Here is a 56,080-nt window from a genome sequence, read left to right as displayed (position 1 = left end):
AGCTAGTAGATAAGACACCAAGGGTAGGTGCTAGAGGACATTTGGTTGCATTCATTCATCCTAAAAGTACAATTGGGGTTTTAATAGAATTGGTTCAAGTTAAGGATAGTTGATTTTTTATTTTTGAATGCAAAAATCTTACCGGTGACCAACGAATGTCAAGAAGATATAGAGATCCATTTGACCTTTTTGATGAACTAATAAAAGAGATTGAGGAAGAATTTGAAAGATTTGAGAGGGAATTTGAAAGATATGGACCTGAAGAAGGAGGAAAGAGATTTGGACCTTATATTTACGGATTTAGAGTAACTGTAGGTCCTGATGGAAAACCAATAATAGAGCAATTCGGAAATGTGAAGTCGTATAAAGGAAAACCACTTATAAGTGAAGAAAGGGAACCATTAATTGATGTTATAGAGAGAGGCGAAGAAGTTAGAGTTATAGCGGAGCTACCAGGAGTTGACAAGAATAATATAAAGGTAAAAATAATAGAAGGAGGAAAGAAACTAATTATACAAGCCAGCGGAGAAGATAGAAAATACTATAAAGAAATAGATCTACCCACTGAAGTTGATGATAAAAGTGCAAAAGCCTCATATAATAATGGCGTACTCCAAGTAGTACTCAAGAAACTTAAAGGTAAGGAAGAGAAGGGTACTGAAATTAAAGTTGAGTGACACTAGCTTTTTTAGATTCCACGTAGCTTAGCCCACTTTGATCTTCTATAATTAGAGTGAAAGGAAGCTCACCTTTTTTAGCCTTTTCAATATCTTGACAACCGTTATTTTCACATAATTCCCCCATATTGTCAAGCAATATTTCAAGTAATCCTTCAACTGTAGTTATTACGCCTTGATATGCTTCTTTAGATAGAGCCTCCACTCCCAGTTCCGGAATTATTACATTTGCATAAGGTGAACGGTATAGAATAGACCTTAAATCTTCTTCATTTTCTACCTTTAATATAATCTTAATAGGCTTACCCTCCTCAAATGGTTTTACATCTCTAATTCTGTATCCACAACTCTCGCACTCAAAGACCATGAGCAATAATACTCCAGCCTTTGGAGCTTCATATGAGTATTGTCTTATCCACATTGAGTTATTGGAACATACAGGGCATATGTGCTTGCCTTCGTATAATAGTTTAAGATCTGAAGTCACATGTAAAAATATAACGCCCAAGAAAAAATAATTATTTGGAAATAGTGGTGAAATGAAATATCCTAAGGAGAGTGAAACTGGAAAGATAGAATACAAACTGTTAATACTAAATGATGACGAAACAAGACTACAGAGTCTAGCAACTCAAATGAAATATAGATTAGAGGAAGGTGGAGGAGAAGCATTCTATATAATAGGTGTAGGAGACAATGGAGAGATTATAGGTATCGAAAGGGATCAGTTAGACAAAAGTATAGCTACAATAGAGAAAATAGCGTCTACAATAAACGCTAAGATCGTTCATAAAAGGATAGTTGAAGTAAAAAGCAGGAAATTCATTGCGGAACTGTTAATTAGGATATTCAAAGAGAGAATGCCAGTTCAAGTTAACATAGCTGTAATGGGACATGTAAATGCAGGTAAGAGCACACTCACAGGTGCACTAATCCTAGGGAAACTGGATGATGGAAATGGTACCCTAAGAGCTTTAATAGCACGTCATATGCATGAAATTCTCTCTGGGCGGACTTCTTCAGTAACACTAAGACTGTTAGGTCTCGATAGTAATGGTAATATAATAAATTGGACCTTGAGGGATCCTTTGGATGAGGCTGAGATAACTCTCAAAAGTTCCAAAATAATAAGGCTTATAGATCTAGGAGGACATGAAAGATATTTGAGAACTACACTGAAAGGACTTTTAGGATATGAGGTCGATTATGTTATGCTCGTTGTAGGTGCTGATGACGGACTATCTGCAATGGGAAAAGAACATCTGGCAGTAGCTTCGATTTTGAAATTTCCCATTTTTATAGTAGTCACAAAGGTCGATAAATATAGCAAAGAGAAGACTAATGGAATAGTGAATGATATCAGAAACATCCTAAAGATACCCGGAATAAATAGATTGGTAATAGAAGTAGAGAATGAGGAAGATTTATTAAATTCTATACTAGCAATGAAAACTAAAAGAGTAGTACCTATTTTTAAAGTTTCTAATGTAACAGGAGAAGGACTTGACCTACTTATGAAGTTCTTAAACATGTTGCCACCCAAAAAGATCGATAAGAGGGATGAAAATGAAGAGCCACTTGTATATATAGATGAAATATATAACGTATCAGGAGTAGGTACAGTAGTATTGGGATCTGTTGTAAGAGGAATGATTACCACGAATAGAAATTACTACATAGGTCCGACGAGGCTAGGAGACTTTAAGGAAGTTAAAGTGAAGAGTATTCAAGTGAACAAAATATTCGTGGACAAGGTATCTTCTGGAACCATAGCAACATTCGCCATACAGGGACTGGATAAGGATATACTTAGAAAAGGCATGGTTCTCACTAATCATAATAGTAAAGTCAGATCTTCAAGGAAGTTTAAGGCTAAAGTTATGGTGTTGCACCATCCCACAACGATAAAAGAGGGTTATGTTGCGACACTACATTTATATACAATACGACAAGCGATTAGATTTGAAAACATTTCTACTAAATATTTGAGGAGCGGTGATGCTGCAGAAGTCACATTATCCTTCTTATATAGACCAGAATATATAGAAAAAGATCAAATATTTGTATTCAGAGAGGGTAGAACAAGAGGACTTGGGATAGTAATTGATTTACTTGATTGAAGATCCTTAGTTTGCTGCCTTCAGTTTTATACATTCGAAAAGGTCGTTAAGTAGCTTATTTACTGCTGAATCCATTAGCCTAGCTCCTATTGATGCTAGCACTCCGCTAACTTTTACGTCAGCAGAGTACTTTAGCCTTACAGGAGATTCTAAAAGCTGTACTAATGCTGTGATATCCAGGTTACTATTAAGTCCAGTACCTTTTGCAACTAAATTCAGGCTTTTTGAACTCTGATCTATATTCGATAGTTGTACGTTAGCCTTATACTCACCCTTAATAAAACCTATGCCAGCTGTCCCTACCACTGCATACGTGTTTTCACCGGTCTTTGTAATGCTTTTTAGACCAGGAAAGCAAGATGCTACTTTTTCTACGTCTGTAATAAAACCCCATAGCTTATCTGATGAGAATGGAACTTGAAGTTCGCCTTCAAACTTCATAAGAATGATATACTAAATACTAGTATATATGAAAATCGGTGCTATCATCCTAGCCGCAGGAGAGGGAAAGAGATTTGGAGGAAATAAATTATTAGCAACAATTGATAATACACCATTAATACTAAAGACCATTAACTCGGTAAAGTTTCTCGATAGAGTAGTCATAGTGGGTAAATATTACAGGGAACTCCTGGAGGTATTGTTAGATGAAATTGTAATTTATAACCCTAATTGGAGAGAAGGGATATCGTCATCAATTAGGCTCGGTGTGAGATTCTTTTCCAATTTCGACGGAGTCTTAGTACTACTAGGTGATATGCCACTCATTACGGAAAATACTGTTAAAAAAATAATATCTGAATTCAAGGAAAACTGTTATGCCGTAATTCCTGTTCATAAAGGATCTAGAGGGAATCCAGTTCTACTTAGTAGGGTGCTCTATGAGAAAATAATGAATTTACATGGAGATGTCGGAGCTCGCATGATTTTAGGAGAGTTAAAAAAGGAGAATATATGCGAGGTTGAGTGTGGAAGAGAAGTGCTTATAGACGTTGATACGCCTGCTGATTTAACCTTGCTGCAGCGTCCTTAATTGCCTTTATGATGTTCTGATAGCCTGTACACCTGCATAAATTACCAGATATACCTTCCCTTATCTCTTCTTCTGTAGGATTAGGTTTCTCCTTAAGTAACCAGTAAGATTCCATTATCATTCCAGGAGTACAATAACCACATTGTAAAGCATGGTTTTCCCAGAAGGCTTCTTGTATTGGATGAAGCTTACCGTCTTTACTTAGACCTTCAACTGTAGTTATTTCACTTCCATTTGCTTCTATTCCAAGGACTGTACATGATTTCACCGATCTACCATTCATTATTACAGTACAGGCACCACAATTAGACGTATCACATCCAACATGAACACTGGTATATCCCAATTCTCTTAGAACATGAACTAGTAATCTCCTTGGTTCTACCTCTACTTCATGGGTTTCTCCATTTATCCTTAAAGTTATTTTAGCCTTCTGATCTTTATCAACTATGATCATATCTTACCACCTATTGCATTTATAATTGCTCTCTTTGTCATAACTTTAACCATCTTTTTTTTATATTCAGCTGAGCCTCTTATGTCAGAGCTCGGGTTTGCACGCTCCACTGCCCTGCTAGAGGCTTTCTCAATTAACTCTTGAGATAGCCTCTTACCGATAAGCTCTTCTTCAGCTTCTTTAGCTCTTACAGCTACATTATTTACAGCAGTTAGACCTATTCTAACATCGTCAACAACATCTCCACTTAACTTTAGTAGAACTGCTACGCCAACTATGGCAAAATCCCCAGCCCTTCTCTCTAACTTCTCATAAGAATACTTGTAATTTCTTAGATCAGGTAACTGTACTTCTACAACCAATTCTCCAGGATTCAAATCTGGTGTAAACATATCTTTTGCAAAATCCTTAAAACTCACAGTCCTCTCTCCCTTCTTACTTTTAATTTTAACCTCTGCATCTGCTGCAATTAATGAGGCTGGATAATCAGCTGCAGGGTCAAGGTGAGATATACTTCCCCCTATTGTTCCCATATTTCTTACCTGTGGATCTGCTATCTTAGTTGCTGCCTGACTAAGTAAAGGAACACCAGCTTTAGAAATATCATAATGGGTTGTAAGTGCGCCTATTCTGTACTTACCACCTTCAAATTTAACATAATTTAGCTCCTTAAAACGTCGGATTTCCACTAGATAGGACGGACGAATTATCCTTAATTTCAATGCCGGTATGAGACTATGACCTCCTGCTAATGGTCGAGCGTCTTCATGATCCTCTAGAAAGTCAAACGTTTCGTCAATATTTTCTGGAATTACATAACCTATTTTAGGCGGATACATAGATTTGAATACCTTTAGTGACTTAAATACTTTACGTGAAATTGTTAATGCTGAATATATTTTTCTGGCCTTTTCTTAAATTCAGCCATACACAAGGGGCTACAAAAATAGTACGTCTTTCCCTTGTAACTTAATTTATATTTAGTATCTTCATTAACTTCCATCCCACACACTGGATCATTTTGCATAATTAAATCTCGATTTCAACATTTTTGAAGTTTATTTCTCAACAAAACCACATCTCCTATAACTATAATTGCGGGAGCTTTTACTTCATTTTCCTTAACAATCTTTATCAGCTCTTCCAGTTTTCCTAAAAAGACCCGTTGATCTTTCAGTGTTCCCTTTTCAATAACTGCCACAGGTTCGTCTTTATTTCTGACCGACAACAGTATTCCGTATAGCTCCTCTATCACATGTATACCCATCAATATAACTAAAGTTCCCTTTTTTGGAATATAATCAGAAGTAATGAGCTCGCCATTAGATCTGGTAGCGGTTATAATGGTCACAGATGGCGAAGCTAATCTAGATGTCACTGGAATTTTTGCAGTTTCTGGAACTGCAATTGCACTAGTAACTCCAGGAATTATTTCACATTCTATCCCGTTCTCCACCACATATATACATTCCTCTTCTCCGCGACCAAAAATTGTAGGATCTCCTCCCTTCAACCTAACCACGGTTTTACCTTCTCTAGCTTTCTCGACAAGGAGATGATTTATCTTTTCCTGTAAGTATGCGTCTCCTATTTCTTTACCAACATATATTAACTCACACTTCAAACCAGTCAGTATCGATTCAGGAACTAGCCTATCATATAACACAACGTCTGCACTTTTCAGTATGTTTAATGCCTTTATAGTTATGAGCTCAGGGTCTCCAGGACCAGCACCGACTATATACACTCTCCCATTCATAGGATTTCACTATAGTATGTCACTATTTTAATACAATCAATTTTAGCGTAAAGTATTGAATGTATACTAAAAAATGTTATGAGGGCACATCAAAGTAAAATCTTTTCGTGTGACCAAAATTTTTTGAGGATTTTGAATTTTTATCATTTTTCCCTTAAGCTATATAGAATCTTAGTTATCTCACCTACAATTCTGTCCTCATCTTTAGATCGTGACTCAGCGTAAATTAAATCGTCCATAACTACTAGAAATCCGTTCGTGAGTTCAGCATATCTATAACCCTTACATCTTTCGCATGTTCCCTTAAGAATTAGTTTTTCCTCCATATTTATGAGACTATATTTCAGAATTTCGTTCTTTTTCACCTTACTTGGACCTGAGAATATAGCAGCTCTCCTTGCAAGTTCATACATTGATATTTTTAGTATATCCTCAGTACTTACACCTTTGTCTCTTAGAGCCTTAGGAAGAAGAAAATCAGCTTGGACTTGTTGCTTAATCTCTTTAATATTTTTCCTGATCTTATCAACATCGCCCCTTAGAGAACTTAGGCACTCCTTAGCCATATCTTCAGCTTCTTTTGAGTCTCCAACCCATAGGTCAATTAGTATTTTATAGATATTATTACAGTCCATCATTACCACCTTTAAGGTATAATGAATACAAAGGAATCAGTTAATTCCCCCTTGTCTAACGTAACTATGGATATTAGCCCGAAGCTATCCGGATATCTGACAGTTTCTATGTTTATGAGACTTTTTCTTATTTTATCTATGATTTGATAACTCTTAGGATTCATTGATGATCTTATATTGATAAATAGAAGTCCAGAATCACTTCCAACTTCTTTAGCCAATTTCTCCTCCCTAGACAGGTCAACGACAGCATCAGCTATTATCCCTAGATATTTTACTGTTCTGAAAGGAATTATATTACGTAACTTAACACTATATATCGTATGGAGTGCAGTGTATGTTATGGCTTCACTAATTGATATAGAAATATCTCCAGACAAATATTTAGCTCCTTTTAGCATTTGCATGTAATGATAAATATTTTCCAGCAACCCCTCTACCATTTTGCTTTGTAAGAAAGAAGAAAGTGGAATTATCTTTTCATCTAAATTCACTTTTGATGCTTGTGAGTGTAATATGCTTTCATAAATATATCCAGCAATTTCATTAAATTGATCAATCTCGTCTTCTGAATGAGGTAGTAAATCAGAGGGTATCTTTAATACATTAAACTTAATCTCCACATAGAAAAATATTAACTTCCAGAATTTATGGTTTCAGCAGAACTTTACCTATCTTATTACGATCTTTAATCATCCTATAGCCTTCATCAATATTGTCTAAGTTTACATGACCTGCTACAACTGCACTTATGTTTCCTCCTTCAGTGAGTTTAAGGGTCTGTTCAGCATCGTATTTAGTAGCTGATGCGTGACCTACTAATAAAATATCCTTTAAAATCAAATAACCTAACCTTAAACTATATATCTGAGAAGGATCTACATTGCCAATTTGAACAAGTTTACCTCCCATTCTCAGCGATCTAAGACTCTCCTCAATAGTAGGCGTCCCAACAGTGTCTATTACTAAACTTATATCTCCGATCTTTCTTGCCTCATCTGAAAACTTACTTCCCACTATAACGTGATCTGCATATTTTCTAATTACTTTAGCTTTATCTTCAGAGGTGGTAACACCTATTGTTCTTGCCCCTAATGCTTTTGCGACCTGTATTGCGTGAATACCAACACCTCCGCTTGCTCCTGTAACTAGAGCGTATTCATTCTTATTGATTCCTCCAGCTCTCCTTATACCCCTATATATCATGCCAGTGACACATGGAACAATCACCGCTGCATCATCACTCACAGATTGTGGAACTTTCACAATACTTGTAACCTTAACTTTAGCTCTTTCAGCAAAAAAGCCATCTAGCTCCTCTGAATAGCCTAGTCTTCTTTTGCAGTAAGCCTCCTCGCCTACTTTACAATATTCACAACTTCCGTCTGGTGCATAAAGTAGGGAAATCACTCGATCTCCTATCTTAAAGCCACTAACGTTATCCCCTACTTCCTCTATTTCTCCTACAACCTCATGTCCTAAAACTACCGGATATTTCATTCTGGGATAGTAACCCTGGAGTTGTAACAGATCTCTGTAGCATAATCCAGCTCTAACTACTCTTATAACAACTTCATCACTGTTTGGTTTAGGATCTTTAACCTCTTGCAATGAGTAATTTTGTTTGGGAGCAGGAACCACTATAGCTTTCATTTTATTCAATATATATTAATACTCATAAATAAAAATTTATCACTTGAAATGAAACATTAGATTAGCTCAAAATACATATAAATAAAATCTATGAAAGATATAGTTATAAAGTTTAAATCAATCAATTATAAATATAATAAGTTGAGTTACAATAAAGTTCTTGAACAGTTCTAAAATTCTACTTAACGATACGGATAGAATATTCTCATAATATATACAATACTACTAGATAATAGTCAGTTTAAAGTATTAACTTTAATATATTTTATGAGCATAACAAATAATAAGATGAGTTTAGAAGAGTTAGTAGCGGAAAAGAAAGTTAAACCACTCTTTTGTGTGAATAAGGATGTCATTAGAAGAATTAAACTCGAGGTACAATATATTCACCAGACTGGTGAATATAAAAAAGAGAGATAAAGGTAGGCTTTCAAATCTGAAATTTTCGATTAAAGACATTATAGACATTAAAGGCGTGCCAACAACTGCAGGATCTAGAATCCTTAATGACTATATACCTGACACCAATGCATATGTAGTGGAAAAGATACTTGAGGAGGGCGGAGAAATTATCGGAAAGACAAATACGCATGAATTTGCAATGGGCGCTACTAATACGTCGTCAATTTTTGGTCCTGCGAAGAATCCCTATGATATTGAAAGGATCTCAGGGGGGTCCAGTGGTGGTGCTGCTGTTTCAGTAGCATTAGGTTTAGTCGACGTAGGTGTAGGTACAGATACCGGTGGTTCTGTAAGAATACCAGCAGCACTATGTGGTGTTATAGGATTTAAACCTAGCATAGGATTGATCCCAACAGATGGAATCATTCCTTTTAGTTGGAGTATAGATACAGTTGGGTTCATAGTTAAGGATATGCAAACTTTAAACAGAGTCCTTGAAGTAACGTTAACTGATAAAACTGTTTTAGTGTCCCAGATTAGGAGAAGACCCAGAGTGGGTCTATTTTTATTTGGTGATGACGAGGTATCTAGGGCTCTGAAACCTGTAGTTGACACACTCAATAATTATTTCGATATTAAAGAAATTCATAACGAAATTCTTGAGAAATATTCAGGTGATATAAGAAGGAAGATAGTTTTGCCTGAAGCCTATAGCTACCATAGGAAGTGGTTTAAAGAGAGGAAAGATGATTACTTTCCAGATGTTAGAAGACTGCTTGAAAATGGATCTAAAATATTGGGATATGAGTACGTTGATGCGTTGAGATCAAGACATGTGTTAATTAGAGAGTACATGAAAATATTTAGTGATGTTGATGTTCTAATATCACCTACTACAAAAGTTGTAGCGCCTAAAATTTCTGAAGTTATTGGTAATGAGCTAACATTTAGGGAAAAATTAGTGTCAAACACCGAGATATTTAATGTAACAGGAGCACCCTCAATTTCTATTCCAGTTGCACAGTTAAACGGACTACCAGTAGGTTTAATGGTGAGCGGAGAGTTATATCAGGATGGGACTGTATTAGATATAGCTAAAAGGATATTAGATATTGTTGGATTTATTAGTAAGTAAAATACATGTATCTTGATTTCTAATGAATCTTCAAAATAAAATTCTGAAGGGAACAACGACCGTAGGGATTAAGGTCAAGGATGGAGTAGTATTAGCCGCTGATAGAAGAGCCAGCGCAGGTTATTATGTTGCTCATAAGTACGTTAGAAAGGTCTTATATGTCACCGATAATATAGGGATTACGACTGCAGGTAGCGTTGCTGATTTACAATTTATATATGAAGCTTTAAAATATATATATCATCGTAATTCTATAACTGGCGAAGGTCCCATAACTGTTAAAGGCATAGCCACATGGCTAGCTAATGTACTTTCTTCATCTAAATACTTCCCGTATCTAGTCCAAATACTAATAGGTGGAGTAGATGATCAGCCACGACTCTACAATTTAGATTATCTGGGGGATATAACTGAAGAGGAGTATACTGCAACAGGCTCAGGATCACCGGAAGCTCTTGGAGTACTTGAGGATAACTACAAGCCAGAAATGTCACTAGATGAGGCTGCAGAATTAGCTAAGAGGGCTATATTCTCCTCTATAAAGAGGGACTCCTTCACAGGCACAGGAGTAATAGTCACTAAAATTACCAAGAATGGGCATGAAGAGAAAGAATATTATATCACTAAGAGATAGGTTTTTTATTGAGCCTTACATCTTTTTCTTGTGAACGTAAGATCTAACTCCTTTAAAAATGAAGACTATATACCGGATAAATATACATGTGATGGTTCTGATATTTCTCCGGAACTTGAATGGGATCAAATTCCAAATGTAAAGTCATATGCAATAATTGTTGAGGACCCCGATGCACCTGGAGGTACTTTTATACACTGGGTTATTTACAATATAAAGCAGAACAAATTAGAGGAAAACGTGAAGAAGATAGAGAAAGCCGGGGTAGGTATTCAAGGTGTAAATGATTTTGGAAGGGTTGGTTATAATGGACCTTGTCCACCTAGAAGTCACCAGGCTCATAGATACTTCTTTTATGTATATGCCTTGAGCTCAGAGTTACCAGTAAAATCTGGTGTTACGGCAGAGGAGCTCAAGAGAATGATGGAAGGATATATGATTGACAAAGGATTCATTATGGGTAAGTATAAAAGAAAGGGTTGAAAAATGGAAGAAGAGATATTATGGGCAGAAAAATATAGACCTAAATCACTAGACGAAATAGTTAATCAGAAGGAAATAGTAGAAAGATTAAAGAAGTTTGTTAAAGAAAAGAATATGCCACATTTGCTTTTTGCAGGTCCCCCTGGTACAGGAAAGACAACTGCAGCATTGGCACTTGTCAGAGATCTTTATGGGAACAATTATAGACAGTACTTTTTGGAACTTAATGCAAGCGATGAAAGAGGTATTGATGTTATACGAAATAAGGTAAAAGAATTTGCCAGAACAGTCGCATCAAATAATGTGCCCTTTAAAGTCATATTACTCGATGAGGCTGATAATATGACAGCTGACGCTCAACAAGCTCTAAGAAGAACAATGGAGTTGTATACTGAGACGACGAGATTCATATTAGCATGCAATTATTTGAGTAAAATCATTGAACCAATACAATCAAGAACTGCATTATTCAGGTTTTATCCTCTAAAGAAGGAAGACGTAGTAAACAGATTAATTCAGATTGCAAAGAACGAAAAGGTTGAGTTTGATCCAAAAGGAATCGAAACAATTTTTGATATAACACAAGGTGATATGAGAAAAGCTATAAATGTAATTCAAGCAGCTTCAGCTTACGGAAAGATCACCGTAGAAACTGTTTATAAAGTTCTGGGTTTAGCCCAACCCAAAGAGATAAGAGAAATGCTACATTTAGCCCTTAGTGGTAAGTTTTTACAAGCCAGAGATAAGTTACGAGAACTACTCATAAATTACGGATTATCTGGAGAGGACATAATCAAACAAGTACATAAAGAACTCACGGGAAATGAGATAAGTATACCAGATGACCTAAAGGTAATATTAGTTGATTATGCAGGAGAGGTAGAATTCAGAATTATGGAAGGAGCAGACGATGAAATACAGTTGTCGGCTTTTTTAGCGAAATTAGCGTTACATGCAGAAAAATATTCTGGAGGGAAGTAATTGCCATTACAATGGTTCCTGAAGTATAGACCAAAAAGTCTACAAGAGGTTGAAAACCAAGATGAAGTCAAAGAAGAACTTAAAAAATGGATAGAAAGTTGGCTTAATGGAGAACCAACAGCTAAAGCTGTCCTATTATATGGACCACCAGGTGTAGGCAAAACAACTCTAGCTGAAGCATTAGCTAGAGACTATAAATTAGAATTATTAGAGATGAATGCTAGTGATTCAAGAAATTTAAGGGATATAAAGGATGTTGCTGAAAGGGCATCTATTTCAGGCTCCTTATTTGGAATTAAGGGAAAAATAATATTACTAGATGAAATAGACGGAATTTATTCAAGGGCTGATGCCGGTGCTATACCTGCAATCTTAGAATTAATAGAAAAAACAAAATATCCAGTAATTCTCACTGCTAATGATCCATGGGATCCGTCTCTAAGAAGCTTAAGAAACGCAGTGAAAATGATAGAGTTAAAAAGATTAGGAAAATATCCGTTGAAGAGATTATTGAAGAGGATATGTGAGAAGGAGAAAATAGTTTGCATTGATGAGGCACTAGACCATATTATAGAGCAAAGCGAAGGTGATGCACGATATTGTATAAATATGCTTCAAGGTATAGCGGAGGGATATGGGAAAGTCACATTAGATAACGTAAAAGAGTTAGTAAGGAGAAAGGATAGGGAATTAGATCCCTTCGAAACCCTTAGAGACGTATTTTGGGCTAAGTATTATTGGCAGGCTAAAAATGCAGTCACAAATAGCCAGGTTGATTATGAGTTATTAATGAGATGGTTTGATGAGAATATCCCATTACAATACACGTCCATGGAAGATGTTTGGAGAGCTTACGAGGCTCTATCTAGAGCTTCTGTTTTCCTGACAAGAGCTAAACAAGTAGGATGGGATTTATTATCATATGTGTTTGATTTAATGGGACCAGGTATTGCATTTGCGTCATTAGAGAAAAAGAAACCAGGTTATAAGGCAAGATGGGTAAAGTATCAATTTCCACAATATATTCAAGCCTTAGCTAGGACTAAAGAAAAACGTGATAGTATCGAGACCCTTCTTAAAAAAATAGGTGAAAAAACTCATACCTCAAAAAGAAAGGTATTAAATGACACTTTACCATTCCTTGCGTCTTATTATACTAGACATGCAGAAGCAGTAGAAAATTATCTCCAACTGACCGAAGGGGAGAAAGAAATTTTAAACGTTTTTACACAGGCTAGTAAGCCAACTAGTGAAGAAAAGGCAGAAAAAAGTAAAAAATATTATCCGAAGAGATCTTCTAGCCGTAAGACTTAATTTTACTAACAACTCTAATTTTACTGATCTCTGTCAATGGGTATTGTCCTTCTTCATCTTTTTCGTACTTCTTTACCATATCCCAAATAGTCAAAAGGGCTATACTAGTAGCAGTAAGAGCTTCCATTTCGACTCCAGTTCTGTAATGAGCTCTAACTGTTGAGACTACTTTTAACCCATCATTTTCAATCTCAATTTCTACGTTAATATATTCTAAAGGAATTGGATGACACATTGGTAATAACTCATGAGTCTTTTTTGCAGCTAAAATTCCAGCAACTTTTGCGGTAGCGATCACATCTCCTTTTTCTATTTCTCTCTTTGTTATTTTTTCTATTGTATCTTTCTTAAGTTTTATAAATCCTTCAGCTATTGCTTCTCTTAGCACTATATCTTTTCCTGAAATATCAATCATTCGAATTTCAGTCATATACTCTCAAGTTCATCAAACAGGTTTTTTAGTATTATTACTTTAGGGTTAGAATAATTGATCCTTATTAGTTTAGTCTTATCTCCCTCATAGATCTCTATTATATTTTTCCTCTCTAGCGTCTCTAAAGCTTTTTCTAGCTTTTTGTAATTAACATGAGATTCTCTAGCCAGTCTGGTTATATTTATTTCTCCTTCTCTCAAGAGAATTCGAAGTACTTTTAAAATAACGGAGTTTATGAGATCCTCGATTGTTCTAACCTCTTTCTAATTTCTGTATTTATTAAGTCTTTAAATTCCATAGAAATAGGTATAGGTAAAGATACTAGCGTTGTTCTTCCTCTCATCCCTCTACCACTTTGCCTTGTGTTTATAAGACCCATTAGCTTCATTCGCCTAACGTATTCAAATATTTGAGTATGTCTCCTAGGCTCTTCACCAAAATTCTTACTTAATTCGACGTATCTTTGTTCTATTTTTCCTATTGGAAAGAAGTCTATTCCTTCTTGATCATGTAATAATACGAGAGCCTTTAGAAATATTAGTTGATGAAGATCAAGTTCTTTAATACTATCAATTAATGCACTTAATTCAGGGTTAATTTTTGAGTTAGCTTTCTTCGCATGTTCTAACGTAACAATTGGTGAATTCTCACTGTCTGCAATTTTTCCCGCAAGTTCAAGAGTTTCTATTGATATTCTTGCATTTCCGCTACCCCCTTTATCAAATCCATGAACTTCAGCTATAAACCTTAATACGTCTTCCGATACAGAATTCTCCTTAAACGCCTTCTCGTTATAGACTCTATCTGCAAGAATATCATATAGTTCTGTCGATTTATAAGGTGGAAAATCTATGATGTTCTTGATTATATGATCTTTAATACTCTTATCTAAACCTGAAAGACTAGTTATTTCCCTAACAATGAAAATATAATGTAGTCTCTTGGTAGTTACATTTAGCTCGTCGTAAACTCTCACTAAGAAATATATATCTTCCAGTGGTGCTGTACTCACAAAATAGTCAAATTCGTCAAGAGTAATAACAAGATGAATATTCCTTTTCTCTAAATAATCATATATTATTCTAAATGTTTCCTGTGAAGATAAACCCCTATTAGGCAATTGTAACCGTAGACCTTGAGAAATCTCTTGCAAAATAAGGTATAAGGTTCGCTGTCTATGGCAATTCACATGAACGTATTCTAACCTCAAATTTCTCTCATGAGCTATTTCTCTGAGTTTTAATCCGAACTTCTTTGTTGTTACAGATTTGCCTGTTCCAGTTCTTCCTATTATTACCAATCTTATGGAAGAACTTCCAGGATTCAATATAAGATCTCTAAAGGAAACTGTCATCTCTTTGATCTGATTCTCTCTATGAGGAAGATTCGAAGGTATATATTCTGGATTTAAAATTTTAGTATTGTTAAATACAGTGTCACCTCCTAATAGATCTTCAATGAGATTCTTTATGTCGTCCAAAACTTTCACCTAATCCTATTTTTAGATGTAATACTATATATTTTGACCCAGAGACTTGACCGAAACTTTCTCTCTACCCTTTTTTAAAAACGAGATGTAAGACTTGTCCCTTACCACATTTACAAAAACTATTAACTCAGGTGATTTGAAATCGACCTTAGCAATTCCCCTAAGACCTATGCCTATGCCTATTTCAATTTCTCTACAATTGACCCTTACTCCCCTCGAGTAACATTGAACATAAAAAGTATTCTTTAACATATTTTTACACAGATCAATAGATTTTCTAATTACCTCAGCCTCAGAAATGCTATCTATCACACCATGTATAGGAAATATTTTAGCAACACATGATGGAGGTCCAGATATTAATAGTCCATAAGCTTCCATTGGATTTAAATTAGAATACAGAATAATCACGTTCTTCACTATCTCGACAGCTGTAGCGTTTATATCCTTTATCAGGATCCTGTTAAGTATTTCCATCAAGCAGATGTTATCTTTGTTCTTTTTAGCAGTTAGGAGAAGTGTTGGTCTTTCCATGAGTAATGTCGTATTTATACTTTTACCTTAAAGCTTATATAAACAGTCATGTCGATATCCCTTAAAATTAAGGCTCTTACAATTTTGAATAAAACGTCCAAGAGGAAGGTTATGGTTCTAGAAGATTGGGGACCATTTGATAACGGGATAGAAGAGTCTATCCTGAATAAAGGTACTGAAGATGAAATAGAGTTGTGGCTGGCTAATATTCTGCGAGAGAGAGGGATAGTTAAAATGATAGACATGGTGACAATAGATGAACTGGGTAGAATATTGTTCCAGGAAAAACAGACTGCAAGTGTTCCTGCATCTTTAGTTAAGCTTCCCAAAGATTTTTACTTTAAAGTCAGAATTCTATTCAACGAGCTTAAAAAGAAGAATGATGTTGCAACATATGAAAATATAAAGAAAGCTTACCAAATGTTAAGTGAAATAATGTCCATTAGAATAAGAAAAATTATACAGTTAGCTTATCTTAACGTAGAAGATGAAAATCTAATGGACAGAATGACTACTGAGGAAATACTAGTATACAAAAACATAAAATATGCTATAGAAAAAGGTCCAGGTGATATTATTGGAAACCCCTTCTCAGCTTGATTATGGTGAATTATTTCTAGAGTTTATATCAACTTTTCATGATGACAAAGGTAGATTAGTATATCAAAATCTTATAAATGAATTAATAGCTTATAGAAAGAAAAGCATTTACATAGACTTCTCTGATTTATACTCATTCAACCAAAAATTTGCTACTAAACTTATAGATTCACCTAAGGAAATCATTCCATTAATCGAAAAGAAACTTTATGATTATGTAACTGAGAGAGATCCGTCATACCAAGACGAAATACGAGAATTACATGTGAGAATATTAAATGTACCTAGAGTTGTAGAACTTAGAAAACTAAGAAGTAACTATGCTGGAAGGCTAATTTCAGTTGAAGGAATATTGGTAAAAGCAACCCCTCCTAAAGAAAGATTAAGAAAAGCCATATTTCAACATATGAACCCTGATTGTATGCATGAGTTTGTATGGCCTCCAGAAGGAGATATGGGAGAGGTCATTGAAGCACCATCTGTATGTCCTGCATGTAACAAACCTGGACAATTCAAATTCATAGAGGACAAGTCAGAGTTTATCGATTGGCAAAAAGCTGTAATACAAGAAAGACCTGAGGAAATTCCTCCAGGTCAGCTTCCTCGTCAAGTGGAGATTGTATTTGAAGACGATTTAGTTGATATCTCGAGACCTGGCGATAGAGTTAAGGTAGTCGGAATTTTGGAGATAAAGAAAGATACGTACATAAGAAGAGGTAGTAAAGCAATATTTGATATTTATTTAAAGGTTAATAGTATTGAAATATCCCAGAAGGTACTTGATGAGGTAAATATATCGGAAGAGGACGAGAAAAAAATCAGGGAACTTTCAAAAGATTCTTTTATTAGAGAAAAAATAATTTCCTCAATAGCACCATCAATTTATGGACACTGGGAAATTAAAGAAGCCATAGCATTATCCTTGTTCGGAGGCTCTCCTAAGCTACTACCTGATGGAACACGAGTTAGAGGAGATATTCACATCCTCATAATAGGCGATCCCGGAACAGCAAAATCACAAATGTTACAATTTGCAGCCAGAGTTGCACCAAGAGCAGTCTATACGACAGGAAAAGGTTCTACTGCAGCAGGACTTACTGCAACTGTAACCAGAGATAAAAATAGTGGTGATTATTACCTGGAAGCAGGAGCATTAGTATTAGCCGATGGTGGAATTGCAGTAATAGATGAGATTGATAAGATGAGAGAGGAGGATAGAGTTGCAATTCATGAGGCAATGGAACAGCAGACTGTATCTATTGCAAAAGCTGGAATAGTAGCAAAACTAAACGCTAGAGCTACTGTCATAGCTGCGGGAAATCCCAAGCTAGGCAGATACATCGCAGAGAGGACACTTATTGAGAACATAAATCTACCACCTACGATATTATCGCGTTTTGATTTGATATTCATATTAGTAGATAAACCAGGAAAAGAAGATGAGTTACTTGCTTCACACATTTTGAATGTTCATGCGTCTAAAAACATTGTCCAGCAAAATACTATAGATACTGAATTACTTAAGAAATATATTGCTTACTCAAGAAAAAATGTAAGTCCAAAACTTGGTGATGAAGCCAAAAAATTGCTTCTAGATTTCTTCGTAGAAATGAGGAAAAAGAGTTCAGAGAGTCCAGACTCACCAATAATTATTACACCAAGACAGCTTGAGGCATTAATAAGAATATCAGAGGCATATGCAAGAATGGCTCTAAAAGAGGAAGTTTCAAGAGAAGATGCGGAAAGAGCAATAAATATAATGAGAATATTTCTAGAAAGAGTAGGAATAGATGTGGAATCAGGCAAAATAGATATTGATACAATAATGACAGGTAAACCGAAGAGTGCCAGAGAAAAAATGTCAAAGATATTGGAGATAATAGATACCATATCCTCTTCTGAGGGATGTGTAAAAATCAAGGATCTTGCAAAGGAGGCTGAAAACGCTGGTATAGAAAAATCCTCTTTTGATAAACTTATAAGCGATATGAGAAAACAAGGTCTTATATACGAATCTAGACCCGATTGCTATAGAAAAGTATAGAAATTATATTGGCAGATTTTCTTATTGTACCTGCTTACTATATATAGATACAGGAGTCCACATGACATATGAGGGAATTTGTTTTACTAGCTCATAAGCTTCTTCCCAGCTTGTTAAACCTAGTCTTCTTGCGAGTTGCTCCAATGTCATTTGAGTTCTCACGTATTCATTTAATACCCTTATTGCATTTTCATCAACAATTACTTCTCTACCTGTGGATAATTTTACCCTAATAGGTTCCATACTTATTACCCCGACATATTAAATATAAATTTAATCGCCGCTGAACCGTAAGCTAACCAAACATAAATGACAATTATAACCAGCATTAAGATAAGAATCGGAGTGCCTATATCATAATTTTTATTCTCGACAAAGTAAACGCCTAATATTAAGCCTAATATTATGAGAGCTGCAAGGACAGCTATACCACCAGCTTGAGCTGTCCCCCCATTAGAATAGGTTATTGGTGATATATAATATGGAAACGCTATAGCGCCTAATATAGTTATACCCATTACCAAAACTAATATTATAATAACGTACACGTTATTGACGACGCTATAAGTTTTTCTTACTTCATCGCCTTTCTTTTTTGGCATATAGTATATTACCATGGAACACTTTTTATTTTTAATCGATACGCCACATAGTTGGTAAACATATGAAGAGCTATAACTAGTACACAAACAAATACGACCTGATAGATATTTAGATTAACATTGAAACTAATAAGAACTACAGTTGCACCTAAAATAAAGTCTAACTGATCTAATATAGGAGCTCTGGCACCTCTCTCTAATCCTATTCTTCTCTTTATAAAAGCACCTAACATATCCCCCAGCATAGCTCCTAAACTTTCTACAAAACCGATAATTATCCATTCTATTCCTAAAAACCTTGAAATTATAGCTCCAACTGTGGTACCAAATGTTAGAGATAATAATAATCCTTCAAATGTTTTTCCATCTCCCAATACTCTCCTTCCATCGTTCAGCTTTCTCTTAAAGTCTATAGGTGTGCCGCTCTTTATAAAAGGTGCACTTCCGTTAGCCACCAACGCTGGAATGTAATATATCAATCCAAGTAATAACCCAATCACAAACATCCTATCACGCCATTATCATTTATCTTGAACTTGCAATATCTCGAGTACCCTATTATTATTCCTTTGCTTAATCTCATTATATCGTCCGAAAAATTTCTCATAAATTTTTCGCCACTAACTCTATTATTTCCTGACATTTGCCACAACATAACCACTTTTACTCCCGCATCTGCAATAGATTTTAGAAGGATTAAGGGAAGTTCAATATCCTTTTTATTTCTATATAATTTGTAGAATTTATTTACTGTATCTACAACTATCAGTTTCACATGTAAATCAGTTGTTTTTGATAATGCATATAACAATTCAAAAACATTGGAAGATTCTATGAAGAGTATATCTTTCTTCAACCTTAATTTCTCAACCCTACTAGAGTAGGATTTACCTTCAGTAGATATAAATAAACTGGGTTGTATCTCTTGACATAATTCCAACCCGATATTTGTTTTTCCAGTACCTGAAGCTCCATAAATTGAAATGATGTTCCCTTTCTCGAAAATAAACTCCATTAATCTCAATCTTTATATCCTCAAAAAGAAATTTGAATATGTGGTAAAAAAAGTAGCAATTGATGTCAACGATCTTAAATTGTACCACAAGCTAATTTTACGCCTTAGGCAAAGAAACATAAACTTAGAGGAAAATCCACAGAATGCTGAAATTATTATAACAGAAGATTTAGTTAAAAAACTAGGAATAGATAAAACGATAGGATATTTAGTCTGTAAACTTAGAGGAAAAGAGTACTTTAATGAACTTCTGATTGGCATAGACGCAAATGTTCCAAATAAACTTTCAGTTGCTGTCCTTGGTGATGGTGAACTAGTAGAATCAAATACAATCGACTTAAAAAATATAAAAAATTATTTAAACGAAATAATCAAGATTTATCCCCATAAAACCTTCAAGATAGGAATAGGAAACGGGAATCTCATAGGTAAAAAATTGTATGAGTCTTTAAGGGGAGAGTACACTAATCTGAAATTAGTTGACGAGAACAGAAGTAGTCTAAAAAATCCTTTCATTATCGTGAAAGACAGAGATATACGAGCTGCATATATTATTGCACTTAGGGCAGCAATATGATTAAGTTAGATAGAGATACCGATCTTGTCATAAAAGGTCCATGTGTAATTAGAATAAATAGCGGCAAGATATCTGTAAATGGAATAGTGCTGATAGAAGGACAGTTGGATATACATGAGAATGATACATTCACCCTTACTTCCATGGATGTAAGTTCTCTAGACAGTAATTGTGAAATATTATCAAAATATCCCACCTTAGGCTGGCATAAAATTATCAATGACTTGGACGGAAGGATAATTATTTTGGGTAAGCAGAACTCAGGGAAGACCTATCTCTCTAATATGTTACTTAACATGCATGGAGGCAAAATAATAGATGCAGATGTAGGTCAATCTTCATTATTTTTACCAACATTTGTGTCTATTTCGTCTAGACAAGTTGAGAAAAAATTGAAACTATCGGAAAGAGCATATGAAAGTATAGAATTTTTTGGTGACATAACTCCATTAACTAATCCTAGGCTTCACATATCACTGATAGATAAGTTATATAACATGAATAAAGACGAAAAGAACCTGGTTATTGATGCTGACGGATGGATAAATGGATTTTCAGCTCTTAAACACAAACTTGAACTGATCTATAGATTGGATCCTGATTACATTTTAGTATTCAATGAAAAAATACTAAGTGATTTACCTATAGAAATAAGGAGAAAAGTAAAAATAATAAAACCATTTCCACTGGATGTAAACAGAAACATAAAAACACGAAAAATGTATAGAAAAAATAAATATAGGAGTTATTTCTCGAAATCCCTTCTAGTGGATGTGGACATAAGAGAAATTTTAGGTTCACCATTATCCAAGAATTTATTGTTTGCTTGGGGAGAGGAAGTTCAATTAATAGATGAACAACCATGCCAAGGTTACTACATCGAGAGAGAGGAGATCATAGGATTAATTGTCGGTCTCTTACATAAGGGAAAAATTGCAGGTGCAGGCTTAATAAAACAGGTCGATGAAGTTAATCAAAAAGTCACCATTCAATCGCCTATTACCGCATTTGATGGTGTAATTTTGGGAAGTATAGCATTAAATAATGACTATGATGAAAGAAGAGTGAAGATAAAGAGATGTTTATAATATCATTTGAAGGAATAGATGGATCAGGAAAGACAACTATATCTAAAATAATCTATGAAAAACTCTTGATAGAAATTGGAAGTAATAAAAAAATCATATTAACTTCAGAGCCTTTCAGTCAGGAAATTATTAAGTTAATTGAGGAAATAGGATGGAAAGATCCTATATCATTAGCATTGTTGTTTACAGCAGACAGAGCATATCACCTAAATCTACTGTTTAAACAAAATCCTGAAATCATTATCATGGACAGATATATTGATTCTACAATAGCATATCAGAGTTCTCTGGGAATTGATGAAAATTGGATAAGGAATCTAAACAAGTATTTCCCAGAGCCTGACTTAACCATACTACTTGATCTAAAGCCTGAAACTGCTATTGCAAGAATAAAAAATAAGGTGGACAAATTCAATTTTGATGAGAAAATTTCTACATTATCAAAGGTTAGAGAGAAATATCTGGAACTAGCTAAAAGAAATAATAAAATAAGAATAGTGAACGCTGAGAAATCCATTGACGAGATTGTAGAGGAAACGTGGTCTATTGTTTATTCTTTTCTAAACCATTTCTAATTCTCATGATTCTCTCTATAGCTTCGAGGTACCTAATTATTTGAGTTATTGACTCGGTATCCATAGGATCTTGCTTTATTTTCTCCGCGACTTTCTCTACATTATTAACCAGTATACTCTCCAAGCTATCCATAAGAAAGTTAGTCTGAATCCTTTTCTGCTCAGCCTCATCCTTAACTATATATACCTTACCATGAGTAGGGCAAATAACTTCTCCACTTTTTAGCCTAAACAATGGCATATTACAAACCGGGCAAGGTATATCTAACATTGTAGCACCTTGCCTAAGCAATTCCGCAGCTTTCTTCACTGAGTCTGTGGTACTCATGAAATCCCACAATAAACTAAAAAAGTGCTATAGTAAAATATCTTTGGGTGATTTACAATGTCTGCTCTTTATGACAATGAGGCAAAAATTAGACAGGCTGTGGGGATGCTACAAAAAATAGTGAATGATACTAGTGTTCCTAGAAATATTAGAAGAGCAGCAACAGACGCTATTAGAAATCTTCAGGATCAAACTTTGAGTCCAGCAGTAAGAGCAGCAAATGCCATTGGGATTTTAGAGGAAATAAGTCAAGACCCGAATATGCCCATGCATACCAGAATAGCCATATGGAATGTTGTCTCAATGCTAGAGACAGTTAAAGATTAAAGTTTTTTACCATAAAAGTAGATTTGTGTCTTGCGGGGGTGCCCGAGCAAGGTCAAAGGGGTCGGGCTTAGGACCCCAAACGGGTAAGATCCCCGATGGTGTAGGCCTGCGTGGGTTCAAATCCCACCCCCCGCATTCTTGATCATAGTTTGCAGATTTTGATGTAATATAATTTGATAAATGATTGGCATAATTATGCTCAAGTTACCTAAGGAATAAACTTTATATTGCAACTACTTTACAGTATATAATGGAAGACCCGCCGTAGCTCAGCCCGGTTCTAGAGCGCCCGGCTGTAGGTTAGGAGGGCAGTTACCGGGTGGTCCGGGGTTCAAGTCCCCGCGGCGGGATTCCTATTACATGTGCCCGTACTTCTTTAAGATAGTTTAAAGATGATATCGTAGAGAATTCTCAAAATATACTAGATAAGATAAAATGGTCTACTTTATGACTAGAATTTAACAATTTCAAAACCTAAAAACTTGTACTTACCAATGTATATATCCAAATCAACCTAGTGTTAGCGAAAAGCTACGACTAAACTTTTCTACACCTTTAGTATAGTTCTTAGATTAAAATATTGTCAATGAGTGATAGAAGTTCCTTCTTCCTGGCAGAAAATTTTCCCCTCTCATATGCTATTTTACCATCAATTATAACCTTACTAACGTTTTCTCCCACTGCATTATAAACTATATTTGAGACTATACGATCTTTCTTTAGTGGATATAATTGATCACTATCTAAAAGAACTAGATCTGCCATATATCCTTCTTTTATTTTTCCACCCTTTATTCCCATTAATTTGTATCCTTCTTCTGTAGCAGATTTAAGAGCATGAAGAGCTTTTATTCTAGTGTCCCAATAGGAGTGTCTCTGTAGTAATACTGTATTTTTCATTTCCCTAAACATATCCAGTGAATTATTAGTCGACGGTCCGTCAGTACCTATGGTAACATTCTTACCTTTCTCGATCATATCTATAAATGGGAAAAAACCTGCAGTGGCTAGTTTCATATTAGATGTAGGACAGTGTGTAGCCATCTCTACATATTCTAATTCCCAATTTGCGACCCACCCTAAATGAACCAATTGAGAAATTTCGACAATATTTAATTCATGTAGAAACTCTACAGGAAATTTCCCGTATTTTTTCTTAGACTGAAAAATTTCATTCCTAGTTTCAGCCACATGAATATGAATACGCGTTTCCGTCTCTTCAGCCAGTTGTTTTGCTAATTTCAGAGTATCAACGGATGTTGAATATATGCTATGAACATTTACTATAGGTTTAAAGTAGTTAGTTCTACTTAGCTTTCTTTGTCTAGAATCTACCTCATGGGGTTCCATCATGGAATCTAAAAAAGTATAGCCTGCCTCGACTCTAATTCCATACTTTTCGGCTATTTCCTTAACACCTTCTGGATTAAAGTACATATCAACAAACCCTGTGGTACCTTTGGATAGCATCTCAATAACGGATATTTCTGATCCAATATTCATTACCTTCTGGGTCATCTTTCGCTCTTCGTCCCAGATCCTAGATAACCAGTCAGCCAATTCACTATCGTCATAATATCCTCTGAATATCATCATCCCGGAATGAGTATGAGCGTTAATCAAGCCTGGAATAACCACATAATTTGAACAATCAATTTCATCGCCTTCAATTTCATGACCAATAGACTTGATTACATTACCTTGTATAATTACATTCAAATTTTCAACTATATTTTCTGAATCTACTATAAATCTACATCTTACTAATGTATATGTTTTATTACCACTCATTAGGCACCTATAGAATGTTTCAGTAAATTTTAATTATTATGCTTAATCAAGGTAAGTTTATTCTTATGAAACTAGAAGATATCGGAATAAAGTATTAAAATCAAGAATTTTTACTCGTATACTATTTTATTTTAATTTTAAATCCTAAATAATTTCGGTTAACCTATATAGTCTCTATATTTTTATAACTTTTACCCGGTGTAAAACAAACTTACTATCAACCCCGTAGCCTTAGAAAAGGAGAATAGTTTATTTCCATCATTATAAAATCTTAATTAGTCTCCACTTAAGTAAATATTAATATGAAGTTTTTAATAGCGTATGATGGCTCAGAACAGTCAAAAAAGGCTGTTAGATTTCTACTTCGCATACTAAAAAAGGAAGATGAAGTATATGTAATAACAGTTATAAAAGAAGCACCTAGGTCACCGGATCAAAAAATTATTGAAGACGAGAAAAAAGCTGAAGGTCTACATAAAGAAGTATTAGAGTTATTTCCATCAGCTAAATCAGCTATAATTGAAAGTGGAGATGTGGTCAGCACAATAATAGACTATTGTGAGAGAGTTAATTGTGATATGATAGTTACAGGTAGTAGAGGTCTGACAGGAATTAAAAAAGTAGTAATAGGAAGTGTTTCGTCCGCTTTAATAGAAAAGGCTAAGGTACCTATACTCGTTGTAAAGTAATTTAAAAATATATGAGCTATATAGTTATAAATAGTTTATATCCTAAACTATAGTCTAAATACGCTAAATATATTAGTAGACGATCAAATTAGAGCCTGAAATGAGTAATAATCCTTTCAAAGGAATCGACAATACTAAACTAAATTGGAATCATATTAAGATATGGTACACTGCAGGTATGGGATTTTTCACCGATGCTTATGACCTATTAATAATCTCTTATATTCTTGCTGTGATGATAGACGCTTACAAGTACTATGGTTTTAATATGGCTGGATTTACAGAATATCTAATAGGGAATCAAGCTACATTTTGGACCGGACTCTTAGCATCCTCGGCTATATGGACAGCAATAATTGGTCAATTAGTGTTTGGTTATATTGGAGACAGACTGGGAAGGAAAAAGGTATATGGTGTTGAGGCTTCTTTGCTTACAGCTGGTGCTTTGTTAAGTGCTTTATCTCCAAACTTACCTTTATTAATTCTCTTCAGGTCGATAATGGGTCTAGGTATAGGAGGGGATTATCCTATTTCTGCAACAATTATGAGTGAGTATTCAAATGTGAAAGATAGAGGAAAATTAGTTGCTTTAGTCTTTTCAAATCAAGCTTTAGGTTCCATTGCAGCCCTAATAGTTGGAGTTGTCGCTGCTTTAACATTACCTCCAGATATTGCATGGAGAGTTATGGCAGGATTTGGCGCAATACCTGCAGCCACCGTTATTTACCTAAGGAGGAAAGTACCAGAGACACCTAGGTACTCATTAATAGCTAAAGGAGATGTGGAAGAGGCAAAGAAGGCTGCCCAATTTGTTGGAGCTAATCTACAGGTGAAGGATAGTTTAAAGGCTCCTAACTCCTCAACTAAGCTGAACATAATGACTTTCCTAAGGAACTACTCTTTGTTGCTAATTGGAACTGCTGGAACCTGGTTTATTCTTGACATAGCATTTTATGGAACAGGAGTTTATTCATCATCTGTTATTACACCAATATTTGGGTCACCATTTAGTTCAACTATTACTTCTATTACTGAATTTCAAAGTGAATTGGCAAAGCAGTTATTCATTGGAGGCATACCATATTTAGTCGGTTTCCCTGGATATTTCACAGCTGTAGCCCTAATCGATAAGTTAGGGAGAAAATTGATACAAGTACAAGGCTTCATAGTAATGGGAATATTATATGGTATAGTCTCATTAGTATTATTTCAAGCTGGTAAAAGTATATCATTTACGATACCTGCCACTGTAGCATTTATATTATATTCACTAACCTTCTTCTTTATAGACTTTGGTGCTAATACTACAACGTTTGTAATACCATCTGAAGTATATCCTACTAAGTTTAGAAGTACAGGTCACGGAATATCTGCAGCTAGCGGAAAATTAGGAGCTGCAATAACAACTTATCTGTTTCCCAGTTTAGTTGCCTCTATTGGATTTAGGAATATATTCGTACTGTTAACTGCTGTCAGTATAATAGGTGCTATCCTGACTATTGTATTAATACCTGAACCTAAGATGAAGAGCTTAGAAGACGTTGCTAAAGAGGAAATTCAAACAGAAACAGAAAGTGAATAGAAAAATAATCAAAAATTAACTATATCTTTTCCATGTTCCCTTTACAACCCAAACAGGTTCCTCTGAAACCTCTATTTCTTTTGGTTCTGCTTTCATATTCTCTATGGCTTTCTCATTTACACTAACTCCAATTCCAGGTTTATTAGGGACATTTACGTATCCACCCTCAACTTTAGTTTCATCATACACTATATCCCTCTTCCACCTAGGGAACCAATCATAGAAATTCTCTAGGAAATAAAGGTTAGGCGCAATAGCTGCTAATTGTAGGGAGTAAGCGTTCTGTATTGAACCAAATGCATTATGAAATGCTATTTCAACGTCGAACGCTTCTGATAAATGTATAACTTTCCTGCCCACTGATATTCCACCTATGTTGCATACATCAGGCTGAACTATATCAACTAAGCCGTCTCCTATATAATTCGCAGCTTCCTTAACTCCAATTAACCTTTCACCTAGCGCTACTTTTAATACTGTGGCTGATTTGTATTTTCTTAAACCTTCTATATCTTCATGATGAACAGGCTCCTCCATAAAACCTGGATTATAATTCTCTAATCTCTTGGCTATCAATATAGACGCATTTGCATTAAATCTACCATGATGCTCAATTAAAATATCCACATTCTCACCTACTGCTTCTCTGACTGCTTTTACCCTCTCCTCAGCCTCTTGTAATCCTTTTTCGTCAATTGAATTAAAGTATGGACCAAAAGGATCAAATTTTAGAGCTTTATAACCCATTCGTATAACATTTTTAGCTTTTTCAGCAAAATCCTCTGGTGAAACTGCGTCTTGATACCATCCATTTGCATAAACAGGAATCTTATCCCTCACTTCGCCTCCTAGTAATTTGTATATTGGTGCTCCTAACTCCTTACCTAATATGTCCCATAATGCTTGATCTATTGCACTGGTTGCTGTGGCAGATTCAAAAGACCTCGGTAAGTAGAAATCTTGTCTGTACCACTCATGATAATTCTTCTCAGGCTCCTCTGCTTCCTTTCCTAAATAACCCTTAGATACCTGTTTTATTGTATTATAGACGTTTATGACCCTAAGAGTAGGCACTGCTTCTCCAAATCCAACCATACCATTTGATGTCACTACCCTTACCAATATCATAACCGATGCCCATGTTGCACTGCCTTTTTCAGTTTGTGCTAGGACTATAGGTTCTATTTGGGAGATTTTTGTCATACAATATCTTAAACAAATAACTCTAAAATACCTTCATCAAATAGGGCTATATAATTTTTAAATAGAACACAATATACCACAATATTGTGAACATTGAAGAAACGTATGAGTTGTTAGAAAAATCAAAGGATATATTTAGACAGCAAGGACCATTTATTGGAGAATATAAAGAAGACAAGGTGGTTTTCGTTGGAGATACGCATGGTGCAATTAATGTAACCGAATATGTATTTAGAAAATTTTACGATAATGTTGATTTGATTGTGTTCCTAGGAGATTATGTTGATAGGGAACCACAGACAGGTGTAGAAAATCTAAGTTTAATATTAAAGAAATTAATAGAGAGTGATGAAAATAAGGGCAAAACTAAAATAGTGGTACTTAGAGGGAATCATGAAAGTCCACTTACAAACTTTCATTATGGATTTTTTGAAGAACTAAAGATTAAAACTGAAGATGCAGAAAATGCGTATGAGAAGTTCCGAGATCTGTTTTCATATATGCCTTACTCAGTCCTAGTTAATGGATATCTTTGTATGCATGGAGGTTTACCTGCAACATTAGAGGGCGATAGACTAGGGATCACGACAGTTGAAGATATAGCAAAGTTAAAGTATCCAGATATAAACCCAGATGATCCTGTAGGTTTACAGATATTATGGAATGATCCAAGAGATGGACTACTAGATATAGATTTCTTACCCAGTATTAGAGGTGAAGGAATATACTATTTTGGGGAAAGAGTGACAAATGAATTCCTATCCTATAATAATTTTAAAGGAATAATCAGAGGACATGAAGCAGTTGACGGATTTAGAACTAACATGAACGGCAAAGTTATCACTGTATTTTCTAGTGTATATCACGGTCAAAGATCAGGTATTTTATATCATGATTATAATAATAACAAATTCGTCCGTATATATATAAAAATGGTGAACGATCAACTAATAGAAGAGATAGTATAGCAGACAAAAAATAAAAAGACGTGAATAATTTTAGTGTAAAATAAAAAATCCATTACTACTTATTCTCGTTCTTGCTCTCTGGTTTCTGTTCAACTACTAATTCCTTTTTATCTTCTTTTGCTTGATTCGGTAAAAGGTCAGAATATGCTACTTCACCATGCATCAAATAATCACCAACTTTTAACTCAGCCTCGCTAGCCCTTAAAGGCACGAATAGACCTATCAACTTCAATAGACCATATGTTACAAAGAACGTATATATGGTGACTATTAACGCAGCAAAAGCCTGTATTCCAAGTTGATATAAGTTTCCATAAAGTGCTCCAGTTAACCCGGGTAAAATATATTGGCTTACCGATGGGTCAGCGAGAACACCTGTCAACAGACCTCCAACTAATCCTGCTATTCCGTGAGATGAGAATACACCTAATGTATCATCTACTCTTAATTTAGGTTCAAGTTTATACAAGGATAGCCATGGTAGACTACCTGAAGCAATACCTATTATTATAGATCCCCAAGCATCAATATAACCAGCAGCGGGAGTTATCGCAACTAAACCCGTAATTGCGCCAGTAGCAGCTCCAACTAATGTGGGCTTTTTAAAGAATTTCATATCCATTATTATCCATGTTATTGCACTTATAGCAGCAGCTAGATCCGTATTCAATACTGCAATTGCCGCGTCAATTGTAGCTCCTCCTGGATCGCCACCATTAAATCCGTTCCAACCTAGCCATATTAAGCCTGTTCCAATCAGTATTAAGGATAAGTTATGGGGTTCTAATTTCCTTTCCTCTGCTAATCTAGGACCTACTGCTAACGCAGCAGCTAATGCTCCAATACCTGCATTAAGATGTATTACATAACCTCCTGAAAAATCAACAGCGCCTAATTGATTTAACCAACCGCCTGCGAATAACCAATAAGCTAATGGACTGTAAACTAAAAGGGACCATACAGGAACAAATATCATCCATGCCTTGTAGTTGATTCTTTCTATGACACTACCCACCAAAAGAATAGGAGTTATTGCCGCAAAAACAAATTGGAATATTATATAAGTCGACATAGGTATGTTTAGTGGTGTTCCAGAAGGACCGTATACTGCTTGTTCAGCCATATATAAACCCTGCCAAGCTGGTACAGGATAACCTAGAATTCCCAAACCCTTAATACTTAGTAATGATGGATATCCGAATCCGAAATTGAAGCCTGCTATTATCCATACTAATAGAACCGCAGCAAAAGCGTAGAATATTAGAAACATGGTATTTACAGTATATTTCTTTTTAGTTAATCCTGCATAAAATAAGGCTACACCAGGTATACTCTGAAGACCTACTAAGGTTGCAGCTATCAACATCCATGCATTACTACCTGTATCTAACCAAGATGGAACAGATGAAGAGGGATAGCTTTGTAAATTTGGGGGAATTGTATTGGTTGTATCTGCAGATACTGATATAGAAAAAAAGATAAATAATAATATAGTGAGCAATAGTATTTTTGGTAAATATGATCCACGTCTATTCATTTCTTATTAAGATGAAGTTTAAATTATATTTAAATATTTCCATAATCTGTATTAAAATCTTTTAACTATTTGTAGTTAAAAAATAACACAGTGAGGTTTTAATAATTATAAATTTTAGCCTATTTTTAAACAGTTTTAAGTGGCTTCACTCAAAGTATAAACTTTAAACAACCTATTTTTTATCTAACTACAAAGGTTTGCATTACATTAAGAAGTTTTATATAAGGAGACAAAAAATAAAAACTTTAACGTTTTATTTAAAAATTAGGTTTTATAATTTTAATCTTCGCCGTAGATATCTTTAATTTGCGATGTTACACGATCAAGAGCTGTCTTCTTATCCTTATATTCTTTTAACAATTCGAGTAATTTTTTACCCTTGTCTGTTAAGTAGTAAAGACCGTCTTTCTGAGATATTAATTGTTTCTCTACTAGTTTGTTAATGTAATTGTTTGTTAATTCGTAGCTTAAATTAGCTTTATACATTAGCCAAGTTTTCTTTGCACCGTTTTCGCACTGTGCAAGAATATCGTGGATTATTTCATATCTAGTCCTCTTTTTTCTTCCAGTAGTAACTTCCGCCATCAATATCTAATAGTCAATAAGAAACTTAAAAATTTTACTTCTAATGTATATGTCCTTCAAATACAATAAGATTGATGTCATTTTCACTTTACGATTCATTATATACAAAATCGAACTGTGAAGTAATTAAAGCAGACATCTTTTGGACTTAATGCTAATTATATCCTCTTTGTAATATTTATTACTATATGTCACTCAATAGAGAAAGGACTAATATGATTTTTAAAAATTTTGATGAATAATGTTTATCTAATATATGAAAATATGTTGAAATCTTGAATTCGATTACTCTGAGCTTTTAAAAACTATCAAAATCTTCCTTCCTTAATAATCTAAAACTATATCTCCTATATTCATATAAACTATTTACGAAGTTTAGGAAAGCATACAGATAAATGAATAAAAGTAATTATTTACGTAATAGATAATCAATTAGTTCAAGGTAGTAAGAGTAGAGGCTTTGTTATTATTTGAAACGAGAAACCTACACATTTAGAATGAGTCACTTATAAATAAGAATTATTTACCTCTCAACTTATGAAAAGACGCTGTAAGTTTGTTCTTGTGAAAATTGTGAAACAACCTGTTTAAGCCAAGTGAACTCTATATTACACATATGTTCACTTATTTTAAGTCAAGAGTTACTTGCCAAATAGAGCAATAAATGTATTAAACCTAGTTCACTGGATTTTTGTAATAATGAAGGCATTTGATTTACTGATCTATCTATTCGAGCACATAAAACCAGGTTCACTAATAGCAGTTAAGACTAGGGATAATTTTACAATATTAATTAAGAAAGAGGACGATTACACAGTGATAGCATCTATATGCAAAGAGAACAATATGAGGAAGTTTAAGGAGGTTTATAATAAAGCAACAGTCCACAGGGCTGTCCTGGACCTTCTATCACAGATCTCAGATTATCTACAAATTAACATTGATGAACTAGAAATAACTAATAATCTTGAACTACAAGAATGTCAGCCAAAGAAGGAGACACCAAAGAAGGTAGTCAAACACAAAGAGAGAGTGGAAGATCTAATTGTAAAAATGAAGGAATTACCACCTGAATATGATATAATTCCTCTCTTCACTAAGGAGGGTAAATTAGTATCATTGGTACTTCAAAATCTATGCTTAGTATACATTGATAAGATCGTAAAAGGAATTTCGCATATCAGAAACGATACAATAAGTAACCTATCAGCAGATGTAAAAGCCATTAATTACGTACTATCTACCATAAAATTCGATCTACAAAAAGGTAATCCTATTTCATCTGTCGATAATTTCACTTTCTTTACAGCAATGTTCGTAGACATGGGAGAAATTGGTCATGACGTATTTTTAGGAAGAAAAATGAGGAAAAGAATGGGAAAATTTTTCACAACGAATAGTAAAGGTAACCTAAGACCAATTCAATTAGAATTCCTGGATTTAACTGATAACAGTAAAAACGAGCTATACATTGGCTATTTTCTTCATGACGGCGAGAAGTTCATCAGAATAGGTGGATATAATTTATTTGAATATCACGATAAAGGACTCTTTACCATAAATCAATACTTACTTTCCTCATTCACGGTCACGCAGTATAATTTTAGTATTGACTATCAGAGCTTTGATAAATTACTTAGTAATTTCGTAAACACCGTTATTTCTAAAGGAATAGGGAGTAAGTATGTTAAAGACATATTTGAGTTGGAGAATCTTCTCTATGACGTAGAATGTGTAAGAAGTGTTACAAAAGAAAAGATAGAAATAATAGACCCTATATCGATGTGGTATTATAAGACCAGAGGAGAGGACGTAAAGCTTTGTAATGACTGTGAAGTAAGTGATAAGGTAAACCTTTGGAACAAGATCATTACAGTAAACTGGTTCAAAGAATTTCTAATCTAAACTCCATGAGATTGTAGTATCTCACATATTTGAATACTAAAAAGTGCTCTCTTAAAACTCTACTGTTTTTAATGTATTTTCAATTCTTGTTTAATCATAAGTTGGTAAGTCTATATAGGAATTCTAATTGGTAATTGTCCTAATTTCACTTATCAAAAATAATATTTAATTTACTAGAACGGTCAAAGACTAATAGATATTAACAAAATTCATATACGTTTACAGCTACTAAAAATAAGCAGAATTACGGTGCTATCGATAAATGATACATTAGTTATCGATGATAATGACATAGTAGGATTAGTGGGTAAAAATGGAAGTGGAAAAACAACCTTGATAAAGAACGCTTTGTGTCTTGGACAAAATAGGTTTAAGATTATTTTAGATGGGGATGATTTCTGCGAGCACAGAGAATACTCTAAATTAACTGGGGTTTTCCAAGAGCCAGCAACACAGATTCTGGCTTTAACTTGCGAGGAAGAGCTTAAATTAAGATCATTATTCCATACTATTGATTTTAATATAGCAAAGAAAATAATGGAAAATTATATAAATAGGGATTTTTACACTCTATCTGACGGCTACAAAAAGAGGTTTGTAATCGCCTCTGCTTTGTCTTCAAATCCTAAACATATCTTGCTAGATGAACCTTTTGCTAACCTAGATAAATATTCAACAAAATTAGTGAAGGAAATAATACCGAAAGGCTCTCTCATAGCTGAGCACAGAATAAAAGAAATAAGGGATCTTGTATCTAAAGTCTATCTAATAAAGGAAATAAATAGAATTGTTGAAATCGAAAAAGAAAAATTGTATGACGAGAAATTTCTTAGAGAGGAAGGACTTAGAGGATTTAAGCTACCTGAGATCAACATTAAACCTAAAGATAAAGTAATATTCGAGTATTCCTGGATTAAATTGAGAGAAGGAGAAATATTATGTCTGGTCGGGAGGAACGGAGTCGGAAAAACAACTACATTAAAGAAATTAGTGAATAAGGTTTATATTATATTTCAGAACCCAGACTTGCAATTTTTTAAACCTAGGGTAATTGATGAGGTTAAAGATGAGGAAGCTTTGAGACTTTTTAAGATAAAAGATCTTGCAGAAAAGAGTCCTTTCACACTGAGTTATGGTCAAAAGATGAGAGTACTTATAGCTACGGCTTTTGCATCAGGCTCCAAGGTAATTGGTTTTGATGAACCTAGTGTTGGAATGGACGGCGAAGCACTATTGAGCTTTTATCAAATGGTAAAAATCTTGAAGGAGGAGGGAAAAGCTATGATAATAGCAACTCATGATGAGGATATATTATCATTATGCGACAAAGTTGTAAATCTGGAGGAAATGAGGATTGTATACACATGAAACAAGCAATACAGAGACTGATGCTATTAGTAATAGAATATCAATCTTCCTAGGTTTAAAATTTCTCTTCCTTATCAAGTTTCCATATAATTTCAAATTATAAGATACGTAAAGATCTTCTGCGACCTTTATAGTCTGAACAGTTAAAGGAAGAACATAGTTTGAGAAGGAAAATCTAACCTTTCGTGCTCTCATGTTAAAAATTAATTCTCTACTTACTCTGTAGAAGAATGGAATGTAAGCGATAGAGATCACTAATGGAACTCCTTTACTACCTAGCGTATCAATTATTGTACTATAATCTATCTTTTCAGACAATCCAATAAAAATATTTACATATGATAAAACTCTAAACGTAAATATTAGAAAATTTTCCCTATTTACTACATATAACACAATATACGAGACGATAATGACTAAAAATTCAATTAACAATAATTTTCCTCTCTTTAATGTAAGAAAAACACTAAATAGGAATGGTATGATAGAAATTGAAAATGAAATAGAATAAAAAATAAAAAATACTGAGAAGATGGAGTAAAAGAAAGATAACTTACCATCAGCGACCTGCATTATCCTCATCTTCTCAGGAGCAAGATCATTCATCAAGATTTCATTATTCCTGAATTTATTAAGTAAGAACCAATCTTATAAGATATATATCCCATAATTGCACTTTCTACGAAATATATCACTCCAAATATTACATAAGCTAGCAATAGGCTACTAAATGGTACAGAACCATAAATTCCTATAAGTATACTCCCAAAAAATACACTGAGAACACCTATAAGCCCGCCAACCACTGTTGTATTTATCATTACAGCCCTTAATCCTCTGTATCCTATAGCCCACGAGATTACTTCATCTATTACTCCTGAAACTAGAAATGTAGGAACCATAAATAGGAGTGCAGGACTAGTAATATAATAAAGAAGAGAATTTATCAATGCTAAAAGAATAATACTATATCTCTTATTCATAGCCTGTAATCCAATTGATATAAGTATTAAGGGTACAGTCAGCGTAACTATGGGATCTAAGAAAGATCCTAAAGCGTAAACTGATGATCCCACAGCTAATATTGCAGCGGTCACATATGACGCTATAGAGAACACTACACCATATATTATTGCACGTCTATCATTAAATACAGTTTTCATGCATAAAACTTAATTTCCGATAATTTAAAAATTACCTTTCAACTCTGAATTGTTCATACATCTTTAGTAATTCTACATTTACACTGGGTTTAATGTATGCTAAAACTCTTACAAAATCATCAAAGTTTAGGCTTGTCCTTATATTTCCCGTGGAGGTAGCTTCTTTTAACAGATTCCTTCTGATTTCATCTACTACAAGTTTAAGATCTGCTGGCGTATAATTGTTCGTCATTCTCGAAACTTTATTAAGTATTTCTTCATCAACTGACAAGCCTTTAGTGAGAACTTTAAGTACCTTCACTCTCCCCTCATAGTCAGGTGGAGGCACATAAATAATCCTATCAAATCTACCTGCTCTAAGTAAAGCGGGATCCAAATCCCATGGTCTATTTGTGGCACCTATAATAATCACATCCTCGTTCTCCCTAATCCCATCCATTTCTGATAAGAGCTCGGTCAATGCGCCTCGCCACTCATTCTCACCTCTAGTCCTAGCTATCATATCTATTTCATCTATAAAAATTATAGAAGGAGAGTTATCCTTAGCGATATGAAATTTTTCAGCTATAAGTTCGCCTGCTTTAAAAGGACCCACAGAAGAGATCTCGTCTCCTGAAACGACAATAAAAGATGCCTGCAACTCGTTTGCAAGCGCCTTTGCAATACTGGTCTTACCTGTTCCGGGAGGACCATATAACAGAATGCCTTTTACAGGCTTAATTCCCAATTTATTTGCTATATCTTTGTTTTTCATAGGCAATTCTACTGACTCTCTAATTACTTTCTTTATCTCGTCAAGATCTCCTAAGTCGTCCCATTTTATATTAGCTATGCCATAAGGCTTTTCTCCCAATTTATGCCTTGAGTATTTCTTAGATAAATTTTCGAATTTTATCAAAGTCTGAATAGATACAGAAGGCTTGAAATTATCCAAATACCTTATGAAATCTTGCGTGGTTGGCTCTCTCCCCTCTTTACTACATTCTATACTCACACTCTCTACTATCTCTTTTATATCTGCAGGAGATAGTCTATTACTCTTATTTGCTAACAACTTACAATCAACACTCAAACCCTTGGTGTAGCCTAACCATATCTCTTCTCTAGCCTTCTCATCTGGTAAAGGTACATAAATTATTTCATCGAATCTTCCAGGTCTAAGTAATGCTTCGTCTATCTCCTGTGGCAGATTAGTGGTGCCAATTATGATTACTGGTAGTCTCTTGTCGTGAATATCTTGTAGCCTGTTAAGGAGTATATTCACAAGTCTATGCGTTACTTCATGAATATCCCCTTCTCTCCTTAAAGTGAAGCCGTCTATCTCATCTATTACAATAATAGCAGGCACATTAAGCTCTACTGTATTAAAGAAATTTTCTAATAAAAATTCACTCTCTCCGTACCATTTACTAAGTATATCGCTACTTCTTAACTCAAAGTAATTCCACTTTAAGTTGTTGGCTAAGGCTTTTGCAATACTGGTCTTACCTGTTCCGGGAGGACCGAAAAGTATTACGCCATATGCCCTTTTCCTTGACATGACATAGTTTGATATATCTAGAAGTTTTTGCTTTAGTTCTTTCATATCATATATTTGCTCCCATGAAACTGAGGGTATATTTCTCATCTTAGCCTCCAATTCTTTTTTCCTGTTACCAACTCCAATTCCCATTCGCCTCATATAATACACAAAGAATAGTATTGGTATAATGAACAGTAACACCTGAATTGCAAGGATTATATAACTAGAATAATCACTCAATAAGGTAGGTATTGCAGTAGTATTAGTATTGTTAGATACCACCATATTAAATTAAAAATACTATAAGAAAAATATATATCTTCAGCGAGTAACCGCATCCTCACCTATCAGGCTCCCCTAAAATTCATCATTTCAGTTATTTTTTTATAAGTTCCAGTAGAAATGTTAGAATAAACTTCTTCAGGGACTATTAAAATTGTGATATTTATCTCATTAGTATATTTATAAATTTCGTCTAACACCTGATCTATAATTGCGGAGTTTTTCTTACAATTTACCTTACCCACACCTATTAAAAAGTAGTTTCCGTCATTGTCTACAAACAATCCAGCCTTCTCTACGTATTCTGAAAATTTCAATAATCCAGCTTCAATTGCTTTATCCATTATAATTCATTTTAGTTTAGATCGTTTTAAACTTGACTAGTACTTAATTTTTTTCTCAAATGTTCCTTGCATGTATTACAACAAGTGTAGTAAATCCTTCTTCTAACCTTTAAAGTAATAGGAGTACCCTTTATCTCACCACCACAATAATCACAGTATAACCCTTCCTTAATGACCTTAGTTGAGTCCACTTTATCCACTGCTAATAGGTAATTCTTTATCTTGTTCTGCTCAAGAATCTGCTGTATATGATCAAAACTACCTCTAATAATCGAAACAGACCTCCCATCTATGAGCTTGTAACACTCCTTGGAACCCTTCAAACATTCTTTGGATATAGCAAATACTGCTAATTCTCCTTCTTCCCAATATTCCACAGAAAATTTAATGTTTTTACTTCTAAGTGATTTGATCGTCTTAGCTATTGTGGCTCTACTCACTTGTAACTCTTTAGCTATACTACTTGCACTCCTCCTAGAATCTTCTTTAAGTATATTAAGAACCTTATACTCTAATGGCGTTAATTTAACAGCCATAATAAATAATATGCTTTGTATCTTAAAAGCCGACATTAAATTTACAAAGTAAATTACACTGCGTTGTTTTTAATGTTAATGTGGATAATGTCAACGATATCTATTTATTTATTGTTAGCGAGTTAATCTTATGCAAATAGATCCAGTCTGTGGAATGGAAGTAGAAGAAAATAGTCAATATAAAAGCATGTACAAGGGAAAAATATATTACTTCTGTAGTCCTCACTGCAAGAAAGCATTCGATAAAGATCCTCAGGAATATTTAACCAAAGGACCAAAAGGCATGCCAGATGCCTAACTATAGAATCTCCAAAGAGGAAGAATTAAAAGTAGTGGGTATGCATTGTGCTACGTGTGTAGAAACTGTCACGAAGGCTATATTGAGTGTCCAAGGTGTAAAAGATGCTTCAGTTAACCTTACTTCAGGAGAGGCTAAGATAGTAATCGAGGATAACAAAAAACTGAAGAACGTTATACAGGCTATCAGGAAAGCAGGCTATGATATAATAACTCAAGAGTTTATTATGAAATTAAATATTAATCAGGACGAAATAGGTAAGGTTAAGGATATAATAGAAAATATCGATGGAGTCATTTCCGTAAAAGTTGGAATGGAAAGAGTGATAGTTGAGATAAATCCACTTAGTGTATCACCTGAGGTAATATTAGACGAACTAAATAGGAAAGGATATAAAGCAAATATTGAAACAGAGAAAATAGCCAAAAAATCTGAATATAAAGATTTTTTAGTCAGATTATTAGTAGCCGTATTTACTACCTTACCCCTTTTGTTCATAAACAATATAGTTCTCCAACTCGTATTGTCTATTCCAACTCAATTCTATTCGGGATACCCATTTCATAGAGGAATGATTAGAGCCATAAGAAACAGAACTACCAACATGGACGTTTTAGTCTCCTTATCTTCTAATACAGCATGGATCTACAGCCTAATCCAGATTTTTATTGGAAAAGAGCCTTTCTTCCTTACTTCCTCATCACTAATTACATTTATACTTATTGGAAAGCTTCTGGAAGCATTCCTGAAAGAAAAGATCAGTGAGGATGTCATAAAACTAACACAAGTGAAAGCAAGAAAAATTGAGAATGGAAAAGAATACGAAATTAACTCTAACGAATTAAAAGTGGGTGATTTGGTAGTCGTAAAAACCGGTGATATTATACCCGCAGATGGTGTGGTTGAGAGTGGTGAGGCTACTGTTGACGAGTCCATCTATACAGGAGAAGCGTTACCAACTACTAAAAAGAAAGGTGACCCAGTTATAGGAGGATCCATAGTTCAAACAGGCGCGTTAACGGTATACGTCACGAGAAGTGGCAACAGGGCATATATCTCTCAGGTGGTAAGTGCAATAAAAGAGGCTGAATTTACCAAATTGCCCATTCAAAAATTAGTTGATAAAGTATCATCTATCTTTGTACCGTTTGTAATAGTAATTTCAGTTTTATCGTCAATTTTTTGGTACTACATTTTTCACGCTGACTTTACATTCTCTCTATTAATAGGAATAGCAGTTCTCGCGTCTGCATGCCCATGTGGATTTGGACTCGCTACACCTACTGCTATAATGATAGGCATAAGAAAACTTGCTAAGACAGGTATAATTGTAAGGAATGGTGATGCTCTACAGAGGCTAAATGAGACCAAGAGAGTTATTTTTGATAAAACTGGTACGATAACATCAGGGAAAATAAAAATCATAAAGACTGAGGGAGATATACAACTAGCCTCAGCATTAGAAAGTCTTAGTAATCATCCCATTGCAAAAGCTATAGCCCAGTTACATTCAGATATGACAGAGAAGAAGATTGAAGATTTCACTGAATTCCAGGGTCAGGGAGTTTACGGTAAGGTTAACGGACATGAAATAATCGTGGGGAAAAAGGAATTCGTATTAAACAATTGTCAAACTGATGAAATCGTGGATGATGCGGACATTCTTGTGTGTAAGGATGGTAAGTTAGAAGGAAAAATTTGGATTAGTGACGAAATTAGACCCGAAGCAAAAATGGTCATAGAGTATTTGAAAAAACATGGTTATGACGTAGAAATAGCTACTGGAGACTCCAGTAAATTTGCAGATGAAGTAGCTAAATCACTAGGTGTAAAATTACATAAAGGACTCTCAGCAGAGGAGAAAGCAGAATTAGTCAGGGAAAAACCTACAGTGTTTATTGGTGATGGTGTAAATGATGCTATTGCATTAAAAGAATCCCACGTTGGAATTGCTATTTCTTCAGGAACTGATATCGCAAAATATGCAGGAGATATAATAATTTCCAATCTCTCACAACTTCCCTACCTACTAAGCCAGAGCACTAGAATAGTAAGAAAGGTTAAGGAAAATGTATTATGGGCTTTAGTCTACAACATAATATTAATGCCCCTAGCTGCTGGTCTCCTTTATCCTCATATTTACATATCTCCTGAAATTGCAGCTCTAGCGATGTCAATGAACAGCGTAAGTGTTGTTTTATGGAGTCTCGTTCAGTGAAACTTATATGGAAAGCTTACCGTGAAGAAATACTGTATATAATAGCAACACCAAAGGATTGAATTTCATTTCTATCCCTGTTTGACTTAAAGCAAGACTCTTGAATAAAAAATATAATTTAGAGGTTTACTAAAAACAAACCGTGAACGTAGGAAGAAAACTTAAAACATTAATGTTCTTGTCAGGAACATTGACTATAATCGCTGAGGGAATTATAACATATCTCATTGTCTCAATTATTGGTATCCCTACAATATTTACTGCCATTTTTTTAGTTATCTTATGGCTAATACAATGGCTAATAGCCCCTTATCTAGTAGGGAGAAATACGGAAGAAGTAGGTCCTGGTGACCCATTGTACGAAATTGTGAGAAAAATAGCTATGGAATCAAAAGTTCCTACTCCTAGAGTCTTTATATCATATGAGGAGTATCCAAATGCCTTTGCATTTGGTAATTATATAACAGGAAAAAGAGTAGCAGTTACTAAACCTTTACTAGATATATTAAACCAAGATGAACTTGAGGCTGTGTTAGCACATGAAGTTGGACATATAAAACATTTGGACGTAGAAATTGGAATGGCACTAGGTCTCATACCTACTATAATAGGATACGTAGGTAACTTTCTATTATTTACAGGTTGGACATTATTATTCTTCGCAGGAGATGAAGTAGAGTTAATTTTAGGGCTAGCTATGCTCGCAATAGGAGGTGTGCTATTCGTACTCACTTTCTTATTACAAATATTTGTACTTTGGTTCAATAGATTAAGAGAATCCTTTGCTGATTTCCATTCAGCAACACTTTACAAAGATAAAGCACCTTATCTAGCTACTGCTCTGGCTAAAATTCAGATATATGCCCAAAATATTAGAACAGATCCGTTTACAGGAATTATAATAACCGCTCCGCCAATAAAGCTAAAGGAGAACGAAAGAGATGCAGAAGAGCTAGTTATGAAATGGTTACACGAGCACATATCCCCATTTGCAGATATACTAATGACACATCCTCATCCTGCAAAAAGAGTAAAAATGTTGTACAGTATATTACAGGGAACTTAAGGAAATAAGTTTAGAGTAGTTTTAAAATACATTCGGCTTAAAATATTAAAAATAAAGCTGATAAGTATATCAAGAGACCGAATAACACTAGAAATAACAAATAACTGTATAAGACGTAGCTTTGCTTGTATCTACTCGTCTTAGCGGAAGGAACCTTCGGAATCACTCAAGACTATGAAAACTAACACCAATCTTGAGTATCTAGCTTAACCTAAGCGGATAAAAAGACATATGTGAAACTCAAAGTAAGAAACAGCATAGAATATCCAATTTCCTAGAAGAGGAAAAACTAGCTGAAGTAGCTAGTCAAGTAGTCAGTATGGCTAGAGAATTAATTTCTCCCTCCAATTATAATAACTTTTAATTAGTTAATTAGAGTCCCTAGTGACGGGTATGCCTGTAGTCTACTATAACATACCTACCGTCAAAAGTGCATATAATAATCTTCCTTGTATTTGTTAGAGAGTTTGATGAAAGGACACGGCTGACTTGAAATGCTCTTAACTTCCTGGAAAAATCAGGAAAAATAGATCTAGGGTGAGCGAAACATCTAGCCTGTTAACCTCAACTTAAAACTAAACTCAAGTTGGGATAAGGTGACTACGACATCGAAAAGACTAATTCTTAAGTATACTAATCCTTAAGAGCACTGACCAGCCCATATGGCAGAGAAGTTACTAGAGCCAGTCCAGGGATAAGATTTAGAAGGAAGCTCTTGACGCCACCGTAATACTCTATTCCATATGCTATTATTGGAAGGTAGAGTAGCCAAAGTGGAGCGTATATTACTCCTAGAACTCCCACTAGAAAATAGCTTCCATAGTAAGAATAACCTGTAAGAAACGTGAAATCAACTAACCCATCCCTTATTAGCCTCATATCATACTTGGATCTCCAAAGGTTCCTCTTTGCCTCCTTCAGGGAAGACCTGAAGTCTAGCCTAGCGTGGGTAGAGTTTAAATGAAGACATCTTCCTTCAGTTGGCTCAGCCTTAAAACCTAATTTTCTAAGTTTGGCATAAAGCCATATGTCTTCGTCCCTCTCGTACCTCTCATCGAACCCTATATCCTTAACCTTAGAAGAGAGGGCTGAGCACCCTAGATTGGGATTATTCTCACCTGGAGCGAGCGGTTTCATAATGTCGTTAGTCGAATATGCGTAATGCATCCAGGTAAAGTGTACACCACTTCTTATTTTCTCTACTAGTCTCTGGCTCCAATCGTATGGAATAACAACGTCACTATCTAACATGATGATCACGTCGTCTTTTGACAAGGATAACATGATGTTTCTTAATTTAGCCATATTTATTTTTCTCATCCTGGGTCCCTTGATGTACTCGACGGCGAGAGAACTAAGATAATCGCCTAGGTCGGGTCTCTCACTATTATCGTATACCACTACCCTGTCCACCTTTTGTCTTAGGGCTGAACTTACACTTTCTCTTACCCACTCTAGCCTGTCCCCTGGTCCAACAGGAATTATAATCTCTACCATTAAATTAAATTTAGTGAATATGAGGTTAAAAATTGCGGTAATAGCACACGGCATTGGTATGAGCAAGGGGTATAGTGGAGAGGGGAGGGTATATAAATCATTTTTCAAAATGCTGGAGGAGAAAGGGGTCGACTACTTCTCAGTAAGTTTTGCGAAGCCCTTAGTTCAAGTAAGGAACCCAGTTTATTTGGTTCCCTTCTCGATTCCCAGATTTGATAAATATCAACGATTGTTAACATATTTCAGTGCTAAAAAGGTCAAGGTTAGTTTGGACGCATTTCTTAACGCGTCTGGAGTTCCTATTCCCCTTTCTAATTTCGCAAAGCATATAATATATGCAGGAGCTCCTGCAATCTCAGATTTACCTAGTAAATATTCCTCTGGTCTCTGGAAGATCTACCTGTTACCCTTTAAGGGAATTCTTTCGTCCTTAAAAGACGAGGCTAAGAAAGCCAGGTTTGTGGCTAACTCCTGGTACTCCGCTCAAGCTCTGTCCAAAGTCTATCAGATAGAGGTCAGGGACGTAGTATATCCACCAGTGGATGTCGAAACTTTCTCAAGTGCGTATCATGAGGGAGAAAGGGAAAAGTTCTTCTTGACTGTGGGAAGAATAGAAAGGGGTAAGATGTTGGAGAACGCTGTATTAGTATCCGCTCTATCTAAGGTAAAAGGAGTAATTGTCGGGTCTCTCAGAGAAAAAGGGTACTACAACAAGTTGTTGAAACTTTCCAGAAAGATGGGTGCAGACATTCACATCTTGACTGACCTTACACCCCAAGAATTAGTTAAGCTCATGAGCAGGGCATCTGTGTATTTCCACCCTACCCTGGGAGAACACTTTGGAATTCCAGTTGTTGAGGCAATGTCAGCAGGTCTAGTGCCCGTTGTCCCTGAAGAGAGCGGAGCTAAGGAGGTTGCACCTGAGTTTAAGTATAAAAACGTAGAGGAGGCGAGTAAACTAATCAAGGAAGCAATGGAGGTCGATAGGAGATTCAGGAAAGAACTCCACGAAAGGGCAACCGAGTTCAGTGAAGATAAATTCAGGTCAAAGATGTGGGAGTTCATTGAGAAAGAGTTGACTAGCTAAAAATGAAAATAGATTAAGAATTATGGATACGTTAGCTCGATTAACTGATCTTTTCTAGCCAAAGAAGTTTTTAAGTGTGAGAGAAATTCCACTGACTCTTAAGGTATCTCTGCCCAAATTAATAGGGCTTTATCATCCTTTTGACAAACTTGTATCAAAACCCTTTCCTTTTACGTCCTGCAGTGACTAAAAATACTTAAAGCAACTTTATCGACGTGCGTTACGAAACAATAGTGTAGACTACTTATCATTAGTGACGCCCAGAATAAGAATAAACTAGAATATTAGAAAGACGTCTATGTCAAATATGATTTCATAAGCTTTCAAAGTTGAGGACAAGTTTTGTAAACTCGTTTTCCTTGACTAGATGAGAAGTGATTATATATCTCTAAGGACTTAACAAAAATATTTTGCCGAGGTATTTCTATTAGATCGATAATTTTACGATAAACCTCCTAGTTTATCACCGAAAATTATAATGATAATAAACCATATTCTTGACGAGATTTTCCTCTTCTTTGGATTGCTGAGATATTTTGCGATAGAGAATGAATATATAAGTGTGCGTGTAATATTGTAATTGAATGCCTAACTTTTACGTCTCTTCTAAATTCTATATAAAAGAGATTAAGGGGAAGCATTATGTCTATATCACAGAGAAGGGTCGAGACGGTAAGGAAAGGCAAAGTTACGTTGGTGCCTTAGATAAGATCATAGAAACTTATATGGGGATATTAGGGGAAAACCACCTAAGAGAGTGCCGCGGCCGGGATTTGAACCCGGGTCACGGGCTTGAGAGGCCCGCATACTACCGGCGCATTAAGCTTGACCGGGCTGTACTACCGCGGCGAGATATATTAAGCCCAATGAATTAAAAAGATTTACGTTAGGATAGAAATGCAGATTGAGAGGAAGAGTTAGCTATTGTGGGCTCATAAGTAAACCTAATTAAAATGAAATTCTGCCTCTTAATTTCTTTGATTTTTCCTAAGGAGGATAAATGGTAATACATAAAATAGTATTGCTATTATTGTCAGTATTATCCCAAAGGTCATAAGTTGTGGAAATAACGCTTGATTTCCACTTCCAAATACTATAGGTATAGGTCCTATAAGGATAAAACCTCCCACATTACTACTAGTTGTACCTGACACTTGGGGGGATGATAATACTTCTGAAAATGCTAGTATTATAGCGCCAATAAATACCAGACCAAGACCTGTTAATATAAGTCTCATGTTCACTTCGATTTCCCCTTATATATTCTTAAGGAGCAAAAAACTTAAATATGTTTCTGTAGACGATATAAAGAGGGTTTTTAAAATTTTTGTATTTTGGGTGGTGAAATGGTAGAACAAAGTAAGGTTCCTTCTTCCTCCCTATGTCCACCTGACAAGATAATATTTGATGAAGAACGTGGAGAATATATTTGTACTGAGACAGGTGAAGTAATAGAAGAAAGAATAATTGATCAAGGTCCTGAGTGGAGGGCATTTACTCCAGAAGAGAAAGAGAAGAGGAGTAGAGTAGGTGGACCTTTAAATCAAACAATCCATGATATGGGAATATCTACTGTTATAGATTGGAAAGACAAAGATGCTATGGGAAGGTCTTTAGACCCTAAGAGGAGATTAGAAGTACTAAGATGGAGAAAATGGCAGATAAGGACAAGGATTCAATCCTCAATAGACAGAAACCTAGCACAAGCTATGAACGAGCTTGAGAGAATTGGTAATTTACTCAATTTGCCTAAAGCAGTTAAGGACGAAGCTGCTCTAATTTACAGAAAAGCCGTAGAGAAAGGACTAGTCAGAGGAAGAAGTATTGAGAGTGTCGTTGCAGCTTCAATTTATGCAGCATGTAGAAGAATGAAAATGGCTAGAACACTAGACGAAATAGCCCAATTCACTAAGGCTAATAGAAAAGAAGTTGCCAGATGTTATAGGCTAATACTGAGAGAATTAGACATAGAGGTACCAGTTAGTGATCCTAAGGATTACGTTACTAGAATAGGTACTCTATTAAGTTTAAGTGGTATAACAATGAAGCATGCCGCAGAGATAATAGAAAAGGCTAAGAATTCAGGATTAACTGCTGGTAAAGATCCCGCGGGTCTAGCGGCTGCTGCAATTTATATAGCAGCATTATTGAATGATGAAAGAAGAACACAGAAGGAAATTGCACAGGTAGCTGGCGTAACGGAAGTTACGGTTAGGAATAGATATAAAGAGTTAACTCAAGAATTAAAGATACAGATTCCAAGTCAATAAACGTAATAAATAATTCCCTTGAACTAGACACTTTCTTTGTCCTGAATTATAAACTATCTGTATATGAGAATATTTCTTACCTCCTTTTTGTTTTTATTCTATTTCATTTTTATTCTATTACAAGAATATTTGATTCAGGAAACCCCATTTTAATTAACAGCTCTTTAACTCTATCCCTATGATCTCCCTGTAGTTCAATTTTCCCATTCTTAACAGTTCCTCCTGCAGCTAACTTTGATTTTAGTTCTGACGCTATTTTCTTTAATTCAGTTTCATCATTTGATATTCCCTCTACAATAGTTACCTCTTTCCCGTATCTTCTCTTTTCAACCTTTATTTTTATAAATTGTTCCTCTTTTGTTAATTGCTCACATATATCTGGTGGCAATCCTCCACATAGATCAGACATTTTCCAAGAAAATTTATGACAATGGGATTTTTCAACTTTTCTACCAAATAGTTAGGTTTAATACCCCTTACAAAAGTATAACAAAATATGGCAAAGTACAGATGTGGAAAGTGTTGGAAAGAATTAGATGACGACCAGCTAAAAACACTTCCTGGCGTAAGATGTCCATACTGTGGTTACAGAATAATTTATATGGTTAGAAAACCTACCGTTAAGATAGTGAAAGCGATTTAAATATTATAGATGCTGTTTCAAGTATAAATCTAGATGCTAAGACACTAGTTATGTTGGATGGGTCGTGAGGTGGCGATATTTCCACCACATCAAACCCAACAATTCTTTTATCCGTAACCATATTAACTATTTCTAGAACTGTAGTAGGATCTAATCCTTCGGGCTCTGGAGTTGCCACTCCTGGAGCGTATGCAGGATCTATTCCGTCCATATCATAAGTTAAGTATATCCTCTTACATTCCGCTAATCCCCTTTTTACCTTTTCAGCAGTGCCTCTAATTCCTAATAAATTGACTTGCCGAGGATTTAGATACATTATACCCTTTTGGTTTGCATATTCGAGTTCCTCCTTAGATACTGCTCTGGTACCTAGCTCAATAATCTTTACTCCCCTTTCAGAAATCCTTCTCATTACACAAGCATGATCGTACTTATAACCCATATATTCGTCCCTAAGATCTAGATGAGCATCAATGCTCAATACACAATCTGCATTTGTTCCTTCAGTTGTACCCACTGTTATACTATGCTCTCCACCTATACTTACAACAATTTTCCCCTTCTCGGAGAAGTAAGAAACTACGTCTTTTATGCGTTTTATATTTTCTTCTACATTTGATGGATGCATAACAATGTCTCCTACATCACTAAATCCTATTTCACCCATATCTATTCCAGTTCTCATGGAATAAAATTCTATATATTGTGCAACTTCTCTGATTACTGAGGGAGCGAATCTGGAGCCTGGTCTAAAACTGCTTGTAATATCTAGTGGTATTCCTACTATTACAAAAGGAGATGTAGTTTTATTGAAACCTGCAAACTGCCTTGAACTCTCGTTGAGGTACAAAAGCCTTGAATCGACCATAATAGAAGTTTTTTATCCTCTTTAATATGCTTAATCTTGTATGGCTGATCTACAAACAAAGGTTATCGAGCTTGCCAGAAGAAGAGGAATTTTTTGGCCTTCATATGAGATATATGGAGGCGTAGCCGGACTATATGACATAGGTCCTATAGGGGTTAGAATAAAAAATAAGATAGTAGACCTTTGGAGAAAGCATTTTATCAAAGACAATTCTGACTTTGTTGTAGAAATAGATACACCAGCTTTAACGCCGTATAAAGTACTAGAAGCCAGTGGTCATGTGGATAATTTCACTGATCCAGTGGTTGAATGTAATTCATGCCATAATGTATATAGAGCAGATCATTTGGTGGAAGAAATAGCCAAGGTCACAACTGAAGGTCTTCCTCCTTCTGAGTTAGACAAAATAATTAGAGAGAAAGGAATAAAATGTCCTAAATGTGGTGGAGAGCTCGGAGAAGTCAGACTATTCAACTTATTATTTGAAACCAGAATAGGTCCTTATTCCACAAATAAAGCATTTTTAAGACCAGAAACAGCTCAAGGAATGTTTACATCGTTTAAGAGAGTATATGAAGCATTTAGACAGAAGTTACCAATAGGTATTGCACAAATCGGAAAAGTAGGTAGAAATGAGATCTCCCCCCGACAAGGACTCATAAGAATGAGAGAATTTACTATAATGGAAGTTGAATTCTTCTTTGACCCAAATTCAGACGTAGAACCTCCCTTAGATAGATTATACGATCTAGAGATTAACATTCTCAGAGGAGACGACAAAGCAAGAGGCGAAGAGAAATATACAAAATACAAGTTCAGTGAAATAGTTAATGAGAAAATAGTTATCAACAAATGGATGGCTTATTGGATGGGTATTGCTTCAAATTTTGTCAATTCACTAGGCATTTCGTCATTCTACTTTGAGGAAAAACTACCACATGAAAGAGCGCATTATTCCAAACAAACCTTTGACCAGATAGTAGTTATCGATAACGTAAAAGTTGAAATCTCGGGTCATGCATATAGATCTGATTATGACTTATCAAGACATTCAGCCTATAGTGGACAAGATTTGAGTATTTTCAAAAAATTTGATACACCTAAAATTGTTAAGAAGAAAACATTAATATTAAACAAGGACTTAGTTACAAAAGAAGGAAGAGATTTTAGTAAAACAATCATGGAAATAATAAATACTAAAACCGTTGAAGAAATAGAAAGAATGATCCTCAATAAGGAGAAAGTTCTAGGTAAAGACATAGATATGTATGTGAAAATAGTTGAAAGGGAAGAGAAAATCAGCGGTGAACGTGTTATCCCTCATGTTATTGAACCTTCATTTGGTGTCGAGAGATGCCTTTATCTAACACTCCTTAACTCCTATATGGAAAAAGATGGTAGGATTATACTTTCACTTCCAAAGAGACTTTCACCATATGATATAGCTATATTTCCGCTTCTTGAAAAGGATGAACTGATAAAGAAAGCCAGAGAAATTTACGATTCGTTAAAGGAAAGATACGATATAATCTTCGATGACAGTGGTAGTATCGGAAAAAGATACGCCAGAGTTGATGAAATCGGTGTGCCCTACTCAATTACCGTAGATCCTATGACATTGACTGATAATACTGTAACAATAAGAGATAGGGATAGTTGGCAACAGATAAGGGTAAATATAACTGACCTAATGAACGTATTAGATAGGTTATTTAAAGGTGAAGATTTTAATAAGCTAGGCAAATTAGTTAGTAACAATGAGTAAGGAAGACACTGATAAGGAGGAAGTAGAGGAGAAAAATAAGAAAGTAGATATAAAGTCGCTTGTGAATATAATTCCTCCTGCATCTTCATTAAGAAAAGAGAAGACTGAAGTAAAGGAAAAAAGAGTAAAAATTAGAAAGAAGACTGAGGTTGATGCTGGAACAGTTATTATATCGTCAAAGTTAGCAAACGAAATAAACGCTAAAGATGAAATAGAGATTTCTGTTAAAGGAAGAAGAAATAAGTTCAAGATAATTGTTCAAGATAATGTTCCAGCCACAGAGATTTGGAGTAATAGTGAGGATATGCTGAAATTGGGATTAGAGGATAATAGTACAGTAAGTGTGAGGTCATCTAAATGAGCCAAAGCGATATTGAAGTTGGAAGAGTATTACTGTATTTCGAGAGAGTAATAGAAGAACATAACAACACATTAGATAAATTAGAAAATTATGCCCAGATACCAGAACTGGACACAGAAAAAATAGATGTCCTTATAAGGAGGCTAAGGAGGACAAGGAAGGAAATCCTTCAAGGAATAGAAACCATTTCAAATTATGTGGAAAATGTTAAAGACACTAAGCTAAAAGAGGAAGCTCTAGGCTTAATAAATTACTTCTATGTAGTAGGTCTTGAGGACGAAGAAAATGTCCTGAGAACACTTAAAGAAAGAAGTGCTTCTACTGATCAGAATATAGACAAAGATATCGAAACAATATCAAAAATCAGGGGCTTAATACTAAAATTCATTTATTAACCATTAATCAACACTACTGAGTGAATGAGTTTACCAGAAGTCTCGATCGAAGAACAATTACAGTACATAGCCAACCAGATATTAGACCAACTGAGAATATTATATCAACAATTTACCGAGAACAACGCTAACCATACTCAAGTCTACTCTAAAATAGATGGAATAAAATCGTCCGTAGAAGATTTGAAATATAAGTTGGGAGAATATATATTTAGAGTAGCAGAAGGGATAAATAACAAAGAATTATACTTAGATATTTTAAGTGATTTTGAGAAAATATCACAAAATATAAGCGCGGCGTCTTATAGATTTGGAGTTTTGAATAACGTAATTAAAGTGTATGATAATGTACTTCAAAATCTAAGTATTACAATAACAGAAAAATTGATTGCAGCGTTAATGAATACTATAGAAGCCATACGCTTATTATCGGTAAGTTCAAAAAAAGCATCAGAGAAAGCTAGAAATGTAATTAAAATCGAGGAAGAGGTAGATGATCTGTATAGGAATTTTGAGGTTAAACTTTTCGAAAGAGAACAAAGTGGTATTGCTTATATTTTACTTACTAAGGATGTTGCAGATAGGTTGGAAGATTGCGCAGATCTATTACGAAATGTAGCAAATAGTATACTTTATATAAGCTTTCTAAGAGAATAGGATGATTCAATGATCCAAGGGGAAATATTAGGAGATAAAGTGCTAATTAATGATGTAGAGAAAGCTAAAGAAATATACAAGCTGGGATATTACGGCAAACCACTAGATATAACAAAGCCTAAAAGCCCTGAAGACATAAAAAAACCTCTTATTCTATCTCTTATAGAAGCCCTGTATCTCTCAAAAAAGAAAATTATAGAGGTTATAAGAGATGGTAAAGTGATCGATGACGCACTCTTATACAAAATCGGGATGGAGAATATACCCAGGTTTGAATTATTATATACTGTATATGAGGATTTAAGAGAGAAGAAGTTTGTGGTCAGGTCGGGGATGAAGTATGGTGCTGATTTTGCAATTTATACAGTAGCGCCTGGTCTTGAACATGCGCCGTATCTCGTAATAGCAATAGACGAAGAACAAGAGATTTCACCGAATGAAATTCTAGGTTTCGGAAGGGTTTCGCATAGTACTAGAAAAAATTTAATCCTATCTATTGTGAATCAAAGGAATAGGAGCATAAGGTACATAATGTTTAAATGGTTGAAATTATAAAATTATTATGAAGTAGCAGAGATTTCATGGGTGATATAAGGTTTGGTGATAAGAGATAACGCCCCTAAGCACGAAAGGACTGACTTTGGGCTACAGGAACCTAAACCTACACCTTTAGGTGAAAAGTGTAATTACCTTTGCCCATTTTTCAGATGTAATAAAAAAGCATTAAGTATACAAAAGAAATACATTAAAGGTACGCCACAGAAGATTGGCTACTGTATGTGGGTTGGAGACGTCTGTATTACAGGAGAATGCCAATATGCTTATTGTGAAAAGAGAGCTTTGTTACCCGGAAACAAATGCGCTTTTGCAGTCAGTAAGAAGAATGGTGAAAATGAGGATATGGAAAAGGAACTAAGAAAGAACAATGATTATGATAGTAAAGTCAAAGAACTACTATCTAAGAAACTTGGTCGCAAGGACGTTGATCTGTTTTAGAAGAAGTATCCCAATGTTTATACAAGTTATTCTCTATTCCAAGCATATCTAAGATTTTTCCCACTATAAAATTCACTAAATCATCAAAGGTTTTTGGATTATGGTAAAATCCGGGTGATGCAGGTAATACTATTGCACCTGCATTAGTTACCCTTAAAGCGTTCCTTAGCTCTACAGCCCCTAGGGGAGTTTCTCTCAAAACTAATACCAATTTACCCTTAATTCGTAGAAAGTTTAAGGCTGTACGAGATATTAAATTAGAAGATAAACCATTAGATATTTCCGCAAGAGTCTTAATGCTACAAGGAACTACAACCATTCCCAGAGATTTAACCACATGACTAGAACTAGAGGGTGGAGCATCTATTTCTTCCTCCCTATATATTTTACCGTCTACAAATTTACTAATTGTAGAAACTAAATCTAAACCACATTCTTTTTCAGCTACTTTTATAGCACCATTCGAGATAATAATTTCTTGATCGTAGCCTAAATTATTCAAAGTTTTTACTGTTCTTATACCATAAATTACTCCACTAGCACCTGATATGCCTACTACAACATTCCTCCTTTTTTCTTTGCTCCTCTCTGTTGTTCTTGACTCTTCAGCCAATCTCTCACCCACATATTGTAACACTGCCTGCTACAAAAAACCCATGGTTTGTTATTACAACAAGTCTTGACCACAATAGGTTCATTATTTATGACTTTACCGCACCAACTGCACCTTACGGCTGTTATATTCGTATTTAACTGCATTGGCATAACTATTACTCTACAAATAGGTTAATAAGTATGATATAAAAATACATATAAGTGAGTTTATAACCTATTTAATTGATAAGACATGTCAGATTCAATCAAAATCAAAGCAATAGATGAAGTGAAAATTAGCAGGTATATTATAAAGCAAACTATGGAAGATTGGATGAACTTTGTTGAAAATGATGTAGTTATTGTGGGAGCAGGACCTGCTGGGATGAGCGCAGCTTATTACTTAGCAAAACACGGCTTAAAAACATTAGTTTTCGAGAGAAGGTTAAGCTTTGGAGGAGGTATAGGAGGAGGTGCCATGCTATTTCATAAATTAGTAATTGAGAGTCCTGCTGATGAAGTATTAAAAGAAATGAATATAAGACTAGAAAAAGTTGAGGATGGGGTTTACATCGTAGATTCAGCAGAATTTATGGCAAAACTAGCTGCATCTGCAATTGATGCTGGAGCAAAAATTATACATGGAGTTACTGTAGATGATGTAATATTTAGAGAAAATCCACTTAGAGTTGCAGGTGTTGCAGTAGAATGGACAGCAACTCAAATGGCTGGACTCCACGTTGACCCGGTGTTTATATCAGCTAAAGCTGTTGTTGATGCAACAGGTCATGACGCAGAGGTTGTTGCAGTAGCTTCAAGAAAGATACCAGAGTTAGGAATAGTTATTCCAGGTGAAAGATCTGCTTATAGTGAAATGGCTGAAAAACTTACTGTAGAACAAACAGGTGTAGTTGCTCCTGGACTCTATGTTGCAGGTATGTCAGTAACCGAAGTTAGAGGTTTACCTAGAATGGGTCCAATATTCGGTTCCATGGTTCTGTCAGGTAAAAAAGTTGCTGAAGATATTATAAAGGATCTCCGTAACTCTTAAAGTCTATTTCCTATTTTTATTATCCGATGTCTCAACAAATCAAAATTAAGGTCTCAGATAAGGTTGAAGGTATAGTTGAAAGAGATATTCAAAATAATGTTGCTAATAGGAGAGAACTATACATTAAACTCTTTCACATAGGTTCTGGAACTCCATCAAGGAAAGAATTAGTGAAAGCTATAGCCTCTACATTTAGCACAGCTGAGGATCTTGTGGTTGTAAAGAAGGTATTTACAAACTATGGATCTGGAATAAGTTATGCAAGAGTGAATGTATACAAAGATAAGGATAGTCTCCAAAAACTTGAACCGCAATATTTAATAGGAAGAGATACCGGGCAAAAGATAAAGAAGGGTGGTAAGAGTGCCCAAAAACAACAATGAAAATCAATCTAAAGCTGTAGTAAGAACTTATTACGAAGTAGAACAAGATTCAATAAAGCTAAAGAATAAAAAATGTCCTAGATGCGGCAGTATCATGGCTCATCACATGAAGCCTCTGGAACGATGGGCATGCGGTAAATGTGGCTATACCGAATTTATAGGTAAATCCAGATGATAATATTAGGAATAGAGAGTACCGCTCATACTTTTGGTGTAGGTATAGTCAAAGAAGAAAACAATAGTATCAAAATTTTAGCTAATGTTAAGGATACTTACATACCGCCACAAGGTGGCATGAAACCATCAGAGTTAGCTAGACATCATGTTGAACAAGCGCCTATTATAGTGAAAAAAGCTTTAGATGAAGCCAAAGTAAATATGAAAGATATAGATGGCGTAGCGGTAGCTTTAGGTCCAGGTATAGGTCCTGCATTGAGAGTAGGTGCTACAGTTGCTAGAGCATTAGCTTTATCTTTCAATAAGAAACTTATCCCTGTAAATCACGGAATAGCTCACATAGAAATTGGTATGTACTCTACGAATGCAAAAGATCCTCTTATCTTATACCTTTCAGGAGGAAACACTATAATTTCTATATTCTTTGATAGAAAGTATAGAGTTTTCGGAGAAACACTCGACATCGCATTAGGTAATATGATTGACGTATTTGTGAGAGAAGCTGGACTTGCTCCTCCTTATGTTGTAAATGGTGTTCACCAAATAGATATTTGTGCAGACAAAGGTAAGGAGTATGTTGAACTACCATATATAGTGAAAGGACAAGATATGTCTTATTCAGGTTTACTAACTGCAGCCCTAAAACTGTTAAGCAAGAGAAATTTACCAGATATCTGCTATAGTGTCAGAGAAATAGCTTTTGACATGCTATTGGAGGCTACCGAGAGAGCAATGGCTCTTACTGGAAAAAATGAAATTCTAGTTGTAGGTGGTGTTGCGGCTAGTGTTAGTCTAAAGAGTAAACTTGAGAAATTAGCTGCTGATAGGGGGGCTGAGCTAAAAATAGTTCCTTCACAATATTCCGGTGATAATGGTGCGATGATAGCATATACAGGATTATTGGCGGCTAAACACAGAGTATTTATACCTATAGAAAAGTCCATAATAAGACCCAGGTGGAGAATAGATAAAGTTGATATACCATGGAGATAGTCAGAGAGATAAAAAGAGGAGCGGAAGCTATAATATACGAGGGGTATTTTGCAGGCATACATGCTGTGTTTAAAAAAAGGATAAAAAAGAGTTATAGAAACGATATTGTTGATAGAGCCATTAATGAGAGCAGAACCAAATTGGAAGCTAGAATGATATACTCAGCTCTAAAATCTGGGGTAAATGTACCAGCAATACTTTTGGTTGATCCTATACAATTCCTGATAGTAATGGAATATATAGAGGGTACTACACTAAGGGATATATTTAACCAAGGAAGAAACTTAAGGGAGTTAGGAAAAGAAATGGGCTTAATGATATCCCTTCTTCATAAGGCTAATATAATCCACGGAGATCTAACTACGACAAATATGATATACACAGATGAAGG

General features: G+C 35.0%; 69 protein-coding genes, 3 tRNA genes and 1 pseudogene (2 of these 73 running past the window's edge). 40 read left to right on the top strand and 33 right to left on the bottom strand.

The annotated features are described in order from the left end of the window. Together mce and hsp20 are read left to right on the top strand one after the other, a co-directional pair. A protein-coding gene (gene mce / locus SACI_RS04410; protein ID WP_011277788.1) for a methylmalonyl-CoA epimerase crosses the window boundary here: on the top strand, positions 1-113 show its final stretch. Its footprint begins 313 nt before the window's first position; 113 of the gene's 426 nt are visible here — the last part of the coding sequence; its start codon lies off the left edge, out of view; the stop codon is at positions 111-113. Positions 114-155: 42 nt separating this feature from the next. After that, a complete protein-coding gene (hsp20, locus tag SACI_RS04405) occupies positions 156-677 on the top strand; it encodes an archaeal heat shock protein Hsp20 (RefSeq protein ID WP_011277787.1) in 522 nt (173 codons plus the stop codon). Here the strand turns inward: hsp20 and SACI_RS04400 are convergent. Next, complete coding sequence (locus SACI_RS04400; protein ID WP_011277786.1) at positions 664-1,164, bottom strand: ZPR1 zinc finger domain-containing protein; 501 nt, start codon at positions 1,162-1,164, stop codon at positions 664-666. The genes hsp20 and SACI_RS04400 overlap by 14 nt on opposite strands. Positions 1,165-1,216: 52 nt before the next feature. Between SACI_RS04400 and SACI_RS04395 the strand changes: the two genes are divergently transcribed. After that, positions 1,217-2,797: a GTPBP1 family GTP-binding protein gene (locus SACI_RS04395; protein WP_011277785.1), complete on the top strand. Its 1,581-nt coding sequence runs from the start codon at positions 1,217-1,219 to the stop codon at positions 2,795-2,797. Between the two features lie 6 nt (positions 2,798-2,803). Here the strand turns inward: SACI_RS04395 and SACI_RS04390 are convergent, their stop codons facing one another. Then, entirely contained in the window at positions 2,804-3,238 is a 435-nt protein-coding gene (locus SACI_RS04390; RefSeq protein ID WP_011277784.1) for a CoxG family protein, read from the bottom strand. Positions 3,239-3,266: 28 nt separating this feature from the next. Here SACI_RS04390 and SACI_RS04385 point away from each other — a divergent pair, with 28 nt between their 5' ends. After that, positions 3,267-3,830, top strand: a complete 564-nt coding sequence (locus SACI_RS04385; RefSeq protein ID WP_011277783.1) for a nucleotidyltransferase family protein — start codon at positions 3,267-3,269, stop codon at positions 3,828-3,830. Here SACI_RS04385 and cutC read toward each other — a convergent pair. From cutC to SACI_RS04355, 7 genes are all read right to left on the bottom strand, one after another. After that, positions 3,781-4,287, bottom strand: coding sequence for a glyceraldehyde dehydrogenase subunit gamma (gene cutC / locus SACI_RS04380; RefSeq protein ID WP_011277782.1), 507 nt, complete (start codon positions 4,285-4,287; stop codon positions 3,781-3,783). The genes SACI_RS04385 and cutC overlap by 50 nt on opposite strands. Then, positions 4,284-5,126 (bottom strand): glyceraldehyde dehydrogenase subunit beta, encoded by an 843-nt coding sequence (gene cutB / locus SACI_RS04375; RefSeq protein ID WP_011277781.1) that lies wholly within the window; start codon positions 5,124-5,126, stop codon positions 4,284-4,286. Before cutB ends, cutC begins: the two co-directional genes overlap by 4 nt. A gap of 44 nt (positions 5,127-5,170) precedes the next feature. Further along, complete coding sequence (locus SACI_RS11615; RefSeq protein ID WP_011277780.1) at positions 5,171-5,314, bottom strand: YHS domain-containing protein; 144 nt, start codon at positions 5,312-5,314, stop codon at positions 5,171-5,173. Between the two features lie 15 nt (positions 5,315-5,329). After that, the gene (gene cobA / locus SACI_RS04370; protein ID WP_011277779.1) at positions 5,330-6,046 is read right to left on the bottom strand and encodes a uroporphyrinogen-III C-methyltransferase; all 717 of its coding nucleotides are present in this window, start codon (positions 6,044-6,046) and stop codon (positions 5,330-5,332) included. Between the two features lie 143 nt (positions 6,047-6,189). After that, a complete protein-coding gene (locus SACI_RS04365) occupies positions 6,190-6,684 on the bottom strand; it encodes a hypothetical protein (protein WP_230937966.1) in 495 nt (164 codons plus the stop codon). An 8-nt stretch (positions 6,685-6,692) separates the two neighbouring features. Then, positions 6,693-7,304, bottom strand: coding sequence for a hypothetical protein (locus SACI_RS04360; RefSeq protein WP_011277777.1), 612 nt, complete (start codon positions 7,302-7,304; stop codon positions 6,693-6,695). 25 nt (positions 7,305-7,329) lie between these two features. Continuing rightward, entirely contained in the window at positions 7,330-8,334 is a 1,005-nt protein-coding gene (locus SACI_RS04355; protein WP_011277776.1) for an acryloyl-coenzyme A reductase, read from the bottom strand. Between the two features lie 349 nt (positions 8,335-8,683). Here SACI_RS04355 and SACI_RS04350 point away from each other — a divergent pair, with 349 nt between their 5' ends. From SACI_RS04350 to SACI_RS04330, 5 genes are read left to right on the top strand one after another with little or no spacing between them, the layout of a single operon-like run. Then, a complete protein-coding gene (locus SACI_RS04350) occupies positions 8,684-9,871 on the top strand; it encodes an amidase (protein ID WP_011277775.1) in 1,188 nt (395 codons plus the stop codon). Between the two features lie 22 nt (positions 9,872-9,893). Continuing rightward, on the top strand, positions 9,894-10,505 hold the full coding sequence (gene psmB / locus SACI_RS04345) for an archaeal proteasome endopeptidase complex subunit beta (protein WP_011277774.1): 612 nt from the start codon (positions 9,894-9,896) through the stop codon (positions 10,503-10,505). Positions 10,506-10,535: 30 nt separating this feature from the next. After that, the gene (locus SACI_RS04340) at positions 10,536-10,988 is read left to right on the top strand and encodes a YbhB/YbcL family Raf kinase inhibitor-like protein (RefSeq protein ID WP_011277773.1); all 453 of its coding nucleotides are present in this window, start codon (positions 10,536-10,538) and stop codon (positions 10,986-10,988) included. A gap of 3 nt (positions 10,989-10,991) precedes the next feature. Further along, positions 10,992-11,969 carry a replication factor C small subunit gene (locus SACI_RS04335; RefSeq protein ID WP_011277772.1) on the top strand — a complete coding sequence of 326 codons (978 nt, stop codon included), beginning with the start codon at positions 10,992-10,994 and terminating at the stop codon, positions 11,967-11,969. After that, a complete protein-coding gene (locus SACI_RS04330; protein ID WP_011277771.1) occupies positions 11,970-13,283 on the top strand; it encodes a replication factor C large subunit in 1,314 nt (437 codons plus the stop codon). Here SACI_RS04330 and moaC read toward each other — a convergent pair. The 4 genes from moaC to SACI_RS04310 are packed head-to-tail and all read right to left on the bottom strand — an operon-like array spanning position 13,267 to position 15,739. Continuing rightward, the gene (gene moaC, locus SACI_RS04325; protein WP_011277770.1) at positions 13,267-13,713 is read right to left on the bottom strand and encodes a cyclic pyranopterin monophosphate synthase MoaC; all 447 of its coding nucleotides are present in this window, start codon (positions 13,711-13,713) and stop codon (positions 13,267-13,269) included. The two genes, SACI_RS04330 and moaC, sit on opposite strands and share 17 nt — an antisense overlap. Continuing rightward, positions 13,710-13,922: a hypothetical protein gene (locus SACI_RS04320; RefSeq protein ID WP_147127844.1), complete on the bottom strand. Its 213-nt coding sequence runs from the start codon at positions 13,920-13,922 to the stop codon at positions 13,710-13,712. The genes moaC and SACI_RS04320 overlap by 4 nt, the downstream gene beginning before the upstream one ends. A 26-nt stretch (positions 13,923-13,948) precedes the next feature. Continuing rightward, complete coding sequence (locus SACI_RS04315; RefSeq protein WP_015385517.1) at positions 13,949-15,205, bottom strand: ORC1-type DNA replication protein; 1,257 nt, start codon at positions 15,203-15,205, stop codon at positions 13,949-13,951. Between the two features lie 24 nt (positions 15,206-15,229). Continuing rightward, positions 15,230-15,739, bottom strand: coding sequence for a THUMP domain-containing protein (locus SACI_RS04310; protein WP_011277767.1), 510 nt, complete (start codon positions 15,737-15,739; stop codon positions 15,230-15,232). Between the two features lie 48 nt (positions 15,740-15,787). Between SACI_RS04310 and SACI_RS04305 the strand changes: the two genes are divergently transcribed. Continuing rightward, entirely contained in the window at positions 15,788-16,339 is a 552-nt protein-coding gene (locus SACI_RS04305; protein WP_011277766.1) for a hypothetical protein, read from the top strand. Continuing rightward, complete coding sequence (gene mcm, locus SACI_RS04300) at positions 16,317-18,383, top strand: minichromosome maintenance protein MCM (protein WP_011277765.1); 2,067 nt, start codon at positions 16,317-16,319, stop codon at positions 18,381-18,383. The genes SACI_RS04305 and mcm overlap by 23 nt, the downstream gene beginning before the upstream one ends. A 21-nt stretch (positions 18,384-18,404) precedes the next feature. Here the strand turns inward: mcm and SACI_RS04295 are convergent, their stop codons facing one another. The 4 genes from SACI_RS04295 to SACI_RS04280 are packed head-to-tail and all read right to left on the bottom strand — an operon-like array spanning position 18,405 to position 20,000. Continuing rightward, on the bottom strand, positions 18,405-18,626 hold the full coding sequence (locus SACI_RS04295; protein ID WP_011277764.1) for a hypothetical protein: 222 nt from the start codon (positions 18,624-18,626) through the stop codon (positions 18,405-18,407). A gap of 5 nt (positions 18,627-18,631) precedes the next feature. Then, positions 18,632-18,985 carry a hypothetical protein gene (locus SACI_RS04290; RefSeq protein WP_230937967.1) on the bottom strand — a complete coding sequence of 118 codons (354 nt, stop codon included), beginning with the start codon at positions 18,983-18,985 and terminating at the stop codon, positions 18,632-18,634. Between the two features lie 8 nt (positions 18,986-18,993). Beyond that, on the bottom strand, positions 18,994-19,491 hold the full coding sequence (locus SACI_RS04285; protein WP_015385516.1) for a CDP-2,3-bis-(O-geranylgeranyl)-sn-glycerol synthase: 498 nt from the start codon (positions 19,489-19,491) through the stop codon (positions 18,994-18,996). Next, entirely contained in the window at positions 19,482-20,000 is a 519-nt protein-coding gene (locus SACI_RS04280; protein ID WP_011277761.1) for an AAA family ATPase, read from the bottom strand. The genes SACI_RS04285 and SACI_RS04280 overlap by 10 nt, the downstream gene beginning before the upstream one ends. 40 nt (positions 20,001-20,040) lie before the next feature. Here SACI_RS04280 and SACI_RS04275 point away from each other — a divergent pair, with 40 nt between their 5' ends. Genes SACI_RS04275 through tmk form a run of 3 tightly spaced genes read left to right on the top strand, consistent with a single transcriptional unit; the run spans position 20,041 to position 22,240 of the window. Further along, positions 20,041-20,577, top strand: coding sequence for a hypothetical protein (locus SACI_RS04275; RefSeq protein WP_011277760.1), 537 nt, complete (start codon positions 20,041-20,043; stop codon positions 20,575-20,577). Beyond that, entirely contained in the window at positions 20,574-21,665 is a 1,092-nt protein-coding gene (locus SACI_RS04270; RefSeq protein WP_011277759.1) for a Clp1/GlmU family protein, read from the top strand. The genes SACI_RS04275 and SACI_RS04270 overlap by 4 nt, the downstream gene beginning before the upstream one ends. After that, positions 21,656-22,240, top strand: a complete 585-nt coding sequence (gene tmk / locus SACI_RS04265; protein WP_011277758.1) for a dTMP kinase — start codon at positions 21,656-21,658, stop codon at positions 22,238-22,240. Before SACI_RS04270 ends, tmk begins: the two co-directional genes overlap by 10 nt. On the opposite strand, the gene SACI_RS04260 is transcribed toward tmk, so the two are convergent. Next, positions 22,209-22,568, bottom strand: coding sequence for an Sjogren's syndrome/scleroderma autoantigen 1 family protein (locus SACI_RS04260; protein ID WP_011277757.1), 360 nt, complete (start codon positions 22,566-22,568; stop codon positions 22,209-22,211). The genes tmk and SACI_RS04260 overlap by 32 nt on opposite strands. A gap of 57 nt (positions 22,569-22,625) precedes the next feature. Between SACI_RS04260 and SACI_RS04255 the strand changes: the two genes are divergently transcribed. From SACI_RS04255 to SACI_RS04245, 3 genes are all read left to right on the top strand, one after another. Next, complete coding sequence (locus SACI_RS04255; RefSeq protein WP_011277756.1) at positions 22,626-22,895, top strand: UPF0147 family protein; 270 nt, start codon at positions 22,626-22,628, stop codon at positions 22,893-22,895. Positions 22,896-22,927: 32 nt separating this feature from the next. Then, a tRNA-Leu gene (locus SACI_RS04250) sits at positions 22,928-23,030 on the top strand. A gap of 123 nt (positions 23,031-23,153) precedes the next feature. Beyond that, positions 23,154-23,245, top strand: a tRNA-Tyr gene (locus SACI_RS04245). A gap of 217 nt (positions 23,246-23,462) precedes the next feature. On the opposite strand, the gene SACI_RS04240 is transcribed toward SACI_RS04245, so the two are convergent. After that, positions 23,463-24,686, bottom strand: coding sequence for an amidohydrolase (locus SACI_RS04240; RefSeq protein WP_011277755.1), 1,224 nt, complete (start codon positions 24,684-24,686; stop codon positions 23,463-23,465). 302 nt (positions 24,687-24,988) lie between these two features. On the opposite strand from SACI_RS04240, the gene SACI_RS04235 reads away from it, so the two are divergent. After that, entirely contained in the window at positions 24,989-25,375 is a 387-nt protein-coding gene (locus SACI_RS04235; RefSeq protein ID WP_011277754.1) for a universal stress protein, read from the top strand. A 100-nt stretch (positions 25,376-25,475) separates the two neighbouring features. Further along, positions 25,476-26,957, top strand: a complete 1,482-nt coding sequence (locus SACI_RS04230; RefSeq protein WP_011277753.1) for an MFS transporter — start codon at positions 25,476-25,478, stop codon at positions 26,955-26,957. Between the two features lie 15 nt (positions 26,958-26,972). Here SACI_RS04230 and SACI_RS04225 read toward each other — a convergent pair whose 3' ends face one another. Next, entirely contained in the window at positions 26,973-28,160 is a 1,188-nt protein-coding gene (locus SACI_RS04225; RefSeq protein WP_011277752.1) for a mandelate racemase/muconate lactonizing enzyme family protein, read from the bottom strand. Positions 28,161-28,246: 86 nt separating this feature from the next. Between SACI_RS04225 and SACI_RS04220 the strand changes: the two genes are divergently transcribed. Continuing rightward, positions 28,247-29,128, top strand: a complete 882-nt coding sequence (locus SACI_RS04220; RefSeq protein WP_011277751.1) for a serine/threonine protein phosphatase — start codon at positions 28,247-28,249, stop codon at positions 29,126-29,128. 55 nt (positions 29,129-29,183) lie between these two features. Here the strand turns inward: SACI_RS04220 and SACI_RS04215 are convergent, their stop codons facing one another. Both SACI_RS04215 and SACI_RS04210 read right to left on the bottom strand, forming a co-directional pair. Beyond that, complete coding sequence (locus SACI_RS04215; RefSeq protein WP_011277750.1) at positions 29,184-30,665, bottom strand: ammonium transporter; 1,482 nt, start codon at positions 30,663-30,665, stop codon at positions 29,184-29,186. A gap of 279 nt (positions 30,666-30,944) precedes the next feature. Next, positions 30,945-31,250, bottom strand: coding sequence for a winged helix-turn-helix domain-containing protein (locus SACI_RS04210; RefSeq protein ID WP_015385514.1), 306 nt, complete (start codon positions 31,248-31,250; stop codon positions 30,945-30,947). Positions 31,251-31,949: 699 nt separating this feature from the next. On the opposite strand from SACI_RS04210, the gene SACI_RS04205 reads away from it, so the two are divergent. Both SACI_RS04205 and SACI_RS04200 read left to right on the top strand, forming a co-directional pair. After that, positions 31,950-33,155 carry a hypothetical protein gene (locus SACI_RS04205; RefSeq protein WP_230937968.1) on the top strand — a complete coding sequence of 402 codons (1,206 nt, stop codon included), beginning with the start codon at positions 31,950-31,952 and terminating at the stop codon, positions 33,153-33,155. A 249-nt stretch (positions 33,156-33,404) separates the two neighbouring features. After that, positions 33,405-34,523: an ATP-binding cassette domain-containing protein gene (locus tag SACI_RS04200; RefSeq protein WP_011277747.1), complete on the top strand. Its 1,119-nt coding sequence runs from the start codon at positions 33,405-33,407 to the stop codon at positions 34,521-34,523. On the opposite strand, the gene SACI_RS04195 is transcribed toward SACI_RS04200, so the two are convergent. The 5 genes from SACI_RS04195 to SACI_RS04175 form a co-directional block, all read right to left on the bottom strand. Further along, on the bottom strand, positions 34,473-35,129 hold the full coding sequence (locus SACI_RS04195) for a hypothetical protein (protein WP_015385513.1): 657 nt from the start codon (positions 35,127-35,129) through the stop codon (positions 34,473-34,475). The two genes, SACI_RS04200 and SACI_RS04195, sit on opposite strands and share 51 nt — an antisense overlap. Next, positions 35,129-35,686 carry a hypothetical protein gene (locus tag SACI_RS04190; protein ID WP_011277745.1) on the bottom strand — a complete coding sequence of 186 codons (558 nt, stop codon included), beginning with the start codon at positions 35,684-35,686 and terminating at the stop codon, positions 35,129-35,131. Before SACI_RS04190 ends, SACI_RS04195 begins: the two co-directional genes overlap by 1 nt. A gap of 31 nt (positions 35,687-35,717) precedes the next feature. Further along, on the bottom strand, positions 35,718-37,493 hold the full coding sequence (locus tag SACI_RS04185) for an AAA family ATPase (protein WP_011277744.1): 1,776 nt from the start codon (positions 37,491-37,493) through the stop codon (positions 35,718-35,720). A gap of 62 nt (positions 37,494-37,555) precedes the next feature. Then, entirely contained in the window at positions 37,556-37,834 is a 279-nt protein-coding gene (locus SACI_RS04180) for a hypothetical protein (protein WP_011277743.1), read from the bottom strand. A gap of 26 nt (positions 37,835-37,860) precedes the next feature. Next, positions 37,861-38,370: a TRASH domain-containing protein gene (locus SACI_RS04175; RefSeq protein WP_015385512.1), complete on the bottom strand. Its 510-nt coding sequence runs from the start codon at positions 38,368-38,370 to the stop codon at positions 37,861-37,863. 130 nt (positions 38,371-38,500) lie between these two features. Between SACI_RS04175 and SACI_RS11610 the strand changes: the two genes are divergently transcribed. From SACI_RS11610 to SACI_RS04165, 3 genes are all read left to right on the top strand, one after another. Further along, the gene (locus tag SACI_RS11610; RefSeq protein ID WP_011277741.1) at positions 38,501-38,668 is read left to right on the top strand and encodes a YHS domain-containing protein; all 168 of its coding nucleotides are present in this window, start codon (positions 38,501-38,503) and stop codon (positions 38,666-38,668) included. After that, a complete protein-coding gene (locus SACI_RS04170) occupies positions 38,661-40,886 on the top strand; it encodes a heavy metal translocating P-type ATPase (protein WP_011277740.1) in 2,226 nt (741 codons plus the stop codon). The genes SACI_RS11610 and SACI_RS04170 overlap by 8 nt, the downstream gene beginning before the upstream one ends. Positions 40,887-41,028: 142 nt before the next feature. Further along, positions 41,029-41,952 (top strand): zinc metalloprotease HtpX, encoded by a 924-nt coding sequence (locus SACI_RS04165; RefSeq protein ID WP_011277739.1) that lies wholly within the window; start codon positions 41,029-41,031, stop codon positions 41,950-41,952. 633 nt (positions 41,953-42,585) lie between these two features. Here SACI_RS04165 and SACI_RS04160 read toward each other — a convergent pair. After that, the gene (locus SACI_RS04160) at positions 42,586-43,449 is read right to left on the bottom strand and encodes a glycosyltransferase family 2 protein (RefSeq protein WP_011277738.1); all 864 of its coding nucleotides are present in this window, start codon (positions 43,447-43,449) and stop codon (positions 42,586-42,588) included. Positions 43,450-43,468: 19 nt separating this feature from the next. On the opposite strand from SACI_RS04160, the gene SACI_RS04155 reads away from it, so the two are divergent. Beyond that, positions 43,469-44,536 (top strand): glycosyltransferase, encoded by a 1,068-nt coding sequence (locus SACI_RS04155; RefSeq protein ID WP_011277737.1) that lies wholly within the window; start codon positions 43,469-43,471, stop codon positions 44,534-44,536. A 584-nt stretch (positions 44,537-45,120) separates the two neighbouring features. Further along, positions 45,121-45,210 (top strand): annotated as a pseudogene (locus tag SACI_RS12210) (integrase); the annotation flags it as partial. An 84-nt stretch (positions 45,211-45,294) separates the two neighbouring features. Here the strand turns inward: SACI_RS12210 and SACI_RS04150 are convergent. Both SACI_RS04150 and SACI_RS04145 read right to left on the bottom strand, forming a co-directional pair. Further along, positions 45,295-45,385, bottom strand: a tRNA-Glu gene (locus SACI_RS04150). A gap of 119 nt (positions 45,386-45,504) precedes the next feature. Beyond that, positions 45,505-45,774, bottom strand: a complete 270-nt coding sequence (locus SACI_RS04145; protein WP_015385510.1) for a TIGR00304 family membrane protein — start codon at positions 45,772-45,774, stop codon at positions 45,505-45,507. Between the two features lie 108 nt (positions 45,775-45,882). Between SACI_RS04145 and SACI_RS04140 the strand changes: the two genes are divergently transcribed. Next, positions 45,883-46,806 carry a transcription initiation factor IIB gene (locus SACI_RS04140; protein WP_024083452.1) on the top strand — a complete coding sequence of 308 codons (924 nt, stop codon included), beginning with the start codon at positions 45,883-45,885 and terminating at the stop codon, positions 46,804-46,806. A gap of 109 nt (positions 46,807-46,915) precedes the next feature. On the opposite strand, the gene yciH is transcribed toward SACI_RS04140, so the two are convergent. Continuing rightward, positions 46,916-47,215 (bottom strand): stress response translation initiation inhibitor YciH, encoded by a 300-nt coding sequence (yciH, locus tag SACI_RS04135; protein WP_011277734.1) that lies wholly within the window; start codon positions 47,213-47,215, stop codon positions 46,916-46,918. Positions 47,216-47,302: 87 nt separating this feature from the next. Between yciH and SACI_RS11605 the strand changes: the two genes are divergently transcribed. Further along, on the top strand, positions 47,303-47,449 hold the full coding sequence (locus tag SACI_RS11605; protein WP_011277733.1) for a DNA-directed RNA polymerase subunit P: 147 nt from the start codon (positions 47,303-47,305) through the stop codon (positions 47,447-47,449). Here the strand turns inward: SACI_RS11605 and speB are convergent. Beyond that, on the bottom strand, positions 47,427-48,317 hold the full coding sequence (speB, locus tag SACI_RS04130; RefSeq protein ID WP_011277732.1) for an agmatinase: 891 nt from the start codon (positions 48,315-48,317) through the stop codon (positions 47,427-47,429). The two genes, SACI_RS11605 and speB, sit on opposite strands and share 23 nt — an antisense overlap. A gap of 40 nt (positions 48,318-48,357) precedes the next feature. Here speB and glyS point away from each other — a divergent pair, with 40 nt between their 5' ends. Genes glyS through SACI_RS04100 form a run of 6 tightly spaced genes read left to right on the top strand, consistent with a single transcriptional unit; the run spans position 48,358 to position 52,491 of the window. Next, positions 48,358-50,082: a glycine--tRNA ligase gene (gene glyS, locus SACI_RS04125; RefSeq protein WP_011277731.1), complete on the top strand. Its 1,725-nt coding sequence runs from the start codon at positions 48,358-48,360 to the stop codon at positions 50,080-50,082. Beyond that, positions 50,075-50,443: a hypothetical protein gene (locus tag SACI_RS04120; protein ID WP_011277730.1), complete on the top strand. Its 369-nt coding sequence runs from the start codon at positions 50,075-50,077 to the stop codon at positions 50,441-50,443. The genes glyS and SACI_RS04120 overlap by 8 nt, the downstream gene beginning before the upstream one ends. Then, positions 50,440-50,838 (top strand): hypothetical protein, encoded by a 399-nt coding sequence (locus SACI_RS04115; RefSeq protein ID WP_011277729.1) that lies wholly within the window; start codon positions 50,440-50,442, stop codon positions 50,836-50,838. The genes SACI_RS04120 and SACI_RS04115 overlap by 4 nt, the downstream gene beginning before the upstream one ends. A gap of 24 nt (positions 50,839-50,862) precedes the next feature. After that, entirely contained in the window at positions 50,863-51,495 is a 633-nt protein-coding gene (locus SACI_RS04110) for a DUF47 domain-containing protein (protein WP_011277728.1), read from the top strand. A 9-nt stretch (positions 51,496-51,504) separates the two neighbouring features. Then, positions 51,505-52,050: a tRNA-intron lyase gene (gene endA, locus SACI_RS04105; RefSeq protein WP_011277727.1), complete on the top strand. Its 546-nt coding sequence runs from the start codon at positions 51,505-51,507 to the stop codon at positions 52,048-52,050. Between the two features lie 45 nt (positions 52,051-52,095). Then, positions 52,096-52,491: a hypothetical protein gene (locus tag SACI_RS04100; protein WP_015385509.1), complete on the top strand. Its 396-nt coding sequence runs from the start codon at positions 52,096-52,098 to the stop codon at positions 52,489-52,491. On the opposite strand, the gene SACI_RS04095 is transcribed toward SACI_RS04100, so the two are convergent. Then, positions 52,454-53,116, bottom strand: a complete 663-nt coding sequence (locus SACI_RS04095; protein WP_011277725.1) for a UbiX family flavin prenyltransferase — start codon at positions 53,114-53,116, stop codon at positions 52,454-52,456. The genes SACI_RS04100 and SACI_RS04095 overlap by 38 nt on opposite strands. A gap of 222 nt (positions 53,117-53,338) precedes the next feature. Between SACI_RS04095 and SACI_RS04090 the strand changes: the two genes are divergently transcribed. The 5 genes in view from SACI_RS04090 to SACI_RS04075 are tightly spaced (at most 26 nt apart) and all read left to right on the top strand, a layout consistent with a single transcriptional unit that may run on beyond the window. After that, positions 53,339-54,136, top strand: a complete 798-nt coding sequence (locus tag SACI_RS04090) for a sulfide-dependent adenosine diphosphate thiazole synthase (protein WP_011277723.1) — start codon at positions 53,339-53,341, stop codon at positions 54,134-54,136. A 26-nt stretch (positions 54,137-54,162) separates the two neighbouring features. Then, positions 54,163-54,519: a 30S ribosomal protein S24e gene (locus SACI_RS04085; protein WP_011277722.1), complete on the top strand. Its 357-nt coding sequence runs from the start codon at positions 54,163-54,165 to the stop codon at positions 54,517-54,519. Next, positions 54,491-54,694 carry a 30S ribosomal protein S27ae gene (locus tag SACI_RS11595; RefSeq protein ID WP_011277721.1) on the top strand — a complete coding sequence of 68 codons (204 nt, stop codon included), beginning with the start codon at positions 54,491-54,493 and terminating at the stop codon, positions 54,692-54,694. Before SACI_RS04085 ends, SACI_RS11595 begins: the two co-directional genes overlap by 29 nt. Then, the gene (kae1, locus tag SACI_RS04080; protein ID WP_011277720.1) at positions 54,691-55,689 is read left to right on the top strand and encodes a KEOPS complex N(6)-L-threonylcarbamoyladenine synthase Kae1; all 999 of its coding nucleotides are present in this window, start codon (positions 54,691-54,693) and stop codon (positions 55,687-55,689) included. Before SACI_RS11595 ends, kae1 begins: the two co-directional genes overlap by 4 nt. After that, on the top strand, positions 55,680-56,080 hold the 5' portion of the coding sequence (locus SACI_RS04075) for a Kae1-associated kinase Bud32 (RefSeq protein WP_011277719.1). It continues 259 nt past the right edge of the window; 401 of the gene's 660 nt are visible here — the first part of the coding sequence; its start codon is at positions 55,680-55,682; its stop codon lies off the right edge, out of view. Before kae1 ends, SACI_RS04075 begins: the two co-directional genes overlap by 10 nt.

Origin of the sequence: Sulfolobus acidocaldarius DSM 639, from assembly GCF_000012285.1 — an archaeon.
Taxonomy (GTDB): domain Archaea; phylum Thermoproteota; class Thermoprotei_A; order Sulfolobales; family Sulfolobaceae; genus Sulfolobus; species Sulfolobus acidocaldarius.
Note: the sequence above shows the minus strand (reverse complement) of the source record. Positions and strands in the feature narration are given on the sequence as shown.

Coding starts and splice junctions, on each gene's coding strand:
- hsp20 (WP_011277787.1), top strand. CDS start 156: ATGTCAAGAAGATATAGAGATCCATTTGACCTTTTTGATGAACTAATA.
- SACI_RS04395 (WP_011277785.1), top strand. CDS start 1,217: ATGAAATATCCTAAGGAGAGTGAAACTGGAAAGATAGAATACAAACTG.
- SACI_RS04390 (WP_011277784.1), bottom strand. CDS start 3,238: ATGAAGTTTGAAGGCGAACTTCAAGTTCCATTCTCATCAGATAAGCTA.
- SACI_RS04385 (WP_011277783.1), top strand. CDS start 3,267: ATGAAAATCGGTGCTATCATCCTAGCCGCAGGAGAGGGAAAGAGATTT.
- cutC (WP_011277782.1), bottom strand. CDS start 4,287: ATGATCATAGTTGATAAAGATCAGAAGGCTAAAATAACTTTAAGGATA.
- cutB (WP_011277781.1), bottom strand. CDS start 5,126: ATGTATCCGCCTAAAATAGGTTATGTAATTCCAGAAAATATTGACGAA.
- SACI_RS11615 (WP_011277780.1), bottom strand. CDS start 5,314: ATGCAAAATGATCCAGTGTGTGGGATGGAAGTTAATGAAGATACTAAA.
- cobA (WP_011277779.1), bottom strand. CDS start 6,046: ATGAATGGGAGAGTGTATATAGTCGGTGCTGGTCCTGGAGACCCTGAG.
- SACI_RS04365 (WP_230937966.1), bottom strand. CDS start 6,684: ATGATGGACTGTAATAATATCTATAAAATACTAATTGACCTATGGGTT.
- SACI_RS04355 (WP_011277776.1), bottom strand. CDS start 8,334: ATGAAAGCTATAGTGGTTCCTGCTCCCAAACAAAATTACTCATTGCAA.
- SACI_RS04350 (WP_011277775.1), top strand. CDS start 8,684: ATGTCATTAGAAGAATTAAACTCGAGGTACAATATATTCACCAGACTG.
- psmB (WP_011277774.1), top strand. CDS start 9,894: ATGAATCTTCAAAATAAAATTCTGAAGGGAACAACGACCGTAGGGATT.
- SACI_RS04335 (WP_011277772.1), top strand. CDS start 10,992: ATGGAAGAAGAGATATTATGGGCAGAAAAATATAGACCTAAATCACTA.
- moaC (WP_011277770.1), bottom strand. CDS start 13,713: ATGACTGAAATTCGAATGATTGATATTTCAGGAAAAGATATAGTGCTA.
- SACI_RS04310 (WP_011277767.1), bottom strand. CDS start 15,739: ATGGAAAGACCAACACTTCTCCTAACTGCTAAAAAGAACAAAGATAAC.
- SACI_RS04305 (WP_011277766.1), top strand. CDS start 15,788: ATGTCGATATCCCTTAAAATTAAGGCTCTTACAATTTTGAATAAAACG.
- SACI_RS04295 (WP_011277764.1), bottom strand. CDS start 18,626: ATGGAACCTATTAGGGTAAAATTATCCACAGGTAGAGAAGTAATTGTT.
- SACI_RS04290 (WP_230937967.1), bottom strand. CDS start 18,985: ATGCCAAAAAAGAAAGGCGATGAAGTAAGAAAAACTTATAGCGTCGTC.
- SACI_RS04285 (WP_015385516.1), bottom strand. CDS start 19,491: ATGTTTGTGATTGGGTTATTACTTGGATTGATATATTACATTCCAGCG.
- SACI_RS04280 (WP_011277761.1), bottom strand. CDS start 20,000: ATGGAGTTTATTTTCGAGAAAGGGAACATCATTTCAATTTATGGAGCT.
- SACI_RS04270 (WP_011277759.1), top strand. CDS start 20,574: ATGATTAAGTTAGATAGAGATACCGATCTTGTCATAAAAGGTCCATGT.
- tmk (WP_011277758.1), top strand. CDS start 21,656: ATGTTTATAATATCATTTGAAGGAATAGATGGATCAGGAAAGACAACT.
- SACI_RS04260 (WP_011277757.1), bottom strand. CDS start 22,568: ATGAGTACCACAGACTCAGTGAAGAAAGCTGCGGAATTGCTTAGGCAA.
- SACI_RS04255 (WP_011277756.1), top strand. CDS start 22,626: ATGTCTGCTCTTTATGACAATGAGGCAAAAATTAGACAGGCTGTGGGG.
- SACI_RS04240 (WP_011277755.1), bottom strand. CDS start 24,686: ATGAGTGGTAATAAAACATATACATTAGTAAGATGTAGATTTATAGTA.
- SACI_RS04235 (WP_011277754.1), top strand. CDS start 24,989: ATGAAGTTTTTAATAGCGTATGATGGCTCAGAACAGTCAAAAAAGGCT.
- SACI_RS04230 (WP_011277753.1), top strand. CDS start 25,476: ATGAGTAATAATCCTTTCAAAGGAATCGACAATACTAAACTAAATTGG.
- SACI_RS04225 (WP_011277752.1), bottom strand. CDS start 28,160: ATGACAAAAATCTCCCAAATAGAACCTATAGTCCTAGCACAAACTGAA.
- SACI_RS04215 (WP_011277750.1), bottom strand. CDS start 30,665: ATGAATAGACGTGGATCATATTTACCAAAAATACTATTGCTCACTATA.
- SACI_RS04210 (WP_015385514.1), bottom strand. CDS start 31,250: ATGGCGGAAGTTACTACTGGAAGAAAAAAGAGGACTAGATATGAAATA.
- SACI_RS04205 (WP_230937968.1), top strand. CDS start 31,950: ATGAAGGCATTTGATTTACTGATCTATCTATTCGAGCACATAAAACCA.
- SACI_RS04195 (WP_015385513.1), bottom strand. CDS start 35,129: ATGAATGATCTTGCTCCTGAGAAGATGAGGATAATGCAGGTCGCTGAT.
- SACI_RS04190 (WP_011277745.1), bottom strand. CDS start 35,686: ATGAAAACTGTATTTAATGATAGACGTGCAATAATATATGGTGTAGTG.
- SACI_RS04185 (WP_011277744.1), bottom strand. CDS start 37,493: ATGGTGGTATCTAACAATACTAATACTACTGCAATACCTACCTTATTG.
- SACI_RS04180 (WP_011277743.1), bottom strand. CDS start 37,834: ATGGATAAAGCAATTGAAGCTGGATTATTGAAATTTTCAGAATACGTA.
- SACI_RS04175 (WP_015385512.1), bottom strand. CDS start 38,370: ATGGCTGTTAAATTAACGCCATTAGAGTATAAGGTTCTTAATATACTT.
- SACI_RS11610 (WP_011277741.1), top strand. CDS start 38,501: ATGCAAATAGATCCAGTCTGTGGAATGGAAGTAGAAGAAAATAGTCAA.
- SACI_RS04170 (WP_011277740.1), top strand. CDS start 38,661: ATGCCTAACTATAGAATCTCCAAAGAGGAAGAATTAAAAGTAGTGGGT.
- SACI_RS04160 (WP_011277738.1), bottom strand. CDS start 43,449: ATGGTAGAGATTATAATTCCTGTTGGACCAGGGGACAGGCTAGAGTGG.
- SACI_RS04155 (WP_011277737.1), top strand. CDS start 43,469: ATGAGGTTAAAAATTGCGGTAATAGCACACGGCATTGGTATGAGCAAG.
- SACI_RS04145 (WP_015385510.1), bottom strand. CDS start 45,774: ATGAGACTTATATTAACAGGTCTTGGTCTGGTATTTATTGGCGCTATA.
- SACI_RS04140 (WP_024083452.1), top strand. CDS start 45,883: ATGGTAGAACAAAGTAAGGTTCCTTCTTCCTCCCTATGTCCACCTGAC.
- yciH (WP_011277734.1), bottom strand. CDS start 47,215: ATGTCTGATCTATGTGGAGGATTGCCACCAGATATATGTGAGCAATTA.
- SACI_RS11605 (WP_011277733.1), top strand. CDS start 47,303: ATGGCAAAGTACAGATGTGGAAAGTGTTGGAAAGAATTAGATGACGAC.
- speB (WP_011277732.1), bottom strand. CDS start 48,317: ATGGTCGATTCAAGGCTTTTGTACCTCAACGAGAGTTCAAGGCAGTTT.
- glyS (WP_011277731.1), top strand. CDS start 48,358: ATGGCTGATCTACAAACAAAGGTTATCGAGCTTGCCAGAAGAAGAGGA.
- SACI_RS04120 (WP_011277730.1), top strand. CDS start 50,075: ATGAGTAAGGAAGACACTGATAAGGAGGAAGTAGAGGAGAAAAATAAG.
- SACI_RS04115 (WP_011277729.1), top strand. CDS start 50,440: ATGAGCCAAAGCGATATTGAAGTTGGAAGAGTATTACTGTATTTCGAG.
- SACI_RS04110 (WP_011277728.1), top strand. CDS start 50,863: ATGAGTTTACCAGAAGTCTCGATCGAAGAACAATTACAGTACATAGCC.
- endA (WP_011277727.1), top strand. CDS start 51,505: ATGATCCAAGGGGAAATATTAGGAGATAAAGTGCTAATTAATGATGTA.
- SACI_RS04090 (WP_011277723.1), top strand. CDS start 53,339: ATGTCAGATTCAATCAAAATCAAAGCAATAGATGAAGTGAAAATTAGC.
- SACI_RS04085 (WP_011277722.1), top strand. CDS start 54,163: ATGTCTCAACAAATCAAAATTAAGGTCTCAGATAAGGTTGAAGGTATA.
- kae1 (WP_011277720.1), top strand. CDS start 54,691: ATGATAATATTAGGAATAGAGAGTACCGCTCATACTTTTGGTGTAGGT.